The organism is Bhargavaea cecembensis (genome assembly GCF_001619585.1).
GTDB lineage: Bacteria > Bacillota > Bacilli > Bacillales_A > Planococcaceae > Bhargavaea > Bhargavaea cecembensis_A.
Genome location: NZ_LQNT01000001.1, coordinates 1 through 56,011, shown reverse-complemented (window position 1 = coordinate 56,011; position 56,011 = coordinate 1). Strand labels below are relative to the sequence as shown.

At 55.4% G+C, this 56,011-nt stretch carries 52 protein-coding genes, 20 tRNA genes, 1 rRNA gene, 1 riboswitch and 1 other annotated feature; of the genes, 13 read left to right on the top strand and 60 right to left on the bottom strand.

The window, feature by feature from the left end; all coding sequences use genetic code 11:
- Positions 1–103 precede the first annotated feature (103 nt).
- From AV656_RS00365 to AV656_RS00340, 6 genes are all read right to left on the bottom strand, one after another.
- Entirely contained in the window at positions 104–2,893 is a 2,790-nt protein-coding gene (locus AV656_RS00365) for a DNA translocase FtsK (RefSeq protein ID WP_082818539.1), read from the bottom strand.
- 198 nt (positions 2,894–3,091) lie between these two features.
- The gene (gene ytpR / locus AV656_RS00360; protein ID WP_063177748.1) at positions 3,092–3,697 is read right to left on the bottom strand and encodes a YtpR family tRNA-binding protein; all 606 of its coding nucleotides are present in this window, start codon (positions 3,695–3,697) and stop codon (positions 3,092–3,094) included.
- Positions 3,694–4,509 (bottom strand): DUF1444 domain-containing protein, encoded by an 816-nt coding sequence (locus AV656_RS00355; protein ID WP_063177746.1) that lies wholly within the window; start codon positions 4,507–4,509, stop codon positions 3,694–3,696. Before AV656_RS00355 ends, ytpR begins: the two co-directional genes overlap by 4 nt.
- Before the next feature lie 41 nt (positions 4,510–4,550).
- Positions 4,551–5,084: a hypothetical protein gene (locus tag AV656_RS00350; protein WP_063177745.1), complete on the bottom strand. Its 534-nt coding sequence runs from the start codon at positions 5,082–5,084 to the stop codon at positions 4,551–4,553.
- Between the two features lie 65 nt (positions 5,085–5,149).
- Positions 5,150–5,689, bottom strand: a complete 540-nt coding sequence (locus AV656_RS00345) for a DUF84 family protein (RefSeq protein WP_063177743.1) — start codon at positions 5,687–5,689, stop codon at positions 5,150–5,152.
- A gap of 61 nt (positions 5,690–5,750) precedes the next feature.
- The gene (locus AV656_RS00340) at positions 5,751–6,824 is read right to left on the bottom strand and encodes a M42 family metallopeptidase (protein ID WP_063177741.1); all 1,074 of its coding nucleotides are present in this window, start codon (positions 6,822–6,824) and stop codon (positions 5,751–5,753) included.
- 170 nt (positions 6,825–6,994) lie between these two features.
- Here AV656_RS00340 and AV656_RS00335 point away from each other — a divergent pair, with 170 nt between their 5' ends.
- Positions 6,995–7,309 carry a PepSY domain-containing protein gene (locus AV656_RS00335; RefSeq protein ID WP_063177739.1) on the top strand — a complete coding sequence of 105 codons (315 nt, stop codon included), beginning with the start codon at positions 6,995–6,997 and terminating at the stop codon, positions 7,307–7,309.
- A 76-nt stretch (positions 7,310–7,385) separates the two neighbouring features.
- Here the strand turns inward: AV656_RS00335 and AV656_RS00330 are convergent, their stop codons facing one another.
- From AV656_RS00330 to pepV, 5 genes are all read right to left on the bottom strand, one after another.
- A complete protein-coding gene (locus AV656_RS00330) occupies positions 7,386–8,270 on the bottom strand; it encodes a YtnP family quorum-quenching lactonase (RefSeq protein WP_063177737.1) in 885 nt (294 codons plus the stop codon).
- A gap of 30 nt (positions 8,271–8,300) precedes the next feature.
- Entirely contained in the window at positions 8,301–8,954 is a 654-nt protein-coding gene (trmB, locus tag AV656_RS00325) for a tRNA (guanosine(46)-N7)-methyltransferase TrmB (protein WP_063177735.1), read from the bottom strand.
- Entirely contained in the window at positions 8,938–9,822 is an 885-nt protein-coding gene (locus AV656_RS00320; protein WP_063177732.1) for a diacylglycerol/lipid kinase family protein, read from the bottom strand. Before AV656_RS00320 ends, trmB begins: the two co-directional genes overlap by 17 nt.
- Before the next feature lie 82 nt (positions 9,823–9,904).
- Complete coding sequence (dat, locus tag AV656_RS00315; RefSeq protein ID WP_063177730.1) at positions 9,905–10,756, bottom strand: D-amino-acid transaminase; 852 nt, start codon at positions 10,754–10,756, stop codon at positions 9,905–9,907.
- Positions 10,757–10,782: 26 nt separating this feature from the next.
- Positions 10,783–12,189 (bottom strand): dipeptidase PepV, encoded by a 1,407-nt coding sequence (gene pepV, locus AV656_RS00310; protein WP_063177729.1) that lies wholly within the window; start codon positions 12,187–12,189, stop codon positions 10,783–10,785.
- A 276-nt stretch (positions 12,190–12,465) separates the two neighbouring features.
- Between pepV and AV656_RS00305 the strand changes: the two genes are divergently transcribed.
- Entirely contained in the window at positions 12,466–12,687 is a 222-nt protein-coding gene (locus tag AV656_RS00305; protein WP_063177727.1) for a DeoR family transcriptional regulator, read from the top strand.
- Between the two features lie 76 nt (positions 12,688–12,763).
- Here the strand turns inward: AV656_RS00305 and AV656_RS00300 are convergent, their stop codons facing one another.
- Both AV656_RS00300 and AV656_RS00295 read right to left on the bottom strand, forming a co-directional pair.
- Entirely contained in the window at positions 12,764–13,474 is a 711-nt protein-coding gene (locus AV656_RS00300) for a pseudouridine synthase (RefSeq protein ID WP_063178816.1), read from the bottom strand.
- 10 nt (positions 13,475–13,484) lie between these two features.
- A complete protein-coding gene (locus AV656_RS00295) occupies positions 13,485–15,095 on the bottom strand; it encodes a putative polysaccharide biosynthesis protein (RefSeq protein WP_063177725.1) in 1,611 nt (536 codons plus the stop codon).
- 159 nt (positions 15,096–15,254) lie between these two features.
- Between AV656_RS00295 and AV656_RS00290 the strand changes: the two genes are divergently transcribed.
- Entirely contained in the window at positions 15,255–16,526 is a 1,272-nt protein-coding gene (locus AV656_RS00290) for an NAD(P)/FAD-dependent oxidoreductase (protein WP_063177723.1), read from the top strand.
- 231 nt (positions 16,527–16,757) lie between these two features.
- Here the strand turns inward: AV656_RS00290 and leuS are convergent, their stop codons facing one another.
- The gene (gene leuS / locus AV656_RS00285; RefSeq protein ID WP_063177721.1) at positions 16,758–19,172 is read right to left on the bottom strand and encodes a leucine--tRNA ligase; all 2,415 of its coding nucleotides are present in this window, start codon (positions 19,170–19,172) and stop codon (positions 16,758–16,760) included.
- Positions 19,173–19,219: 47 nt separating this feature from the next.
- Positions 19,220–19,434: a binding site (T-box leader), on the bottom strand.
- 140 nt (positions 19,435–19,574) lie between these two features.
- On the opposite strand from leuS, the gene AV656_RS00280 reads away from it, so the two are divergent.
- Positions 19,575–20,807, top strand: a complete 1,233-nt coding sequence (locus AV656_RS00280; RefSeq protein ID WP_063177719.1) for a CynX/NimT family MFS transporter — start codon at positions 19,575–19,577, stop codon at positions 20,805–20,807.
- A gap of 43 nt (positions 20,808–20,850) precedes the next feature.
- Here AV656_RS00280 and AV656_RS00275 read toward each other — a convergent pair whose 3' ends face one another.
- The 6 genes from AV656_RS00275 to AV656_RS00250 form a co-directional block, all read right to left on the bottom strand.
- Positions 20,851–22,023, bottom strand: coding sequence for a DUF4129 domain-containing protein (locus AV656_RS00275; protein WP_063177717.1), 1,173 nt, complete (start codon positions 22,021–22,023; stop codon positions 20,851–20,853).
- A complete protein-coding gene (locus AV656_RS00270; protein ID WP_082818538.1) occupies positions 22,020–23,252 on the bottom strand; it encodes a DUF58 domain-containing protein in 1,233 nt (410 codons plus the stop codon). Before AV656_RS00270 ends, AV656_RS00275 begins: the two co-directional genes overlap by 4 nt.
- Positions 23,253–23,276: 24 nt before the next feature.
- Positions 23,277–24,221 (bottom strand): AAA family ATPase, encoded by a 945-nt coding sequence (locus AV656_RS00265; protein WP_063177713.1) that lies wholly within the window; start codon positions 24,219–24,221, stop codon positions 23,277–23,279.
- A 58-nt stretch (positions 24,222–24,279) separates the two neighbouring features.
- On the bottom strand, positions 24,280–24,936 hold the full coding sequence (locus AV656_RS00260; RefSeq protein ID WP_063177711.1) for a CoA transferase subunit B: 657 nt from the start codon (positions 24,934–24,936) through the stop codon (positions 24,280–24,282).
- Positions 24,937–24,955: 19 nt separating this feature from the next.
- Positions 24,956–25,642, bottom strand: a complete 687-nt coding sequence (locus AV656_RS00255; RefSeq protein WP_063177709.1) for a CoA transferase subunit A — start codon at positions 25,640–25,642, stop codon at positions 24,956–24,958.
- A 161-nt stretch (positions 25,643–25,803) separates the two neighbouring features.
- Entirely contained in the window at positions 25,804–26,997 is a 1,194-nt protein-coding gene (locus AV656_RS00250) for an MDR family MFS transporter (RefSeq protein ID WP_063177707.1), read from the bottom strand.
- Positions 26,998–27,165: 168 nt separating this feature from the next.
- Here AV656_RS00250 and AV656_RS00245 point away from each other — a divergent pair, with 168 nt between their 5' ends.
- The 3 genes from AV656_RS00245 to AV656_RS00235 all read left to right on the top strand — a co-directional run bounded on the left by AV656_RS00245 (position 27,166) and on the right by AV656_RS00235 (position 29,464).
- Positions 27,166–27,753 (top strand): class I SAM-dependent methyltransferase, encoded by a 588-nt coding sequence (locus AV656_RS00245; protein WP_063177705.1) that lies wholly within the window; start codon positions 27,166–27,168, stop codon positions 27,751–27,753.
- Between the two features lie 73 nt (positions 27,754–27,826).
- Entirely contained in the window at positions 27,827–28,906 is a 1,080-nt protein-coding gene (locus AV656_RS00240) for a type III polyketide synthase (protein WP_063177703.1), read from the top strand.
- Positions 28,907–28,918: 12 nt separating this feature from the next.
- Complete coding sequence (locus AV656_RS00235) at positions 28,919–29,464, top strand: isoprenylcysteine carboxyl methyltransferase family protein (RefSeq protein ID WP_063177701.1); 546 nt, start codon at positions 28,919–28,921, stop codon at positions 29,462–29,464.
- Between the two features lie 122 nt (positions 29,465–29,586).
- On the opposite strand, the gene AV656_RS00230 is transcribed toward AV656_RS00235, so the two are convergent.
- The 9 genes from AV656_RS00230 to AV656_RS00190 all read right to left on the bottom strand — a co-directional run bounded on the left by AV656_RS00230 (position 29,587) and on the right by AV656_RS00190 (position 37,850).
- Complete coding sequence (locus AV656_RS00230) at positions 29,587–30,363, bottom strand: thermonuclease family protein (RefSeq protein WP_063177699.1); 777 nt, start codon at positions 30,361–30,363, stop codon at positions 29,587–29,589.
- Positions 30,364–30,466: 103 nt separating this feature from the next.
- A complete protein-coding gene (locus AV656_RS00225; protein WP_063177697.1) occupies positions 30,467–32,512 on the bottom strand; it encodes a catalase in 2,046 nt (681 codons plus the stop codon).
- Between the two features lie 78 nt (positions 32,513–32,590).
- Positions 32,591–32,947 carry a fluoride efflux transporter FluC gene (locus AV656_RS00220; RefSeq protein WP_063177695.1) on the bottom strand — a complete coding sequence of 119 codons (357 nt, stop codon included), beginning with the start codon at positions 32,945–32,947 and terminating at the stop codon, positions 32,591–32,593.
- Positions 32,944–33,309, bottom strand: coding sequence for a fluoride efflux transporter FluC (locus AV656_RS00215; RefSeq protein WP_063177693.1), 366 nt, complete (start codon positions 33,307–33,309; stop codon positions 32,944–32,946). Before AV656_RS00215 ends, AV656_RS00220 begins: the two co-directional genes overlap by 4 nt.
- A gap of 5 nt (positions 33,310–33,314) precedes the next feature.
- Positions 33,315–35,489: an ATP-dependent helicase gene (locus AV656_RS00210; protein WP_231877209.1), complete on the bottom strand. Its 2,175-nt coding sequence runs from the start codon at positions 35,487–35,489 to the stop codon at positions 33,315–33,317.
- A gap of 62 nt (positions 35,490–35,551) precedes the next feature.
- Positions 35,552–35,788 (bottom strand): hypothetical protein, encoded by a 237-nt coding sequence (locus tag AV656_RS00205; RefSeq protein WP_063177691.1) that lies wholly within the window; start codon positions 35,786–35,788, stop codon positions 35,552–35,554.
- Between the two features lie 71 nt (positions 35,789–35,859).
- On the bottom strand, positions 35,860–36,294 hold the full coding sequence (locus AV656_RS00200; RefSeq protein WP_063177689.1) for a hypothetical protein: 435 nt from the start codon (positions 36,292–36,294) through the stop codon (positions 35,860–35,862).
- Between the two features lie 75 nt (positions 36,295–36,369).
- Positions 36,370–37,038 carry a S1 family peptidase gene (locus tag AV656_RS00195; protein WP_063177687.1) on the bottom strand — a complete coding sequence of 223 codons (669 nt, stop codon included), beginning with the start codon at positions 37,036–37,038 and terminating at the stop codon, positions 36,370–36,372.
- A 20-nt stretch (positions 37,039–37,058) separates the two neighbouring features.
- Positions 37,059–37,850, bottom strand: a complete 792-nt coding sequence (locus tag AV656_RS00190) for an alpha/beta hydrolase (protein ID WP_063177682.1) — start codon at positions 37,848–37,850, stop codon at positions 37,059–37,061.
- 119 nt (positions 37,851–37,969) lie between these two features.
- Between AV656_RS00190 and AV656_RS00185 the strand changes: the two genes are divergently transcribed.
- On the top strand, positions 37,970–38,482 hold the full coding sequence (locus tag AV656_RS00185) for a gamma carbonic anhydrase family protein (protein ID WP_063177680.1): 513 nt from the start codon (positions 37,970–37,972) through the stop codon (positions 38,480–38,482).
- Between the two features lie 110 nt (positions 38,483–38,592).
- Here the strand turns inward: AV656_RS00185 and metK are convergent, their stop codons facing one another.
- Positions 38,593–39,789: a methionine adenosyltransferase gene (gene metK / locus AV656_RS00180; protein ID WP_063177678.1), complete on the bottom strand. Its 1,197-nt coding sequence runs from the start codon at positions 39,787–39,789 to the stop codon at positions 38,593–38,595.
- A 187-nt stretch (positions 39,790–39,976) separates the two neighbouring features.
- A riboswitch (SAM riboswitch) is annotated at positions 39,977–40,095 on the bottom strand.
- 198 nt (positions 40,096–40,293) lie between these two features.
- Between metK and pckA the strand changes: the two genes are divergently transcribed.
- On the top strand, positions 40,294–41,880 hold the full coding sequence (gene pckA, locus AV656_RS00175; protein ID WP_197462177.1) for a phosphoenolpyruvate carboxykinase (ATP): 1,587 nt from the start codon (positions 40,294–40,296) through the stop codon (positions 41,878–41,880).
- Between the two features lie 68 nt (positions 41,881–41,948).
- Here the strand turns inward: pckA and AV656_RS00170 are convergent, their stop codons facing one another.
- The 4 genes from AV656_RS00170 to AV656_RS00155 all read right to left on the bottom strand — a co-directional run bounded on the left by AV656_RS00170 (position 41,949) and on the right by AV656_RS00155 (position 44,127).
- The gene (locus tag AV656_RS00170; protein ID WP_063177676.1) at positions 41,949–42,740 is read right to left on the bottom strand and encodes an alpha/beta hydrolase family protein; all 792 of its coding nucleotides are present in this window, start codon (positions 42,738–42,740) and stop codon (positions 41,949–41,951) included.
- On the bottom strand, positions 42,718–43,194 hold the full coding sequence (locus AV656_RS16645; protein ID WP_063177673.1) for an NUDIX domain-containing protein: 477 nt from the start codon (positions 43,192–43,194) through the stop codon (positions 42,718–42,720). Before AV656_RS16645 ends, AV656_RS00170 begins: the two co-directional genes overlap by 23 nt.
- 50 nt (positions 43,195–43,244) lie before the next feature.
- The gene (locus AV656_RS00160) at positions 43,245–43,550 is read right to left on the bottom strand and encodes a hypothetical protein (protein ID WP_063177671.1); all 306 of its coding nucleotides are present in this window, start codon (positions 43,548–43,550) and stop codon (positions 43,245–43,247) included.
- Positions 43,551–43,677: 127 nt separating this feature from the next.
- Positions 43,678–44,127: a Dps family protein gene (locus AV656_RS00155; RefSeq protein ID WP_063177668.1), complete on the bottom strand. Its 450-nt coding sequence runs from the start codon at positions 44,125–44,127 to the stop codon at positions 43,678–43,680.
- A 93-nt stretch (positions 44,128–44,220) separates the two neighbouring features.
- On the opposite strand from AV656_RS00155, the gene yidD reads away from it, so the two are divergent.
- Together yidD and AV656_RS00145 are read left to right on the top strand one after the other, a co-directional pair.
- Positions 44,221–44,463, top strand: coding sequence for a membrane protein insertion efficiency factor YidD (gene yidD / locus AV656_RS00150; RefSeq protein WP_063178810.1), 243 nt, complete (start codon positions 44,221–44,223; stop codon positions 44,461–44,463).
- A 71-nt stretch (positions 44,464–44,534) separates the two neighbouring features.
- On the top strand, positions 44,535–45,533 hold the full coding sequence (locus AV656_RS00145) for a metal ABC transporter solute-binding protein, Zn/Mn family (RefSeq protein ID WP_063177666.1): 999 nt from the start codon (positions 44,535–44,537) through the stop codon (positions 45,531–45,533).
- 51 nt (positions 45,534–45,584) lie between these two features.
- Here the strand turns inward: AV656_RS00145 and AV656_RS00140 are convergent, their stop codons facing one another.
- From AV656_RS00140 to AV656_RS00120, 5 genes are read right to left on the bottom strand one after another with little or no spacing between them, the layout of a single operon-like run.
- Complete coding sequence (locus AV656_RS00140; protein WP_063177664.1) at positions 45,585–47,024, bottom strand: o-succinylbenzoate--CoA ligase; 1,440 nt, start codon at positions 47,022–47,024, stop codon at positions 45,585–45,587.
- 60 nt (positions 47,025–47,084) lie between these two features.
- Positions 47,085–47,903: a 1,4-dihydroxy-2-naphthoyl-CoA synthase gene (gene menB, locus AV656_RS00135; RefSeq protein WP_063177662.1), complete on the bottom strand. Its 819-nt coding sequence runs from the start codon at positions 47,901–47,903 to the stop codon at positions 47,085–47,087.
- 16 nt (positions 47,904–47,919) lie between these two features.
- On the bottom strand, positions 47,920–48,738 hold the full coding sequence (gene menH / locus AV656_RS00130; protein WP_082818537.1) for a 2-succinyl-6-hydroxy-2,4-cyclohexadiene-1-carboxylate synthase: 819 nt from the start codon (positions 48,736–48,738) through the stop codon (positions 47,920–47,922).
- On the bottom strand, positions 48,726–50,444 hold the full coding sequence (gene menD / locus AV656_RS00125; RefSeq protein WP_063177660.1) for a 2-succinyl-5-enolpyruvyl-6-hydroxy-3-cyclohexene-1-carboxylic-acid synthase: 1,719 nt from the start codon (positions 50,442–50,444) through the stop codon (positions 48,726–48,728). The genes menH and menD overlap by 13 nt, the downstream gene beginning before the upstream one ends.
- Positions 50,437–51,822, bottom strand: a complete 1,386-nt coding sequence (locus tag AV656_RS00120) for an isochorismate synthase (protein ID WP_082818536.1) — start codon at positions 51,820–51,822, stop codon at positions 50,437–50,439. Before AV656_RS00120 ends, menD begins: the two co-directional genes overlap by 8 nt.
- 160 nt (positions 51,823–51,982) lie before the next feature.
- Between AV656_RS00120 and AV656_RS00115 the strand changes: the two genes are divergently transcribed.
- Both AV656_RS00115 and AV656_RS00110 read left to right on the top strand, forming a co-directional pair.
- Positions 51,983–52,897: a 1,4-dihydroxy-2-naphthoate polyprenyltransferase gene (locus tag AV656_RS00115; protein ID WP_063177658.1), complete on the top strand. Its 915-nt coding sequence runs from the start codon at positions 51,983–51,985 to the stop codon at positions 52,895–52,897.
- Positions 52,898–53,066: 169 nt separating this feature from the next.
- Positions 53,067–53,822 carry a TraR/DksA C4-type zinc finger protein gene (locus AV656_RS00110; protein ID WP_082818535.1) on the top strand — a complete coding sequence of 252 codons (756 nt, stop codon included), beginning with the start codon at positions 53,067–53,069 and terminating at the stop codon, positions 53,820–53,822.
- 58 nt (positions 53,823–53,880) lie between these two features.
- On the opposite strand, the gene AV656_RS00105 is transcribed toward AV656_RS00110, so the two are convergent.
- From AV656_RS00105 to rrf, 21 genes are all read right to left on the bottom strand, one after another.
- Positions 53,881–53,952, bottom strand: a tRNA-Glu gene (locus AV656_RS00105).
- A gap of 6 nt (positions 53,953–53,958) precedes the next feature.
- Positions 53,959–54,049: transfer RNA gene (locus AV656_RS00100), tRNA-Ser, on the bottom strand.
- A 3-nt stretch (positions 54,050–54,052) separates the two neighbouring features.
- A tRNA-Asn gene (locus AV656_RS00095) sits at positions 54,053–54,127 on the bottom strand.
- 5 nt (positions 54,128–54,132) lie between these two features.
- Positions 54,133–54,209: transfer RNA gene (locus tag AV656_RS00090), tRNA-Ile, on the bottom strand.
- An 8-nt stretch (positions 54,210–54,217) separates the two neighbouring features.
- A tRNA-Gly gene (locus AV656_RS00085) sits at positions 54,218–54,291 on the bottom strand.
- Between the two features lie 3 nt (positions 54,292–54,294).
- Positions 54,295–54,370 (bottom strand) — tRNA-Phe (locus tag AV656_RS00080).
- A gap of 29 nt (positions 54,371–54,399) precedes the next feature.
- A tRNA-Asp gene (locus AV656_RS00075) sits at positions 54,400–54,475 on the bottom strand.
- A gap of 2 nt (positions 54,476–54,477) precedes the next feature.
- Positions 54,478–54,552 (bottom strand) — tRNA-Met (locus tag AV656_RS00070).
- A 74-nt stretch (positions 54,553–54,626) separates the two neighbouring features.
- A tRNA-Ser gene (locus AV656_RS00065) sits at positions 54,627–54,719 on the bottom strand.
- Positions 54,720–54,734: 15 nt separating this feature from the next.
- Positions 54,735–54,811: transfer RNA gene (locus tag AV656_RS00060), tRNA-Ile, on the bottom strand.
- 7 nt (positions 54,812–54,818) lie between these two features.
- A tRNA-Met gene (locus AV656_RS00055) sits at positions 54,819–54,892 on the bottom strand.
- A gap of 13 nt (positions 54,893–54,905) precedes the next feature.
- Positions 54,906–54,981: transfer RNA gene (locus AV656_RS00050), tRNA-Ala, on the bottom strand.
- A 12-nt stretch (positions 54,982–54,993) separates the two neighbouring features.
- A tRNA-Pro gene (locus AV656_RS00045) sits at positions 54,994–55,070 on the bottom strand.
- A 10-nt stretch (positions 55,071–55,080) separates the two neighbouring features.
- Positions 55,081–55,157, bottom strand: a tRNA-Arg gene (locus AV656_RS00040).
- Positions 55,158–55,175: 18 nt separating this feature from the next.
- A tRNA-Leu gene (locus AV656_RS00035) sits at positions 55,176–55,264 on the bottom strand.
- Between the two features lie 9 nt (positions 55,265–55,273).
- A tRNA-Gly gene (locus AV656_RS00030) sits at positions 55,274–55,348 on the bottom strand.
- Positions 55,349–55,383: 35 nt separating this feature from the next.
- A tRNA-Leu gene (locus tag AV656_RS00025) sits at positions 55,384–55,471 on the bottom strand.
- Between the two features lie 22 nt (positions 55,472–55,493).
- Positions 55,494–55,569: transfer RNA gene (locus AV656_RS00020), tRNA-Lys, on the bottom strand.
- Between the two features lie 8 nt (positions 55,570–55,577).
- Positions 55,578–55,653, bottom strand: a tRNA-Thr gene (locus tag AV656_RS00015).
- 9 nt (positions 55,654–55,662) lie between these two features.
- Positions 55,663–55,738, bottom strand: a tRNA-Val gene (locus AV656_RS00010).
- A gap of 37 nt (positions 55,739–55,775) precedes the next feature.
- Positions 55,776–55,891: ribosomal RNA gene (rrf, locus tag AV656_RS00005) — 5S ribosomal RNA — on the bottom strand.
- Positions 55,892–56,011 lie beyond the last annotated feature (120 nt).

Sequence of the window (56,011 nt, the reverse complement as noted above, 5' to 3'; positions counted from 1 at the left end):
GGGATTGGAATCCCTGTATACGGCGCAGAATAGGCCATTATCCGATTATACCATCAAACGGGTGCCCTTCAGATGCACCATTTTCGTTATTTTTTCCATCCGTTCATATCGTATGCGCGGGTCCGTCCGGCTGTTCTGTGGCTGCCGCATCCTGGGTCAGATAGACGTCCCTGGGCTTGCTTCCCTTTTGCGGGGATACGAATCCCCTGTCTTCCAGCATATCGATCAGCCGTGCTGCACGATTGTAGCCGATGCTGAACTTCCGCTGCAGCATCGATGTCGAAGCGCTTCCGGCCTCCGCGATAAAACGGCAGGCGTCTTCGAACAGCGGATCTTCCGCTTCGTGGGACTCCGCCTTCTTGATCAGTTCTTCCTGGCGGAACAAGTAATCCGGCTCTCCCGAGCGCCGCACGTATTCCGTGACCCGCTCGATCTCATCATCGGTGACGAACGTCCCCTGCAGACGGGCGGGGGCGGACATGCCGTTTCCGAGATAGAGCATGTCCCCTTTTCCGAGAAGCCTCTCGGCCCCCGGCACGTCAATGATCGTACGGGAATCCACCTGTGAGGATACCGAGAAAGCGATCCTTGTCGGCACGTTCGCCTTGATCAGTCCGGTGATGACATCCACGGATGGCCGCTGTGTCGCGATCACCAGATGGATGCCGCAGGCCCGGGCTTTCTGTGCGATCCGGCAGATGGATTCCTCCACTTCGGCCGGCGCGACCATCATCAAGTCCGCCAGCTCGTCGATGACAATCAGGAGGTACGGCAGCTTCTTGCTGAACTCCCGGTGCTCCTCCGCTTTTTGATTGTATCTGGCAATGTCCCTCACGCCTCCGTGTGCAAACAGCTCATATCGCCTTTCCATCTCTTCCACTGCCCATTTCAGAGCGGCGTTCGCCGCCTTGACGTCAGTGATGACAGGACTGACAAGATGAGGGATCCGATTATACGGAGCGAGTTCGACCATTTTCGGGTCGATGAGCAGAAGCCTAAGCTCATCCGGCGTGGCCTTATAGAGAAGACTGGTCAGAATCGAATTGATGCAGACCGATTTCCCCGATCCGGTGGCACCTGCGATGAGTCCGTGCGGCATCTTTCTGAGATCGATGGTCGAAGGCCGGCCGGCAAGGTCCAGACCGAGCACCGCTTCAAGCGGAGAGTCCGACTCTTCGAATGCCTGGGAGCCGATCACTTCCGATATCCTGACCGGGCGGGAAACCCGGTTTGGAATTTCAATCCCGATTGAACTTTTTCCGGGAATCGGTGCCTGGATCCGGATATCTCTGGCTGCAAGCGCAAGCTTCAGGTCATCCTGAAGGTTCCGGATTTTGCTCACTTTCGTGCCGTGGCCGACCTTCAGCTCGAACTGTGTGACGGCAGGACCCTGGACCATGCCGATCACCTTGCTCTTTACCGAAAAGTAGGACAGCGCTTCTTCCAGTTTGGCCGCCTGGGATTCCATCCATTCCGCATCTTGCGATTTAACCTCGGGCTCAAGGAGGAATGCTCTGTCAGGGAAAACATAGTGCGGCGGCTGTTCTTCCGTATCGGACTCTGATTCGGGGATTTCTTCCGGGTATGCCGGAGCAGTCGGTTCTTCTTGGGTGATGCGGGAAGCCGCGGTCTCGCTGCTGACCTGAACACGCGGTTCTGCCGTTACCGGTTCGTTTTCGTGATCGGGTTCAACCGGCCTGCTTTCATTTGCCTCTTTGTACGGCTTTGGTCCGTCAGTCTGCCCGGCTGACGGTTTCAGCCCTTTCAGCCGCTCCAGCTGTTCCATTCGCTGGCGGTCGGATTTCAGCATGACGACATTGAACGGAGTGCCTGACTTCCGTTTCGGCTGGCGCTTTTCTGATTCGGAAACATCCGTCACCGACTCCTGCTCCGACCGTTCCGGCTCATCATTCAGCGTTTGCTGCGGCAATGCCGGAGCAGTTTTTTCCTGGTCCTTTTCCATCTCTTCCTGCATAGGTTCAGCTTGCCGGACCGCTGTCACTGAACCTTCGGCTTCCTGTTTTTGCACAGGAGGTTCCGGTTCGGAGGTCGCTGTAAGATCTGATACACGGGTGATGACAAGCTCTTCAGCAGGCTGTTGCTCCGCTGCAGCTTTTTCCATCGGTTCCTGCTCAGATTTAACGGGCAGGATATTTTCTTCCGGGCTTGTTTGTTTTTCTTTATCCTTCCCGGAATTCGGAAGCGGCAATTCGGTATCGGGCCGGTGCTGCTCGATCACTTCATCCGCACTGCGCCCTCCGCCATCCGTTTCACGCTCACGGATCAGATCGGCAAGTCCCGTTTCGGGAGACTCGACCTTCGCCGGCTCAACAGGCGGCGCCGGCGGTTTCATGTAGCCGTAGACCGGGGATGGGACGTCGGAAATCATAAACCCGCGCGCCCGCTTAGGCGGCCGGGGACGCTCATCCAGGGCGGGCTTGGCAGTCCGGGATAGCGTCCGGGAAGTTTCCTCCCAAGTCCTCGGCGGCTCCGGCTCACGACGTACTGGAGGTGCCGGAGAATAACGGTCCTCCCCCGTCCTCCAGCTTTCCTGTCCGCCATCCCGCAGGTGCTTCGGCAGCGGCAAGCGGCCGCCGGACGGAGCAAACGGCTCTCTGGACGTACGGTGTCCTTTCGGTGAAGATGGTGCCGGAAGCGGATTCGCTTCGAACGGATCAAAAGCAGTATGGTCCTCTCTTGGCGGTGGAGGTGCCGGGAGCGGGTCCCCTTCAATCATCTCTTGTTCATCAGGAATAAGCGGGAAGCGGAACTTCGGACGTCCGACATCCGTTTTTTCCACAGGCTCATTTCGTTCTATGTAATCGGTTTTTTCGAGTTCTTCCGTCTGTTCTTCTTCGGTGACTTTATTCAGAAGTCGTTTAAACCAGTTCAATAGATATCACTCTTTCCACGGGTCAATCACTTTATTCTATCAGCATGGAGGATTTCAATCAAACAGTCCCCTGGCCTGTATCTCGCACAGGCCGTCGTTAAAAAAACAGCAGCGGTTCCCGCGGACCTTCCTCTTGGAAGGCTGGCGGTCCCGCTGCTGATCAGTTTAAACGCTAATTCGGCCAATGAAAATAGTGCTTCAGAACCGGAATGGCTCACCGGGTGCCTGCTCGCCCCCGAGAACCAGGATCCCCTTTTCCTGGGGTGCATCCGGAAGGGCAAGTTCTTTCGCGGAACAGATCATGCCGGATGACGGCACTCCCCGGAGCTCGGCATCTTTGATGACCATCCCGGACGGCATGACTGCGCCCGGCTTGGCCACAACGACATGCTGGCCTTCCTCGACATTAGGTGCGCCGCAGACGATCTGCAGTGTCTCTGTGCCGACATCGACCTTGCAGACACTAAGTTTGTCCGCATTCGGATGCTTTTCTTTGGAAGTCACAAATCCGACGACGAACTTAGGAGAAAGATCCACGTCAAAGGAAAATTCCGCCCCGTTTTTCGTGAAGGCCTCTTTTAGCTGATCGAGAAACGCCTCATCCGCCTCAACCTTTCCCTGTCCTTCCGGCTTCACATATTCCGAAGCACGGAACAGGTTAAATCCGCTCACTTCACCTGATGCCGCATCACGTATGAGCGTGACATCTCCGAACGTTTCCGTTTTGATCTCTTCAGGTGTGTCCGGCACAAGCTGCACCATCAGCACATCGCCCACGCCTTGTGTGTTGTAAAATGCATTCATTCCTTTTCTTCCTTTCGTTCCGGCCGGTTTTTCGCAAGGATGAAAATCGGCTCGAGTTCTCCGTTGTCATAGATGAAGGACAGCGATGTCACCGGCACCCGCCCGACGGTGAAGTAGTGCATTGTCAGCTGGGCAAGGACATCGTAGCCCGTGTCATTACGGATGTCGCCGATGATGAGCACATCCTGATGGGGGACGGATACTGTCATGACCCCCTCAATCTTCTGTTCCATTTCTTTCAGGAAAGGTTCATTCAGGATCCGGCTTGCATCGTAGCCGTCATTGTTATTCACGAAATAATAAATATTCCCGGCGACTTCATCACGCTTTACATCGGTCGGAAGCTGCCTGACCCGGAACCGTGCAGATTCCTTCAGGGCCTGATCCGTCAGTCCGAGGCTATCCAGCATCGACTCATCAATCAGCCGGTAAGTTTGTCCCAGGTCGAGTGCATAGAATATCCGGGTTTCAGCCGTGTGATCCGTCGTGATAAACCGGTTGCCTTCTTTCGATTCCACCGGGAAAGAGGTGGAGCGGATGACCGGATAGATCCGGTCTTCACCGCTGAATCCTTCTTCCGCTTCGCGCTCCATCGCGGTGAAGGTCTCGTTGATCGTATAAACAGCTTCATCCAGAGCGGTGTCCGGATTGTTCTGGATTTTGGCGAGAAGCGGCGGAAGGCTCAGCTCCAGACCTTTTCCCAATGTCTGATGCTTCATCTTCAGCCGATTGTTCTGGCGGTCAAAGTCCCAGGAAAACCGGTCCTCTCCCAGCCGTTGCTTTAGCTCGCGCACCAATTCTGATGCTTTCATGGACGCTCCTCCCTTCCGGACAGGACGTCCCCTGTCCCGTTTTAGTCTGTTGCAACCGCTCCGTCTTCAAAATCGACAGAACGGACAATCTCCATCATAGCTTTCAGGTTTTTCTTGATATCTCCCTCTTCGGAAAGAGTCGTAATCTTCCGCCCGCCGCTTCCGGCGACCAGTTCGACACGTTCGCCGGAAACCGCAGTTGCTCCGGCGAAGCCAAACTTATCATGGCGTTCGAATGTGCCGGTTTGCAGGATCTCCTTGGCCGGATCTGCATAAAGAAGGTCATAGAACAGCCGGCTGTCCTTCCCTTCATTCGGATTGATGAACAGCACATAGGTATTGCCGCCCTTTTCGAGAACGATATTCTGTTCATCCGAACCTTCCTGCACCTCGAACCCAAACGGTTTATAAAAGCTGGCGTTTCCGACTTCAGTGTTCGCATTTCTTGCTGGATCCGCAAACACTTCGCCGGCTTCCTTTATACCTTCGGAAGTGCGTTCTTCGATCGTCGCCGAGCACCCGGCCAGCATCGCCGCCAGCGTGAATCCGGTGATCAGGCGAAGCCCCTTGCCCATTCTCGTTCCCCCGCTTCCGTATGTTCATCCTCATCATTCTAAAGTTGTTCCCGGCTGCTTGCAACTCACTGCCCCTGACGGCCACCGGCATCGCCTGCGGAAAACTTCCACTGTCCAGCGAGCAGCAGGACAATGTGAGCGAACATGTCGGGGCGGCCCACCATGCCCTCCGTGAAGACCCCGACCGCACCTCCGGTCTGCCGGATATCCGCTTTGGCTGTGTATGCTTCCATGACAGGGCCAAGTTCTTCGCCGCCCCGTACCGGCTCAGCCACTTCCTCCGGCAGCGGAATCTGCGCGCCGCCTGCTGTAAACACAGTACCGTCCGGAAGGGCGAGAGCCCCCCAGTTGCAGATAAAGAGCCGTCCGTCCAGTTCCTTCACCCCGCCCTCAAGGCCGATGGCAAAGTTATGGCTTCCGGCCTTCACTGCCGCCAGGGCCCGGTTTCTGGCACCAGTCATCGTCTCTGCATCGCCGATAGGCTGTGCCGCAACTCCCGAGTCAGTATCTGCGCCTGTCACCTCTGCTTGGATGCCGATCGATGCGAATGCATCCCGGACCGCACCGATCTTGGCCCGATTGGTCGAACCGACGATTATTTTCATGTATTCCCCTCCAGATTTCTTTTCGTATCCAAAAAAGAGGCCGTTTCGGCCTCTTCGGGATTTATGAGTTGCTGCGGATCGTCTCGACAGTTGTCCGGTCGAGCGAACGCACCAGCTTGACCAGAAGTTCACGCGCTGCTGCATAGTCGTCCGTATGGATGATCGATGCCGACGTATGGATATAACGCGAGCAGATACCGATAACCGCACTGGGAACGCCTTCATTGGCAGTATGGACACGTCCTGCATCGGTTCCCCCCTGCGAAATAAAGTATTGATACGGGATGCCGTTTGATTCCGCCGTATCCAGTACGAACTCACGCATTCCCCTGTGGGTCACCATCGAACGGTCAAAGATGCGGAGAAGGGTTCCTTTCCCGAGCTGTCCGAATTCATTTTTGTTGCCTGAAGCATCGTTTGCAGGGCTGGCGTCAAGTGCAAAGAACAGATCCGGATTGATCATATTTGCAGCCGCCTGAGCACCGCGGAGGCCGACTTCTTCCATGACATTCGCTCCGGAATATAGGGTGTTCGGCAGGTTTTCCCCCTTCACTTCCTTCAGCAGTTCGATTGCCAGTCCGCAGCCATACCGGTTATCCCATGCCTTCGCGAGAATCTTCTTCTCATTGGCCATTGGAGTGAACGGACAAACCGGTACAATCTGCTGGCCCGGGCGGATGCCGATCTTCCTGGCGTCCTCTTTGTCGTCGGCTCCGATATCTATCAGCATATTTTTGATATCCATCGGCTTGTTGCGTACCTCATCGCTCAGCAGATGCGGAGGAATCGATCCCACGACACCGATTACAGGCCCTTCATCAGTGATGATCTGCACCCGCTGGGCGAGCAGCACCTGGCTCCACCAGCCCCCGAGCGGCTGGAAACGGATCATGCCATTGTCCGTGATGGCGGATACCATGAACCCGACTTCATCCATATGGCCGGCCACCATGATCTTGGGAGACCCTTCACCGCCGTGACGGACGCCAAAAACCCCTCCGAGCCGGTCCTGGATTACTTCGTCCGAATATTTTTCAAGCTCTTGCCGCATATACTTCCTGACGGCGTGCTCATTGCCGGGCGCGCCGGGCAGTTCGGTCAGTGTCTTGAACATCGTCAACGTTTCATTTTGCATGGTTTGTGTCCCTCCCCTTCAGTCTGCTCTATTTTTTATTGTAGACGAAGGGGGCCGGGGTTTCCACAGATAATCTTTCGGACTCCGAAGAGGCTCTTGGATGAAACTTGCTCAACCGCCGCCCCGGTTGTTATACTTGGTGAAAATGCGGTCTACAGGAGGGAAATGGGATGAACGTTCGTGATTTTGCCATTGGAGCAGTTGCCGGCGCCGTGGCAGGCGCAGCCGTCGTGGAAGCAGTGAACCGCGCGGACCGCAATGTCTCGCCGGATAAAGTGCTTGAAGATGTAAAAGATGCATTCAAAAAAGAAGGTCCGATCGACGGGGCATGGATCGTCATGAAAACAGAACCGTTCCGCCAGAAAGCCGTTGAGATGGATGTATACCGGGGCGGCCTTTCCCGTGAAATCAACGGCTCCTATGAACAGTATGAATTCGCTGCGGATGCCAGGACGGGCACCGTCGTTGAACTTAACAAAATCTGAAACGAAAAAGACCATGCGGGAACCGCATGGCCAGGGCTGCAGACCGGCATGGGGTCTGCAGCTTTTTCATTTGGAATTATTTCTCCTGCTCGGCACCTGCCCGCACCGGCGCTTCGAAAGGAGTGCGCTCCAGGCTGTCGGTGATTTCCTTGCCGCTTTTGTCCCACTGGATCATACGGTAGACGGCATCGTGATAGAAAATGAACCGGTACCCGTTCTCGAGCGCTTCTTTCATGAGGCGCTCTTTTGAATAGATGGAATCCATCGGGTAATCATCGAACGCCATGACCCACAGCGGGTTCTGGTGTGCATGGGTCGGCATCAGGTCCGCCATATGGATCAGCGTCTCCCCATTTTTCGTGATCTTGATAATCGCGTGGCCGGCGCTGTGGCCGCCAGTGTGGACCATCTCGATTCCAGGGACGACTTCGACCTGTTCTTCAAAAGTCTTTACCTGGCCCTGGACAGGCTCCCAGTTTTCCCGGAAGTATGTATTCCGCGAACGGATATTGGGCTCGCGCATCTCATCCCATTCAATCCGCGACACATGGATTTTTGCATTCGGAAAAACGGATGCGTACCCGTCTCCTTCGCGGCGTGTGAGCCCGGCAGCATGATCGTTGTGCAGATGCGTCATGAGGATGATGTCAATATCCGCAGTCGTCAGACCGAGTTCCCCGAGGCTCTCTTCAATCCTCGACTCCCGGGTAACGCCAAGGTTCCGGATCTGCTTTTCCGTCAATTTCCCCGATCCGAGCCCTGCTTCGATCAGGATGTTTTTCCCGTGCGTGCGCACGAGAATCGGCTCCGTGGCCAGTGGGATTTTGTTGTCCCCGTCCACTTCATACTTCCTCGACCAAAGCACCTTCGGCACCGGTCCGAACATCGCGCCCCCGTCCAGCCGGTTGAATCCCCCGTCCAGCCAAGTCAGTTCAATTCCGTGAAATTGATAGTTGTCCATCATCGTTTCCCCCTTTTCATGCTAACTTGCTTACTTCCCTTCGTTCCTGAATGCGGCTTCCAGCCGGTAGATCGGCTGGCCCTTGGAGGAGAACTTCTCCTCGTACTCCGTCATGATGTTCCATTCCGGCTTGTCCGCATGCAGATCGAGCGATACATCCGCCAGCCGCATGCCATAGTCCGTCATGTTCATGAGGGAATACTCGAACAGTCCGCGGTTGTCCGTCTTGAAATGTACTTCTCCTTCCGGAGGCAGAATCCTTTCATAGCGGCCGAGAAAATTGTCGTGGGTCAGCCTGCGCTTCGCATGGCGCGCCTTCGGCCACGGATCGGAGAAATTCAGATAAACGCGGCCGACCTCGCCGTTGGCGAAAATATCCTCCAGCCGCTCCGCGTTGATATTCAGCAGCCGAAGATTAGCGGGCTTGCCAGCTTCGTCCGCCAGCTGGACCGCCGTCACGATGATGTCACGGAACATCTCAATGCCGATATAGTTGATGTCGGGATTGGCTTCTGCCATCCCGGTGATAAACCGGCCCTTTCCGGTGCCGACCTCAATATGGATCGGATGATTGTTGCCGAATTCCTCTGCCCAGCGGCCTTTAAGCCGTTCAGGCTCCTGGATGACCACATCCGGATGTTCATTGATATACGTTTCCGCCCATGGTTTATGGCGTGCTCTCATGTTTGATCCCTAACCTTCCTGTTCGTTGTTGTCCCGCAAGCCGCCACGCCGCCGGCCGGACCGTAAACACGACCGGGCTTCCCGGTTCCGTATCGCCGGCGACTTCGCCATCGGTATGCAGCGGCACTTCGCGGTCCGCCTTCAGGGAAAACGAGCGGCCCTGTCTGCAGTCCACTTCCCTGAAGGCTGTATGGGCACCGAAAAACACACTTCCGAAGACCAGCAGCAGCTTCACTCGGGAAAGCCGGCTGATGACCGTGAGTTCGATAAGACCATCTGCCGGATCGGACAGAGGCGAGATTTTCATGCCGCCTCCGTAATATGGCTGGTTGCTGACGGTGGCAAACCAGACGTCCCGGTAATTCATCCGTTCTCCGTCAGCCGTCACTTCCAGGCTGAATGTCCTGAATGCGAACAGCGCCCGCACTGTATAAAGAGCGTAGACAAACTTGCCCAGTCCTAGCCGATTCAGAAACGGCTTCAGTGTAGAATTGCCGGTTCCTCTTGAAATCTCTGCGTCAAAACCGATTCCGGAACTGTTGACAAAAATGGCGCCATCCTTAAAATCTGCTTCACCCACGTCCAGAGCGGCGGTGTCATGCCTGCCGGCCAGATACGCCCCGCCGTCGTCCGCGGTCCCGAAAGAATAAAATCCGCGGCCGAAGTCGTTCCCGGAGCCGGCACCCACCGAGCCTACCACAACATGTTCCGCACCGGCGGCACCCGCGATGATTTCATGGACAGTGCCGTCACCTCCGAATGCAATGAGAAGGACTTTCTCCTTCCTGTGATGTGCGGCAAAGCCCCGGGCGATTGCCATCGCATGCCCGGGGCCTTCTGTCATGAATTCCTGATAGGGAAATGCCACCGTCTTTCTGAATGCCGCCCACCGCCCAAGGGCTTTTCAGCCCCTTGCGGCAGGATTGACAATGAAGATCGCCTTCATCCGGTCAGCGTGTCGCGATTGGCTCCGGCAGCTTCGCGTCAAAAGCCTCCATAAGCCGCTTGGTGACCGGTCCCGGGCTTCCGTCACCGATCTTGCGGCCATCAATCTCACTTACCGGCAGGATGCCGTTCGTCGTCGAGGACAAGAAGAACTCATCCATCGAGTAAACATCCTCAAGCGCCATCGGTTCCTCTTTGACAAGCTGTCCGATTTCTTCACAACACTGCATGATAACGCGGCGCGTGATCCCGTTCAGAATGAAGTTCGAGACCGGATGAGTGTGGATCACCCCGTCCTTCACACCGAACATATTCGAGGATGAGCCTTCCGTCACCGTTCCTTCCCGATGAAGAAGGGCTTCGGTGCAGCCTGCTTCATAGGCTTCCTGTTTGGCCATGACATTGGCTAGAAGATTGAGGCTCTTGATATCGCAGCGGAGCCAGCGGATGTCTGCCACAGACTTGAGCTTGGCAGGCTCAGCAGCAGGGGCATCATCCGGATAGGATTTTGTGTAGGCCGTGATGACGGGAGCAACGCCCTCGCCCGGGAACTGGTGAACACGCGGTGCAGCCCCGCGTGTGGCCTGGATGTACACATGGCCTTCCTTCACACCATTGTCCGCGACGAGACGGGTCAGTTTCTCAATCATCTCTTCCGGACCGTACGGGAGCTCCATCCGGATTTTTGCCGCTGACTCAAATAGCCGCCCGATATGCTCTTCCGCGGTAAACATGGCGCCGCCGTATACACGAATCACTTCATAAACGCCGTCCCCAAAGTAGTAGCCGCGGTCTTCAATCGAAACGGTCACTTCATCGTCTTTCACAAAGCGGTCATTCATCAGATACATGGACATGTTTTTTAATCCTTCTTTCATACGAATTAGTTGTTCTTGTCCGTTGGCTGTTCAACTGCAAGGGATACAATGGCATCCGCATAGATTGCGGCCGCCTTCACGAGATCTTCGATATCCACATACTCGTCCGCCTGATGGGCGACATCCGGCCTTCCCGGGAAGAGCATGCCGAAGGCGACACCTTTCTCGAGCGTGCGGGCATAGGTTCCCCCGCCGATCGCAAGGAGCTCCGCCTGTTCTCCGGTCTGCCGTTCGTATACATCACGGAGCGTGCGTACCAGAGGGTCATCGGCATCCACATGGTGGGGAGGAGAATCGGAAGCGATATCAAGCGTGAAGCCGGATCCTTCAATGGCTTCGCGGCATGCGGCCAGCTTTTCCTCTTTCGGATACATGACTGAGTAGCGCATGCTGACGGAGACCTCTCCGCCCTTTGACCCATTATACGTCAGAATCCCTGCATTGAGTGTGGTCTCTCCGGAAATTTCATCGAAAAAATCCAATCCGAGATCATGCCCCCTGGAACCGCCGCCAAACGCCTGTGTGACAAAGGAAGTGAAGCGGGCGGAAGCTCCCTCCATATAAGGATCAAGGAACCGTGCCAATCGGACACCTGCATTCACTCCGTCTTCAGGTTCCATGGCATGCGCGGCTCTCCCATATAAGGTGATGACGCACGAGTCTCCGTGCCGTTCAAGTTCACCCCGTGTTCCGGCTTCCTCGCAAAATATACCGAAATCCCCTTCAAGTTCAGATACAGGAACCGACACCTCCGCCCGGGCCATGTCAGGAACCATGTTTGTCCGGTCTCCGGCGCGGAAAGAGCGCAGCGGTCCGGCATCTTCACCCGGAAGTTGGGAAAAGACAAGGTCTGCAATTCCCTTTTCCGCATGGATAATCGGGAAGTCTGCGTCAGGCGCGAAGCCGATCTCCGGCATTTCTTCCGTTTCGAAATAGCGCTTCATGCAGCGGAATCCGCTTTCCTCATCACTTCCGACAATCAGCCGGACTCTTTTGTTGAGGGGGATGCCCGATTCTTTGACCATCTTCAGTGCATGGAAGGCTGCAATGGTCGGCCCCTTGTCATCGATCGCGCCTCTGCCGTACACTCTCCCGTTACGCTCATGACCTTCAAATGGCGGCGTCTCCCATCCGTCTCCGGCAGGTACGACATCCACGTGGCAGAGAATACCGAGAAGGCCGTCCCCCTCGCCGATTTCGATATGTCCGGCCGCGCCTCCGACCTCTTTGACCGTCATGCCCGCTTCCCTGCCGTGGTCTAGAATCCAATCCATCGCCTGTTTCGGTCCGGGACCAAATGGCGCTTCTCCGGTTGAAGCCGATTCATCCAGGACACTCTTAATGGAGATGAGCGCCTTAAGATCCGATATCATTCTTTTTTCAGCCTGCTCTGCTTGCTGCTTCCAATCCATTCGGCTCATGCCTCCCTTTTCTTATTGCCATTCTACACACTCGGGAGAAAATTGAAAGCAGGCCGCACATTGTAACCTGCCTGTAAAGAAGATGTAAAAAATGTTAGATGCATTGGAATAGTCAAACTATTATTGTATAATGATAGCGAGCATGAAAAAGCTCAAAATCACAAAAGGATGTGTACGCCCTCAGCCGAAAAGTATCGAGCAGAGCTCGAAGCTTTAGGTCGTCCGCTGGTCTTGACATGGAGAATATGATGAAGGAGTGGTTACGATTTGAAACCGACTACCGACCGGATGCTCACCCGCATTAAGGATGTATACATGTACATCCGTGATCAGGGCACCGTTTCGACCGAGGATCTGGTCGACGCATTCGGCATCACTCCGCGCACGGTGCAACGAGATTTAAGCGTGCTTGCTTTTAATGGCCTGGTGAGCAGTCCAAGCCGGGGCAAATGGACAACGACGAACAAACGAGTGAAGATGACTTCATAAGTGTGTACACATACCGAAAAGGACGGTCCCCGAACATGATTCGGGAACCGTCCTTTTCCGTTGCGCCAAACGGCATTTATCTGTTTTTCACCCCATGCAGCTCCTCATCGGAGAGTTCCCGCCATTCACCTGTGCCGAGGTCCGGGTCCAGTCCAAGAGGGCCCATCGTGAGGCGCTTCAGATAAGTGACCCGCTTGCCCCTGGACTCGAACATTCTCTTTACCTGGTGAAATTTCCCCTCAGTGATGGTCAGCTCGATTTCGGACTCGGGACCGCTGCTCAGGATGTTCAGTTCCGCCGGCTTGGTGACATAGCCGTCATCAAGCGTCACGCCTACACGGAACGCTTCGCCGTCTGCATCTGTCACTTCCCCATCGATCCTCGCAAAATACGTTTTTCCGACATGTTTCTTAGGGGACAGCAGCTCATGGGAAAGCTTCCCGTCATTGGTGATCAGCAGAAGCCCTTCCGTATCCTTGTCGAGCCGGCCGACCGGGAACGGTTTAAATCGGCGATATTCGTACGGGAGAAGGTCGACCACTGTCCGGTCGCGCGTGTCTTCCGTCGCCGAGATGACACCCGGCGGCTTGTTCATCATCAGATAGATGAATTCCCTGTAGTCAACCGGATCCCCGAATACCGTAACCTCCAGGGTGTCCGGGTCGACGTGGAGTGCGGGGTCCTTCACCGGGACTCCGTCCACCGAGACCGCCCCCTGCTTGAGCAGGGCTTTGACCTCTTTTCTCGAACCATAGCCCGAGTTGGCCAGCAATTTATCAAGTCTCAACACCGGCACCTCACATTCCAAACTTTTTCGTAATCCTCTTCAGACGGTCACCGAACAATTTATGCGCGAGACCTGAACGGAAAGCAAGGATGGCATAAACAACCGCTCCTGCAACCGCCGTGATCAGCGTATAGAGGAAAGCATCCCCTTTTCCGTCCGCCTCCCCGAAGAGGTAGAGTCCCTGCAGAACCGACCAGGCAGCCAGTCCCATGACGGCATTGAACAGCAAAATCAAGAGAAGTCTGCGGACAACCATATGGGATCGGTAACGGAGCGTACGTACGGCCACGCCGATGTTCATCGCCACTGCTGCGCCATAACCGATCACCGTGGCATAGATGGCCCCCTCCGCCTCGAACATGCGGATCAGTGGAATGTTTAGCACCAGCTTCAGAAGCAGACCGACCATGAGGTTCAGGACGATCCATTTGTGACGGTCGATGGCCTGGAGAATTGAACCGGACACCGAGTAAAGCGCAAACAGCAATGCTGCAGGCGCGTATGTCCTCAGGATATCCGCTCCGACCGGGCTTTGCTCGAACAGCAGATGATACAGCTCGTCCGAGAGGATCATCAGGCCCGTGATCATCGGCAGCGTCAGAAACGCAACAATCTGGAACACCTGGTCGAGCGACCGGGTCATGCCCAGCTTGTCCCCTTTTGTATAATAGCCGGTTACAATCGGAATGATGGCCATGGAGAATGCGGTCCCCACCATGACCGGGATCATGACAATTTTGTGCGTGGAGAAGTTCAGCATCCCGAGCTGTCCGTCTGATACGGATGCTAGCCCGATCGATGCCATTGCCCGGTTGAACGTGAGCATGTCGACAAACTGGAACAGCGGGTTCGCCAGCCCGACCAGCACAATCGGGAAGATATAGACAATCAGTTCGCGATACATATCTTTGAGCCGGACGTCCGCGCTGCCGGTGCTCTCCGCAAGAAGGCTGTCCATCTCTGGCTTTTCCCGCCGCCAATAGTAATAGAGGACGGCCAGGCCCGCAACAGCTCCGACAAATGCAGCGAATACCGCAAAAGAAATAGCGGTCTTCTCAGAGCCTTCCGTGAAGTTGAGAACAATATACACGCCGGCCAGGACAAACAGGATCCTTACAATCTGTTCGATCAGCTGGGAAACCGCCGTCGGGGTGAATTGCTGGTACCCCTGGAAGAAACCGCGGGTCAGGCTCATGAACGGCACGACAATCAGCGCGAAGCTGACGAGGCGGATGACGCCTGTGATTTCATCGACGGTGAATACCTGCTCATCATCGGCACGGACAATCTGCGCGATGGGTTCAGCCAGGAAGAACAGCAGGAGAAATGAGACGATCCCCGAGCCGATCATAATCCACTGGCTGGACTTAAGCAGTTTTCTTCCCGCCTGATAATCACCGAGCGCATTGTATTTTGAAACGTATTTCGAAACAGCGATCGGCATGCCCGAAATTGCAAAAGAAAGCATGATGTTATAAGGGATATAGGCATACTGATAGAGGCCCAGATTCTCCTCACCGACCATTGCATAGAGCGGAATGACATACAAAAGACCGAGCGCCTTGGACAGGAACAGACCGATCGACAGGATCGCCGTCCCTTTGACTAGATTCGATGACATGTGACCCTTCCATTCTTATAAGCTAAAGTCCAGTTTACTCCGCTCCGTCCAATATCTCAAATTCTTTTGGAGAAAACGGTGTATAATGGTGGCCGGGCCAGAGGCCATATCGGGTATAGAAGGTCAATTGAATGGAGCATCCGAAAGGAGCATTTTCATATGCAAGATGTAATCGTGATCGGTGGCGGACCGTCCGGCCTGATGGCCGCTGCTGCAGCAGGCGCTGAAGGCGCCCGCGTGCTGCTGATCGAAAAAGGAAACAAACTTGGCAAGAAACTCGCCATCAGTGGCGGCGGCCGCTGTAATGTGACGAATAACCTCGAATACGAAGAAATTATCCGGCACATCCCCGGTAACGGGCGGTTCCTTTACAGTCCGTTTTCGGTATTCGACAATCAGGACATTATCCGCTTTTTCGAAGGACTCGGTGTTCCTCTTAAGGAAGAAGACCACGGCCGGATGTTCCCCGTGTCAGATCAGGCGATGGATGTCGTCAATGCCCTGACCGGAGAACTCGGCCGGCTCGGCGTAAAAGTCAGGTTCGGGGCAAGGGTAGCCAAGCTCCTCATGGATGATGAACGCATCCTCGGCGTCCGGCTGGAAGACGGCGAGGAGATCCGCTCCAAATCCGTCATCGTTGCGACCGGCGGCAAAGCCGTACCGCAGACCGGGTCGACCGGCGACGCCTATCCTTGGGCAGAACGCGCGGGCCATACCGTTACAGAGCTGTATCCGACGGAGGTTCCCCTTCTCTCCGATGAACCGTTCATCCGGTCCAGGGAGCTTCAGGGACTCGCCTTGCGTGACACTGCCGTTTCCGTCCTGAACAAAAAAGGAAAGACGCTCGTCACCCACCGGATGGACATGCTGTTCACCCACTTCGGACTGAGCGGCCCGGCCATCCTCCGGTGCAGCCAATTTGTCGTGAAGGAAAGGAAGAAAAACAGCGGCAATCCCGTCACGATGCGGATTGATGCGCTGCCTGATCAAAATCCGGAAGAAACCTTCCAGCATCTTGTCCGGTCGGGCAAGGAAGAGCCGAAGAAAGCGGCGAAGAACCTTTGGAAAGGCCTTGTACCGGAACGATGGCTGCTGTTCCTCATGAGCCGGTCCGATATCGACCCGGCCGCCCCCGCCGGCCAAATCGCCCATGACAAGCTGAGAAAGCTTGCGCAATTCATTCATTCATTTGACATGACCGTGAACGGCACACTGCCGATTGAGAAGGCATTTGTCACTGGAGGCGGCGTATCGGTCAAGGAAGTAGGTCCAAAAACGTTGGCCTCAAAGAAAAAGGAAGGCCTCTACTTCTGTGGTGAGGTACTCGATATCCATGGATACACCGGCGGTTACAATATCACCTCAGCACTTGTCACCGGCCGCATTGCCGGGATGAACGCGGGCAAACTGGCTACCGGAAAAGAAGAATAAAATCATTAAACCGCCCGCTGAGATTCAGCGGGCGGCTTTGAAGTTGGCGGCAATGGGAATGCAGGGACTCTATGAGCACTCGTCAGCATTCTATGAGCGCTCGTCGCCTTTCTATGAGCGCTTCTGCCCGTTCTATGAGCGCTCGCGGACTTTCTATGCGCGCTTACCTCATTTATAGGCCAACAAAAGAACCCGGAGCCATCCCGCTCCGGGTTCTTTTTGATGTCCAATTTATTTCGCAACAATGTTCACAAGGCGGCCCGGGATGGCAATGACTTTTTTGATGTCCTTGCCTTCCGTGAGCTCCTTGACGCGCGGTTCTGCAAGAGCGGCCGCTTCGAGGTCTTCCTTAGTGACATCTGCAGGAACGACGACTTTCGAGCGGACCTTGCCGTTGATCTGGACGGCGATTTCCACTTCGTCGTCGACAAGCTTCGACTCGTCATACGTCGGCCACGATTCGAATTTGATGGAATCATTGTGGCCAAGGATGCGCCAAAGCTCTTCCGTGATGAATGGGCAGATCGGCGACAGCAGCTTAACGAAGCCTTCCGCGTATTCCTTCGGAAGCTTGTCGGCCTTGTACGCTTCGTTGATGAACACCATCATCTGCGAGATGGCCGTGTTGTTGTGCATGTTCTCAAGGTCTTCGGTCACTTTTTTGACGGTCTGGTTATAGACTTTGTCGAGTGTGCCGTCGTTTTCGTCTGTGATCTTCGAAGAGAGCGTGCCGTCCGCTTCCGTGAACAGGCGCCAAACCCGGTCTAGGAACTTGCGGGATCCGTCAAGGCCGTTTGTCGACCAGGCTTTCGATGCATCCAGCGGCCCCATGAACATTTCATACAGGCGAAGCGCATCGGCGCCATGGCTTGCGACGATATCGTCCGGGTTGACGACATTGCCCTTCGATTTCGACATCTTCTCGTTGCCTTCGCCGAGGATCATGCCCTGGTTAAAGAGCTTCTGGAAAGGCTCCTTCGTCTTGACGACGCCGATGTCATAAAGCACCTTGTGCCAGAACCGCGCATACAACAGATGGAGCACGGCATGTTCTGCGCCTCCGACGTAGATGTCGACCGGCAGCCAGCGCTCGGCCAGTTCCGGATCGACGAGCTGCTCCGAGTTGTGCGGGTCGATGTAGCGGATGTAGTACCAGCAGCTGCCGGCCCACTGAGGCATCGTGTTCGTCTCGCGGCGCCCTTTCATGCCGGTCTCCGGATCCACGACATTCACCCAATCCTCGATATTGGCAAGCGGAGATTCGCCGGTGCCGCTCGGGCGGATGTTGTCCGTTCTCGGCAGCATGAGCGGCAGCTCTTCTTCCGGAACGGTCGTCATCGAGCCGTCTTCCCAATGGATGACCGGAATCGGTTCGCCCCAGTAACGCTGGCGGGAGAACAGCCAGTCACGCAGGCGGTAGGTGATCTTCTTCTCGCCCTTGCCATTTTCCTCGAGCCACTCGATCGCCTTCGTGATGCCTTCTTCCTTGCCAAGGCCGTTCAGGAAGCCGGAGTTCACGTGCTCGCCGTCGCCTATGTAGGCTTCTTCGTCAATATTGCCGCCTGCAACCACTTCAACGATCGGAAGGCCGAATTCCTTCGCGAACTCATAGTCCCGCTCATCATGCGCCGGAACGGCCATGATGGCACCCGTCCCGTACGATGCGAGGACATAGTCCGCAACCCAGATCGGCATCTTCTCGCCGCTGACCGGGTTGATCGCATAAGCGCCTGTGAAGACGCCTGTCTTTTCTTTGGCAAGATCCGTACGCTCGAGGTCACTCTTCGTCTTGACTTTGTCGAGATAGGCATCAACTGCCTCCCGCTGTTCATCCGTCGTGATCTGGTTCACGAGCTTGTGCTCAGGAGCAAGAACGGCATACGTCGCGCCGAAAAGCGTGTCAGGCCGGGTCGTGAACGCCTCAAACGACAGGCCGGTTCCGTCAATCTCGAACTTGACCTGTGCGCCTTCCGAGCGGCCGATCCAGTTACGCTGCATCTCTTTCAGGCTGTCAGGCCAGTCGAGGTCATCGAGGTCTTCCAGCAGGCGGTCGGCGTATTCCGTGATCTTCAGCACCCACTGGCGCATCGGACGGCGCTCCACCGGGTGTCCACCGCGTTCGGAGACCCCGTCGATGACTTCTTCGTTCGCGAGAACCGTGCCGAGTGCCGGGCACCAGTTGACCGGAACTTCGTCAACATAAGCCAGGCCTTTTTTATAAAGCTGGATGAAGATCCACTGCGTCCACTTGTAGTACTCCGGGTCGGTCGTGTTGATTTCCCGGTCCCAGTCATACGAGAAACCGAGTTCCTGCATCTGGCGCTTGAACGTCGCGATGTTGCGTGCCGTGAATTCCGCCGGGTCGTTCCCCGTGTCGAGCGCATACTGTTCTGCCGGAAGACCGAATGCATCCCAGCCCATCGGGTGGAGCACATTGTGTCCCTGCATCCGCTTGAAGCCGCTCAGGATATCGGTCGCGATGTAGCCGAGCGGATGCCCGACGTGAAGGCCTGCGCCCGACGGATATGGAAACATATCCAGCGCATAGAATTTTGGTTTATCCGGTTCGTCGACCGTTTTGAACGTCTTGTTTTCTTCCCAGTATTTCCGCCACTTGCGGTCAATCTCTCGATGATTGTAGCTCATGCCTTTTGTCTCCCTCCTGAAATGAAAAGACTCCCGTCCCCAAAAAAGTCAGGGACGAGAGTCGATTCTCCCGCGGTGCCACCCACATTGACGGCAAGCCGTCCAGCTCATCCTTAACGCGGAAAACGGCACCGCCCGACAACTTTCGTGCCGGTGATGCAGACTCCGGGGTGAGTTCGGCAGACCGACCCTGCCGGCTCGCAGCAACCGCCGGCTCTCTGGAAGGATCGGGCCGCCTACTATTCCCCTTCGACGCCCTTGAGTATTGCCATCATTGTACCCGATAGGACGACTGTGCCGCAAGTGCCTGGAGCCGTTTACTATCCGGGTGCCGGGTGGTACGATAATGTGCAATGGGCAGTTTTGCCAAAATCTTCACTTTTCAGTCTGGAGGCGCTTTGCTTGGACGCTAACACCCCGTCATACCGCACGAAAAAACTTGACCTCAAACCCGCTACGCTGCTCCTGCTCCTCGGCGTAGTGTTCATCGCCTTCAGTCTCAGGTCTCCTCTGACTTCGGTCGGTCCGGTTATTTCAAGAATCATGGAAGACCTGTCGATCTCAGGAACGGTCGCCGGATTTCTGACCACGATTCCGCTCCTCGCGTTCGCTGCCGTCTCACCCCTGGTTCCGAAAATTGCGGACCGGATCGGCATGGCGCGGAGTCTCTTCATCGCCCTTCTCCTCTTGACCATCGGTATCGTCATCCGCTCTTCCGGCGGGACAGGGTTGCTGATTGCCGGGACATTCCTTCTCGGCGTGGCCATAGCATTCGGCAATGTCCTGCTGCCCGGTTTCGTCAAGATGAATTTCCCGATGCAGGTCGGACTGATGACAGGGCTCTATACCGTCTCGATGAACCTTTTTGCCGGACTGGCTGCCGGCGTCAGTGCGCCGCTCGCCTCGGCAACTTCTCTTGGCTGGAGATTATCGCTCGGCGTATGGGCCATGCTTGCGGTAATCGCGGCGATTGTTTGGCTGCCTCAAGTGGTCAAGCGACCGGTGCTTGATGCTTCGGGTCCTGTTAAGGGGCCCGCTCCGCGGCCGCTGTGGAAGTCTCCTCTGGCATGGGGCGTCACATTTTTTATGGGGCTTCAATCCGTCATGTTCTTCACCACCGCCGCATGGGTGCCGGAAGTTCTGACGGACCGCGGGATGGATGCGGAACGGGCGGGATGGATGTTCTCACTCGTCCAGTTCTCGCAGATCCCTTTCACATTCATGATCCCGATCATCGCCGGGCGGATGAAGGATCAGCGGCTTCTCGTCATCCTGATCACGGTCATTTACCTGGCCGGATATGGAGGGCTGTTCTCCGGAAACATGTCGGCCGCCCCGCTTTGGATGATCCTGATGGGGATATCCGGCGGTGCCTCGTTCGGCCTTGCGATGATGTTCTTCACGCTCAGGACAAATACGCCGTCCGAAGCCGCTTCGCTTTCCGGGATGGCACAGTCGGTCGGTTATCTGCTTGCGGCAGCCGGCCCCGTTTTGTTCGGTGCTTTCCACGATTTGTCCGGGAAATGGACAGTGTCACTCGGACTCTTCCTTGTAACGATCATTCTGCTGTTTCTTGCAGGACTGAAAGCCGGTAAAGATGAGAAAACAGTTCCTGACGAATCTGACTTGTCCTAATGAGAGAATGCCCCGCGGATGCGGGGCATTCTTTGTTTACTGCCTAATCTTCTTCCGGAGGCCGGATGGCCCGGAGCGACCTGCGGAACGATTCCGCTTCCTCCGTCCCGATCTCTTCTTCTCCATAACGGACCCTGGCATACAGCCGGTTCAGCCGGTCCCTCCGTTCCGGGTCCAGTCCGAGCCGTCCCAGCCATTTCCGGAAGGTCTCTTCCGGTTTCTGGCCGAAACCTGCGCGCCGCATCCTCCGTTCCAGCCGGTAAACTTCCCGCCGTATCTGATTACGGCGGAAATCCGAAGTCCGGTTCCTGCCGGATGCCTTCAATTCTTCCATAGGGATGTCCGACGCTCCTGCAGCAGTCCTGACAAATGACTGCGCCGACTTCATTTTGTTCCGGTTCCAAAAGATGCTGTACAACACGGCACCACCGAGAACAAGCAGGAATGCAAACAAGGCACCAGGTCCCCATTGAATTCCTTCTGCAGCTCCCATGACCGGCATCTCTCCCCCGGCTCCCCCTTCGCCTGCGAAATCTCCGCCTTCGCTACGGGAGTTCATCCGGCCAAAAAAATGCTCCAGCGGTCCCCAGGCGGGCGCGGTGAGCCGGGTGATAAACGTATAAAACACAGCTCCGAAAGACATTCCTGCCATTCCTCCCGCCCAGGCAACGAGCGGCTTTGCAAAAACCAGCAACCCCGTTAATGCGAACAGACCAGCCGACAGCCGAAATAAGGCCCGATCCTGTTCTCTCCGCCTGATCGGCTGACGGTAAAGCAACCTTGCATTCCGAAGCAGAACAGCGAATGCCAGCTGACAGGCAATGAGCACGTAAATGACCTGACCCGCATCGCCGGGAAGAATCATCATAAAAACGCCCAGGCTATAGGCGATGGAGATCAGGACGGCCAGCCACTCTGTCCCGGCGGGCTCCCGCTTCATGCGCCACCCAATCCACGCTCCAAGTACCGCAGCATGGACTGGCGGAAGTCCGGCCGCCCACGCCAAGAACAAGGCAAGAACTGCGGACACTGCTATGCCGGCATTGCCGGACACCAGGCGGACAGCTGCAAATCCTGCCATCACGGCTAGCAAATGAGGCAAAACCGGAGGCAGGCTGCTGTCCATCAGATATGGCGGTGCCGCCAGTACATAGATGACGCTCACTTCCAGAAACAGAGTCGCCAGACTGATGACTTCCATTTTGCGGTCCTTCATCCGGCAGCCTCCTTTTCCTCCGGGGATATCGGTATGACTGCAACGCCTTTTCTCTTCATCAGGGCTGCCAGTTCGTCGTACTCCCTGCCACGCCTTCCGAAATGAAGCAGGATATGACCGCGTGCGGCGTTCTCTGCAATCGACCGGTACATGTCAGCGGGTGTCTGGGCCGGTGCGCTCGCCGGCAGCCGCGCAAGCCGATTCAGTACCCCGGCCAGATGAGCACGGCCATGGTCAGCAGGAATATGGAGATGCCCATCCCTGGCAGCGCTCCTCATGTTCAGCCGCACCTCCAATTCAATCCCCCGCTTTTCTGCTTCCATGGCGGCATGGGCCATCTGGCTGAATACCGCTTCTGCCAGAGTTGGATCCGCTGCTCCCGGCCGTCTGCCCCGGAGATCTGCGGCCAAAATCCATCTTTGGAGAACCACCCGGTCAAATTCCTTCGTACGGAGCTCCCTTGTCCTTGCCGTTTCCTTCCATGCAATCGAAGCAAAGGGATCTCCGGCCACATATTCCCGGGAACCTCGTGGCTTTGTGCGTTCCTCAAACAGCGAGACTGCCGCCGGAGCAGCACCGGGTGCCTGCCCGGCAAGACGTGCGGGCAGAGGAAATCCGGACGGCTCGGGAAAGACGATGACCGCTTTCTGCAGATACCCCCGATAGGTCAGGCGGACCTGGAAAAGACCGAGAAAATCCCCGATATGAATGGTCAGATCTGCCGGCCTGGCATGACCCCGTTTTTTCCCGGCACAGCAGACCGTCTGTCTGATCCTTCCTTTTCCCGGAAGGAAAAACGAAGGAAACACCGTCCCTGACCCGTTTTCTGCCTTCAGCTCAGTTGAGCTGTCATAATCCAGCAATGAGACTTCCCAGTCTGCGTTCCAGACGGGCAACTTCCCGGCATTTAGGAAGGTAAAGGTAAGCTCACCATTCTCCCCCGGGAACAGCCGAAGCATTTCCCGCTCGTCCCCGATCCTGACGCTTCCCGCTGCTTTCCGTACGTATAAAACATTCAGTCCGTACAGGCCAAGCATCAGGATGGCCAGGACGCCAAGTGATGCATTCTTCCCGAAAACCGCCAGCAAACCGATGACCATTGAAAGCGACGCATAGGCAAGGCTCCCCTTTTCGTGATCAATTCCCGATGAAAATCCTGTCTCAACGGGCTCTCCTCCCGAGTGGCAGCTCACCGGAAACCATGGCCGGCGCTTTGATCTGCTTCGCATTCTTTGGCGATGCGCCTGCCTCCATCATGGCGAGACCCCTTCGACCGGCACCTCGATGCTGTCCAGCAATTCTTTCATGACCTCATCCGCCGTGTTTCTCATTAACGCCTCAACCGACAGCACGAGCCGGTGAGCAAGTACGGGTTCTGCCAGCGCCCGTACGTCATCCGGTACGGCAAAGGCCCTTCCCCTCAGAAATGCCCGGGCCTGCACCGCCCTCATGAGTGCAATGGTGCCCCTCGGGCTCGCTCCTGTCTCTATGTCCGGATGCTTCCTTGTTGTTCGCACCACCGCAAGCAGGTAGCTTTCCACCGCTTCGTTAATCTGGACCTCCATAGCCTGTTTACGGATTTCCAGAACTTGCTCAACGGTTGCAACCCCTTCCACAACAGCCGGACTGCCATGAATATAGGTGCGCATCATTGCCCGCTCGCCCTCCTCGGACGGATAGCCCGGCCGGATTCTCATGAGAAACCGGTCCATCTGCGCTTCCGGAAGTTCAAATGTTCCCTGTGCGGACTCGATCGGATTCTGCGTGGCGATCACAAAGAACAGCTTCGGCAGCCTGTGTGTCTCGCCGTCTACTGTAGACTGCCCCTCCTCCATGGCCTCGAGAAGGCTCGATTGGGTCCGGGGCGTCGCCCGGTTAATTTCATCGGCCAGCAGGATATTGGTGGCGACAGGACCTTCCCGGTACTCGAACTCCTGGGTTTTCATGTTAAAGAACCGGATGCCCGTCACATCTCCGGGAAGGACATCCGGAGTGAACTGGATCCGTCTGAAATCTGCGTCGATCACCGCAGCCATCGTCTTGGCGAGCAGGGTCTTCCCCGTGCCCGGGACATCTTCCAGCAACACATGCCCACCGGCCACAAGTGCGGTCAGCATCAGTTCAGTTTCCCGCTCTTTTTCGAACAGCACCCGACCGACAGCCTGCTGCATTTCTTCCAGCAACTTGATGACGTGCATGTGTTTTCCTCCCCCTCTGTAAACAAAAGCCGGAAAAGTCTCCTTTTCCGGCCGGGTTTTATGCTTTTTGATTGACTTCGCTGACGTCAAGTTCCGCTTCTGTGGAGGCGAGGATGTCGTCAACCGTGAAGCCTTCGAACACTTCCTTGAGTTTCAGGCCATCAGGTGTCACCTCGATCACGCACCTCTCGGTGATGACCATGTCGACGACTCCTTTGCCGGTGAGCGGAAGCGAACATTCTTTCTTGATTTTCGCGGAGCCATCCTTTGCGGCGTGCTCCATGATGACGATAATCTTCTTGGCGCCGTGGACCAGATCCATCGCACCGCCCATTCCCTTGATCATCTTGCCTGGGATCATCCAGTTCGCCAGGTCCCCGCTTTCCGAAACTTCCATTCCGCCAAGGATGGCAACGTCGACGTGCCCTCCCCGGATCATCGCGAACGACTCTGCGCTGTCGAAATAAGCCGCTCCGCTGATCGCCGTCACGGTCTCCTTGCCGGCGTTGATCAGATCCGGGTCGACTTTGTCCTTTTCCGGGTAAGGCCCGATGCCGAGCAGCCCATTCTCCGACTGGAGGATGACCGTTTTGTCATCGGAAATATAGTTCGCGACGAGTGTCGGCATTCCGATTCCGAGATTAACGTAGTCTCCGTCATGAATCTCTTTTTCGGCGCGCCGTGCGATACGTTCCCTCATTTGTGCTTTATCCATTCTCGTTCTCCCCTTTCCGTCAGCGGGTCGTGAGCCGCTCGATGCGTTTTTCCTGCTCTGCCTGGATCAGTCGCTGCACATAGATGCTTGGCGTATGGACCGTTGCAGGATCCAGTTCACCCGCATCTACGATTTCTTCCGCTTCGGCGATCGTCACTTTGCCGGCTGCAGCCATCATCGGGTTGAAGTTCTGGGCGGTCTTGTTGTAGACCAGGTTGCCGAGCCTGTCTGCCTTGGCGGCCCGCACAAGTGCAAAGTCAGCAGTCAATGCTTCTTCAAGGACATATTCCTTCCCATTGAAGGTCCGGGTCTCTTTGCCTTCCGCGATCGGCGTTCCGACCCCGGCAGGTGTGAAGAATGCAGGGATGCCCGCTCCGCCTGCACGGATCTTTTCTGCGAGTGTCCCTTGAGGCGTCAGTTCAACCTCCAGTTCACCGCTCAGCACCTGGCGCTCGAACTCCTTATTCTCCCCGACATAGGAGCCGATCATCTTCTTGATCTGACGGTTATTCAGCAGCAGGCCAAGTCCCCAATCGTCGATTCCGCAGTTGTTGGAAATGACGGTCAGGTCCTTGACTCCGCTGTCGGCAAGCGCAAGAATCAGCTGTTCCGGTATCCCTACCAGGCCGAAACCGCCGACCATGAGTGTGGAGCCGTCCTTAATATCCGCGACAGCCTCGGCCGCCTGGTCATAGATCTGTTTCATAAAATCTCCCTCCGGTCCTCTTAAATGAAAGCGTTACTATCTTCATTTAATCAGAACACTGGCAATGTTGCAATGGAATCAGAACTTTTCAGATTGGTACAGAGCGCCGCCGAAACATCAAAAAAACCCAGCAACATTAAGTTGCCGGGCTACAGTCGTTCTCATGGCCGATGGGCTGCCGATTGTCTGGCCGCCTCCCGCTTCAGAGGAACATCATAGAACAGGCTTGTCAGAATGGCGAGGCTCAGGATGGAGGTCAGGATGATCAGCATGACTTGCGTGCCATACAGGTCGACGAGAACGCCGCCGACCACCGGTCCGACCATGCGGCCGCCCGTCGAGACACTGTTCACGATTCCCTGGTAGAAGCCTTCCCGTCCCGGCGGTGCAAGTGAATTGGCGATGGTCGGGATCACCGGCCAGACGAACATTTCACCGAATGTCAGGATGACCATGGACGTCACGAACATGGCAAATGACTCTGCAAAACCGACGACAACAAAGGACGAGGTGAAAATGATGATGCCGATCAGCATCTGAACCTTCAGCCTGTCCTCAAAGCGCTTGATGATTGGCCGGATAAGCGGCTGGCCGAGCACGATCAGTGCACCGTTGATCGTCCAAAGCAGGCTGTACTCTCCAAGGGTAATGCCGATGTCGATTGCATGTGTCGACAGCGTGGTCGTCCACTGCGAGTAAACGAGCCAGGTCAGGAAGAATCCGGACAGCATGATTGTCAGGGAATAGAGGGGTGCCTTTTCCCGGATGGTCCGCTTTTCCTTGATCACCGATGTGTGCGTGGCCGGATCGATCTTGAAGCCTCTGTAGGCAACCGCTGCAATCAGCAGGAACAGAACATACATGACCGTGTTGGCGACGAAGATGTATTCAATATTATAGGAAGCGACAAGTCCGGCCAGTGCCGGACCGATCGCGACGCCAGCGTTGTTTGCAAGGTAAATTGAATTAAATGCTTTCCGCCCGCCCTCGGGCCAGGCTGTCCCGACCATGGCGTACATGCTCGGGAAGACTATACCGCCTCCGAAGCCGAGCAATGCAAGAAGCCAGACATAATGCGGCCAGCCGTGATAAAAAACGAGGCCGACCAGAGCGACAAGGGAAATCAGAATGCCGGCCAGGACGGAACGATACCCGCCGATCCGGTCAAAAAGAAACCCGCCGAGCATATTCCCGACAATGCCTGCAGCGGAGTTGGCCATGAGGACAAGCCCCGCGACAGACAGCGACTTCCCGAGATGGTCGTGCAGATAAATAGTATTGAGCGGCCAGATAAACGAGTTCCCGACCGTATTGACGAACATTCCGATGACGAGCAGCCAGACGCTTCTTGGCATGTCCCCACCTCCCGTATTTCAAATTCACCTCACTGATTGTATGCCCGGTAAAGCAGCATTTCAATACCGATGCCTTATGTCCGAACATTGTCAATCCACTGCTCAATGGAGCGCGGCCGTTCCCGGTGATACGATAGAGGGACCAGCCTTAAGGAGAGGATGTTTTTTATGGAACTTGGACGTACACTCGCACAGGCGAGAAAACTGATGGAGCGGACCGTCCGTCCCGGGGAGACGGTTGTGGATGCCACTGCCGGAAACGGACATGACACCCTGTTCCTTGCTGATCTGACCGGCCCTGAGGGGCGTGTCCTCGCTTTTGATATCCAGCAGGAAGCACTCGACTCGACCCGCCTCCGCCTCGGGAACCTGTCAGAACGTGCGCAACTGATTCTGGACAGTCATGACAGGGTGGCGGATTATGCGGAAGGCCCGGTCGGCGGCGCCATGTTCAATCTCGGGTTTCTCCCGAATGCAGGCAACCCCTCGGTAATTACCCGTCCGGAAACGACGGTCAGGGCCATTCATGATCTTCTCGGCCTTCTTAAAAAAGGCGGCGTGATTACGGTCTGTGTGTATGACGGCCATGAAGGCGGCGACCGTGAGCGCGATGCGCTTCTTGCCTACGCCCGCCGTCTCCGTGAAGCCGATGTCGACGTGGCCCGCTATGAACTGATCAACCAGAAGGGCCATCCCCCTTTCCTCGTCGCATTTGAGAAGAAAAAGGATTTCAGTGAACCCATTCTGACGGACTGATAGACTGCACCCCCGTCGCATATCTTGGGAGGACAAGGGTATAGAATAAAAGATGAACCGAGGAGGAAACGGAATGCCAGTCATTGAATCCATCTATACAGTCACCCCGGACCACGAAATCGGACAGAGGGATGCAGCCGGTCTGACTAAACAGCTGTTCAGCGGTAAGTTCAGGGATACAGAGCGGCTGCTTCGGGTGTTCGACAATGGCGACATCGACACTCGCTACATCGCCATGCCGCTCGAGTGGTACGGGGAGGCCCACCCATTCGGAGAGCGTAATAATCTGTATATCGAACATGCAATACGCCTTGGCTCAGAGGCAATTAACGGTTGCCTGCAAAACCGCGGACTGCTCGAAGAGGATATAAGCTATGAAGAGATCGATGCGATCTTCTACATATCGAGCAGCGGCATCTCGACCCCAAGCATCGAAGCACGCATCATGAACCTTCTTCCTTTTCGGGATGACGTCAAGCGGATCCCTGTCTGGGGACTGGGGTGTGCGGGAGGGGCCTCCGGAATGAGCCGGGCATTCGACTACTGCCTCGCCCACCCCGGCCACCGCGTGCTCGTCCTTTGTGTGGAATTATGCAGCCTGACCTTCCAGGCGGAAGATTATACGAAAAGCAATCTGGTCGGCGCCTCACTCTTTGCAGACGGAGTGGCCTGCGCGCTGGTGGCGGGAGACAAAGTGGCCCTCCGATCTTCCGGACCGGTCCCGTCCATCCGCTCTACGCTTTCGAAACTGATGCCGGATTCCGAAGATGTCATGGGCTGGGATGTGGATGACACGGGCCTGCATGTGATTTTTTCAAAAAGTATTCCAGCCATCATCACGGAATGGCTCGGTCCGTTCGTCCATGAATTCCTTGAAAACCAGGGACTCTCACAATCTGATATCCGTCATTTCGTGGCACATCCCGGAGGCAAGAAAGTGTTGCTGGCTTATGAGGAAGCACTCGGATTCGAACCTGGCATGACCGATATCTCCAGGCAAGTTCTCCGGAAATACGGCAACATGTCTTCCCCGACAGTACTGTTCGTACTGGAGCAGTTTATGAAGAAGCAGCCGGCAACCGGGGAAAAGGGTCTCATGGCGGCTCTCGGTCCGGGATTCTCGGGGGAACTGCTTCTCCTGGAATGGCAGTAAGGAGGCGGCAAGATGCTTTTTTGGATTCTCATCGGGCTTGTCATTATTCAGCGGCTCATCGAACTTCGTGTAGCCAAACACAATGAACAGAAACTCAAAGAACGCGGAGCGTTTGAGGCAGGGGCTTCCCACTACCCGTATATGGTCGCCATGCATACCGGTTTCTTTATCTTCCTGATTGCGGAGGTGATCCTGACAGACCGGCCCCTGTCCCCCCTCTGGCCGGTGCTTCTTGCCGTATTCCTGGCCATGCAAGTATTGCGGATCTGGTGCCTCGCATCGCTTGGAGAGTTCTGGAACACGAAAATCATCATCCTGCCGGGCGCAAATGTTGTGAGGCGCGGACCGTACAAATGGCTCCGTCATCCGAACTATGTCATTGTCACGACCGAGCTGCTCGTGTTGCCGCTGATTTTCCAGGCTTACTTCACTGCCGTGATTTTCATGGCCCTCAATGCCTGGATGCTGTCGGTCCGGATAACGACTGAAGAACGGGCACTTCGTGAAGTGACCGACTATACCGAACGCTTCGGCCCGGGCAGCGGCCGGACATCCTGAATAAAGAAACCGGACCGGAAAACATAGACGTTTTCCGGTCCGGTTATTTTGCATTGACTTCAGGCGGCACGAATTAAACGTTCTGACTGATTGCCGGGTCCCGGCGGACGGATCAGGCCCTTCTATGAAGCCTCGCATGCCATTCCGTCACCGTCGCCATCGTGCCGCTCCGAATAAGCAGGGTGCCCCCTCTTCACGCCCTCCGGATAAACCGAACGCAGTTCTCTGCAATTGGCGAATGGCCCGGCATCTTTGTTCTGCCTGTCACGGCTTCCGCCGCTCCGTTCCGCCTTCTCTGCATCAAACCCGCGTTCGGTTGCATAATCCTCGATTGACCAGATTCCGGTTCTCCTATCCTTTGCCCGCTTTTCCGCCTGTTCATAACTCTCCAGATGCCGGGTGTTGGGAGGATAGACATAGCCGACACGGGCAAGCCCCTCTTCAAGCAGTTTTTCCTGTACACTTTCCCCGTCCGCATAGACGTATGCAAGGAGGCGTCCGTACTTGTCGGTCCGCTGTCCGATATCAAACTCAATGGCCACCTCACTGTTAGCTAGAAGCTCCCGGTTCCTTTCCTTTGCCCGGTCACCGAACGGCTGCTTTCCCAGCTGGGGATGGTTCGTCTCCGGTGTATCAATGAGCAGATACCTTACGTTCTGCTCCTTTCCCCGGTACCGGATTTTGATCGTGTCTCCGTCGATTGTACGGACAAGTTCCACAGTAATGAGCCCCTCTGCAGGGGCATCCGCAGGAATGTGTTCTCCGGTGTCAGTCGGGCTCTCCTGGCCACTTTCATCTTCCGGAATCTCCGCAAGAAAATAAATGATGGCGATCACCAGGAGGACAGCAACCGCACCCGCGGGGCTTTTCCACATGCTGGTCGATTTTCTATTGGCCATAGATTAACTCTCCTTCCGGCCTGATTGTACCGGGCGGATCCATTACAGACAACGAGAAGCGCGGCCCCTTTTCTGGCGCCGCGCTTCGCTGTTCATACCACTTTTAGAACTTCCGGTCGTAATGTTTGTACTGGGCGAATGCCTCGACCAGAGAGTCACCAAAGTTCCCGTGTCCGCCATCCGAAACGACACCCGGTCCTTCTTGTGCCATCGTCTGAGCGAACAGTTCCTTGCCCCCTTCGGTGACCCCGATCGTCTTGTAGTGCTTGAATGTATCATTGATGAACTCGGAAGCATTCATCGTGAACATCGATTCATTTTCACCTTTTCCGCCCGCGATGATGAGGCCATCATACAGAACGGAATGGCTCGTCGTGAACGTCTGGTTCGCCTCGGCCTTGTAGCCGTCCTTTCCTTCGATGGTGCCCTGGCGTTCGCTGATAAAGTCAGCCGTGATGCCGGCTTTCTTCAGCTTGTCCAGCACCTCTCCGAGGCTGCTGCCGTCAAAGCCTTCTCCCACAATGATTCCTGCACGGCGGGTCTGTGGCTTCCTGACGGTGTTCGCCATGCTGACCGCAGGAGATTTCTTATCGTAGTTTACATGGCTCACTTTTGGCGGATTGGCGTTGACATTCTTGGCAAAGGCCGTCGCCATGTCCTGGTCGACATTGGCGAACATGTCAACGACCTGCTGACGGATATTCTGATCCTTCACCTTGCCGACCTCGAAGCTGAATGCATCGATGATGTGCTGCCTCTCAAACTCGGCCAGGCTGTTCCAGAACATCCGGGCCTGCGAAAAATGATCCTTGAATGAGTCGCTCCGTGCCCGTACCTTCTTGCCCTCTACTTTTTCCTGATAGTGGACGTAGCCGCCCTCTTCTTCGGAAGCAGGTGAAGGGGTGTTGTCGGCAAGTGAGTTTTTGTGGTAGGAGACCTTTCCGACATTGATCGTCTGTCGGCCGTAGCCGTCCCTCTGATTGTTGTGGAAAGGACAGACAGAGCGGTTAATCGGGAGTTCATGGAAGTTCGGCCCGCCAAGTCTGATCAGTTGGGTATCCGTGTAGGAGAAGAGACGGGCCTGCAGGAGCGGGTCATTTGAGAAATCGATGCCCGGTACGACATGGCCCGGGTGGAATGCCGCCTGTTCCGTCTCGGCGAAGAAGTTATCGACGTTGCGGTTGAGTGTCATCTTGCCGATGATCTTGACCGGAATCTCTTCTTCCGGCCAGAACTTGGTTGCATCGAGAATATCGAAGTCAAAGTTGAATTCATCCTCTTCTTCGATCATCTGGACACCGAGCTCCCATTGAGGGTAATTGCCCATCTCAATATTCGTCCATAGTTCACGGCGGTTGAAGTCAGGGTCGTTCCCGGTTACTTTCTGTGCTTCGTCCCATTCAAAGGAATGGACACCGAGCACCGGCTTCCAGTGGAAACGCACGAACCGTGCCTTGCCCTCCGCGTTGACGAAACGGTAGGTGTTGATGCTGAACCCTTCCATCATGCTGTAACTTCTCGGGAGCGCGCGCGGGCTCATCAGCCACATGACCTGATTCGCTGTTTCCTGGTTGTTTGCAACAAAATCCCAGAACGTATCATGGGCGCTGGCCGCCTGCGGAATCTCATTATGCGGTTCCGGCTTGATTGCGTGAATCAGGTCAGGGAATTTAATACCGTCCTGGATGAAGAAGATGGGCATGTTGTTGCCTACCAGGTCATAGTTCCCTTCGTCGGTGTAAAATTTCACGGCGAATCCGCGGACGTCCCGGGGAATATCTGTTGAACCCCGCTGACCCACCACCGTTGAAATCCGGACAAAGACCGGAGTCTTCTTCCCCTTCTCGGAGAGAAATGCCGCCTTCGTATAGTCTTCCATCGACTCGTATGCCTCGAACTCACCATGCATGCCGAAGCCCCTGGCATGGACGACACGTTCCGGAATCCGCTCATGGTCGAAGTGGGTCATCTTCTCACGGAAGTGAAAATCCTCCATGAGTGTGGGCCCGCGGTCACCTGCAGTGAGGGAATGTTCGTCCTCCGCCATTTTCAGCCCCTGGTTGGTCGTGAGTTTCTTGTTCCGGTCGTCCGTCCTGAACTGGTCGAGTTGAAGATCCTTGCTGGTCCGCTTTCCTTGTTGTTTATCCATTATGATCCTCCTTATCTGGGATGCTCTGTTTCACTCTTCCCCCGGAGAAAATAGATAAACTGGATGATTTTTTACATTTCACGCACCTACATATATATAAGGGATCATGTAAAAAACAATGCCCAGGACAATCGTGGAAACGGCATACAGAACGGAAGCCATACGTCTTCCCTGCTGCCACATCAACAGGATTTCAGAAACCCATGTGGAAAAGGTGGTGAGCGCCCCCATTAAGCCGGAAATGACAAATGCGTGTGCAGGACTGCCGGCAGCCAGTCCTGAAAAAACACCCGCAAGAAAAGCGCCGGCCATGTTGACGGCGAACGTACCGGCTGGAAATCCTCCTTCCCGGTTCAGCTTTGCGCTGAGCAGGTACCGAATGATTGCGCCGATTAACCCGCCGGCAGCAACAGACAGCCAATAGAAGATGATCATGGCTTCACTCTTCCTTTCCCGAACCTTTGTCCCGCAAGACCTGAAAGCAGACCTCCGCCGACCGACAACAGGACATAAATGAAAGCAGTCCCCCACTGTTCGTCAGCAATCATCCGTGACAGTTCCGCGCTGAGTGCCGAAAAGGTAGTGAACGACCCCAGAAACCCGGTATGTACGGCGGCTTTCCACTGTTGCCGGAGAGGTGCGGCCGCAATGAGCGCGCATAAGAGGAAAGCACCCAACAGATTCACGAGAAGGGTCCCATAAGGAAAACCTCCGGGATACCCGACCATCTGTGAAATTGCCGTTCTCGAAACGGCGCCCGCCATTCCGGCCAGGCCGACTGCCATCCATTCCTTCAAGCGTCTCAGCCCCTTTCTTCGAGCAGCCCCCTGCTGATGCACATGCCGAGATCCAGCTCTTTTTCCTGCTTTGCGAACCTGATGAGGACCCGCTCCCCGCGGATTTCCTCCACCAAGCCGTTGCCGAACACTTTATGGCGGACCTTCAGTCCCGGAGCCAGTACACCGCTGTCGGAAATCGCATCGGGGTCGGGAATCGCTGCGGCCCGCTTCCGTGCCGTTTTTCGGGGTGTCTCCGGTATTTCCCCAACCGGGCGGCCGATCGCCTGAAGTCCCCTCACCTCGCTGATGAAGCGGGACTCTGTCAATTCTTTCCCGTTATCCGTGGAATAGTTGATCAGTTCGAGCCGCTCTTTGGCTCGTGTCATCCCGACATAGAACAGTCTCCTGGCTTCTTCCATCATATCCGGGTCCTTTATGTCCTCGGCAGCCGGGATGGTGCCTTCATTCAGATCGACCATGAATACCTGTTTGAATTCAAGCCCTTTGGAACTATGGAAAGTCGAAAGCGTGACCGCACCTTCCTGGGGTGTCCGTTTGGCTTCCGATACGGCTTTTTTCAGCTCAGCCAGTTTTTCCGCAAAAGCGGTCATTGTCCGGAGCGGCGACGCGATGACGGTGAGCGTATCCAGCATGCCGGTCAGCGTATCGATGCGGTAGCCGAACTTTTCCGAGCGGCTTTTCAGGGAAGCCTCATACCCGAGATTCTCCCGGACCGTCCGGATGATGTCTGCCGGCCGCCGGTCCTTAAGCCCGTCGTAGATCGACCGATAGGCGGCGAGTTTCCGCCGCTGGTCATCGGACAGGTTGGGAACAGAACTTGCAAAAGCGTCGAAGACATTCCCTTCAGGACCGTTTCTGACAAACGTTTCGACTGCGGAGCGGCTGATGAACAGTTCCATCTTCAGCGCTACCCTTGCGAACAGGTCCCTCTTTTCCGGCAGATAGGCAAGCCTCATGAAATTCAGAACATCTTCCACGACCCAGTGGTCGAAAAATCGGTCATCGGCATCCTTCATATAAAAAGGAATGCCCCGGCGGTGCAGTTCGGAGACAAAAGCCGTCGATGACGAATTGTTCCGGAAAAGGACAGCGGCCTCTCCCGGATTCTCCATCGCCAGCAGTTCGTATATGACATAACGCACTTGCTCATCACGGTCATGGAATCTCTTCAGGTTGACCGGGCCGGCACTGGCGTTAACCGGCTTCATCCCCTTCTCGTATCGCTCCTTGTTCCGCTTGATGAAACCGGCTGCCGTCTGCACGATTTCAGAGGATGACCGGTAATTCGTCTCCATCATGAGAATATCGGCCTGTGGATAGTGATTCCGGAAATCCAGCAGGTATTGCGGGGCCGCCCCTCGCCAAGTATAGATGGACTGGTCGTCATCGGCGACGGCACAAAGGTTGCCGTGTCGCCGGACCAGATGTTCCACAATCCTGTGCTGGGCAAGCGACGTATCCTGGCTCTCATCGGTGATGACATAGTCAAAGCGGTCCTGCATTCTCATGCAAAGGTCGGGATCTGTTCGAAGCGCCTCTTCCGCAATCGTCAGCATATCGTCAAAATCAAGCAGCAGCAGCCTCCTCCCGCTCCTCTTATGCGCCTCATACTTCCGGAGGATCTCCCCTGCCCTTTCAACGGGCCCCTTCAGACCTGGCCACTCTTCCTGGGGGATGAGCCGGTTCTTCACAAAGCTTGCAAATGTCCCTACCGACTTCAGTTCATCTTCCGTCGGATCTTCCCCGGTGACTTCACGGAAACTCCGTTTCAGAAGGACCGGTTTGGGCGGAACCTGGTCCGTCTTACCTTCAATTAGCGCCCATTCAATGCCCATATGGTCGAGGTGACGGCGGACAATATCCAGCGCCAGGCTATGGATCGTCGAAAAAGCCGGCGGCTGCAGTCCGGGAAAGAGTTTCGTAAATCGGTCGCGCATATCCGTTGCGGCGGCCTTGCTGAAGGTGATCGGCTTGATGCGCGTTGGGGCGATCCCCTTTTCCGCGATCATGTAACCGATCCTCATAATCATCGTTGTTGTCTTTCCCGAGCCTGGGCATGCCAGCACGAGCAGCGGGCCGTCCGTCTTCAAGACAGCCTGCTTCTGCACATCGTTCAGCGACACTCCCGTCTCCATCTGCTTGCGCTCGAAAAAGTCCATTGCATCCATTCCTTCCATTGTTCGCATCCATCCATTCTAATCAAAAAAAGAAGGACCGCGCAATGCCGCGGTCCTTTCTTTCATTCACCTGTTTCAAGTTTGTCGCGTTCGTTGAATCCGCCGTCTCCGTCCGTGTATTCCGTAGCGGCCACCTGGTCTGTGTTCCGTGCCTTGTCTGAGTAGGCACTGCCGGGCTGGCCGGCCATTGTGCCGCCGGACTTTCTGGAGATGAATTCCTGTTGTTCGCGACTTTTGTTCATCGCTTCTGCAGAGGACTTCGCCATCTGCTCGGGCGTTCGGCTGTTATGTTCAGTCACTGGAGTCCCTCCTTGGATGTTGGTCAGTCTGCCCTTACTATACCCACTGACACCCATGCTCAACCCGGGACTTACTCCGCCTCCACGATGAAAAAATAGCTGACATCTCCCTGGGGCCACTCTGCAAATACCGTGTAACCGTATCGGCCGGGCGCATCCGGAATCCTGACCGGCCCAGATGAGACCGAGGAATCCAGGTCATCCTCCAGCTGTACGCTTACGCGTGAAGACTGTGGCGGAAGTGAAAACAGCAGTTCAACTTTTGTCCCAGTCGGGGCAGAAATCATTCCGGAGAACGGTTCATAATCAAACGGATTGCCGGAGGCATCCGCACATGCCGACGTCCCGCCCTCCGTCCAGCAATAGCTGCCGTGGACTGCCGTTTCGACTTCTCCGTCAAGCTTCACGGTCAGTTCCGGCAGATCCTGTTCCGGCGGGCCTGCGGATTCCAAACTGCATGCCGAAAGACAAAGCACTGCAAGCAGTGCAGCCATCATCTTGCCCATGTCTCATCCACTCCTTGAGGGAACAGACGGGTTACGGTTCGGAATGGTTACAGACACGGACGGCGAAAGAGCAGTTCATGTTTCAGCTGCATGGTCTCTGATCCAACGCTCGATCACCCGCTCGACCGCCAGTACCGGTACGCTAAATGATAAAGTGCTCCAAGGATGGATCCCCGTATTGATTCCAATGACTTCTCCGGTTTCCGGCCGAATGACAGGACTGCCGCTCATCCCTGGATCCAGGTCAGTATCTGAAATGATAAACTCATTGAACATTGCATCATTCCCGTCGAAACCAGCCGACACGTGAAGTTGCTGGATGACCCCTTCCCTGATGACGAACGGATGCATATCTGTCCAGCTTACCGACATGACCGGCTCCATCCGTTCTGCGCGCTGCCCGGACAGCTTAAGCGGTTCGCCGCCGGGATAATCATGGATCTGCAGGAGAGCCAAATCAAGTAGCCGATTCGTCTCCAGCACCTTCCCGGTGAACGCCTCCCCGCCGAGCGATGTCAGTTTCTGTTCGGCAATTGTTCCGACGACATGCTGGTTGGTCAGGACGAGTCCCGACTCTTCAATCAGAAAACCGGTCCCCGCTCCTTCTGGATTTTCGACCATAAATACCTGCCGGGTTAGAGGCTCATCCCTCACACCCAGTGTTCCTGTAGCCGGGTCGCCCACCGCAAAAAGCAGGATGGCCATGATCCCCTTCACAGCCATCTGCATCACCGCTTCTTTCATGCCCCTTCCCCCTCATGCTGTCAGGCAATGTAGCCAAGCGAGCGGAGTACCCCCCTGATGAATGACTCGGTGTAGAGGAACACTTCCTCCTGCTCCTGCTCGCGGAAAATATCATGACGGGCATTTTTCCACTGCTTGTACTGAAACTCTTCCCGCCCCTTCATCGTCAGCCACGCATGCATGGCATCAGAATCTGCCAGCTCGTCGTGTCCGGCAGCATGCAGCAGAACCGGAGGTGACCCGGGTTTCGGCACGGATTCACTGATTTCCTTGATATATGAATTCAGTTCACGGTACCATGCGGCAGTCGCGACAGGATGATACAGATTCTCCGAGTCTGCCATCACGGGGTCTTGGTTCCCTGTCAGCATGTCTTCGCTGATCTGATGGTTAAACTTGATGCCGCCGGCGATTTTCCCGAGTCCCGAAAGCGGTCCTTTCATCCTTGGCGGAAGATGCTTCAGACGGAACCAAGGCGATGTGAGAATAAGTCCGGCGCAGGCCAGGCTGTCATTTCTCGCCATATCTGCAGCCAACACCCCGCCCAGACCGTGTCCCAAGACGAACAGGGGCAGGTCTTCCGCCATGCCGGTGCGGATCAGTTCCTTTGCATATCTGCGGTATTCATGAAACCCTTCATCATGGACTTCCGCGCCCTGTTTTCCATGGCCGGGGAGGTCTCCGGCAATGACATGCATACCGGCTGTCCTGAACCGCTCGATCAGCCAGGCATGGCGACCGTGATGTTCATATGCACTGTGCAGCAGGACGACGGCAGCCGTCGCCTTCCCCTCCGCTTCCCATTTCCACATGGCGGTTCCTCCTTACCAATCTTGCCGTTTCAATTCTTTTCCCGTTGCCGGAACATCGGAAACGGGTTTTATAGTACGATTATGATACTACAAGTTTTGATGGAAGAGAGGTTTTTCCGATGATTTACCCGTTTAACGGCATCGAGCCGAAGATTGACGAGTCCGTTTTCCTTGCAGACCACGTGACAGTAACCGGAGATGTTGAGATTGGCCCGGAGTCATCCGTCTGGTTCAACACGGTGATCCGAGGTGACGTCAACTCCACACGCATCGGCCGCAAAGTGAATATCCAGGATTTGTGCATGCTTCATCAGAGTCCGGCCTATCCGCTCGTCATCGAAGATGAAGTGACAGTCGGCCACAACGTCATCCTCCACAGCTGCACCATCCGGAAAAACGCGCTGATCGGGATGGGCTCGATCATTCTTGACGGAGCGGAAATCGGAGAAGGTGCGTTTGTGGGTGCCGGATCTCTGGTCCCCCAAGGCAAGAAAATCCCGCCCCGCACCCTTGCATTCGGCTCCCCGGCGAAAGTGGTCCGTGAACTGAATGATGACGATATCCGGGACATGGAACGCATCGTGCAGGAGTACGCGGAGAAAGGCCAATATTACAAGAGCCTGCAGAAGTGAATACTTTTTCGCTGCAAGTCCAATCAGGAGCGCTATGTCCAATGTGGCAAACTAAAAAAGGGAATCCGCATGCGTAATGCGGATTCCCTTCTCTTTTTTGTAGCACCCTTTTAATAGGAAGCTTTTTCCTTAAGCTGTTCAGCCTTGTCGGTGCGCTCCCACGGGAGTTCGATATCGGTGCGGCCGAAGTGGCCGTACGCTGCAGTCTGCTGGTAGATCGGACGGCGCAGGTCGAGCATCTTGATGATGCCCGCCGGGCGCAGGTCAAACAATTCCCGCACCCACTCGACAAGGTCAGACTCGGCTGTCTTGCCTGTACCGAATGTATCAATCGCGATCGAGACAGGCTGAGCGACACCGATTGCATAAGCGAGCTGGACCTCACACTTGGAAGCAAGTCCTGCCGCGACGATGTTCTTCGCCACATAACGGGCTGCATACGCTGCAGAACGGTCAACTTTTGTCGGATCTTTGCCCGAGAAAGCGCCGCCGCCGTGACGCGCGTAACCGCCATAGGTATCGACGATAATCTTGCGGCCTGTAAGGCCGGCATCCCCCTGTGGACCTCCGATTACAAAGCGGCCCGTCGGGTTAATGAAGAATTTCGTCTCTTCATCGATCAGTTCAGCCGGGACGACTGCATCGATAACCTGCTTTCGGATGTCATCCTGGATCTGCTGAAGTGTAATTTCCGGATGATGCTGTGTGGAAATAACGATTGTATCCACGCGCACCGGCTGGTTGTTCTCATCGTATTCGACGGTAACCTGTGTCTTGCCGTCAGGCCTGAGGTACTCCAGGATCTCTTCCTTTCGCACTTCGGTCAGGCGGCGGGACAGCTTATGGGCAAGGCTGATCGGCAGCGGCATCAGTTCTGGCGTCTCATCACACGCAAAGCCGAACATCAGCCCCTGGTCTCCCGCTCCGATTGCTTCCAGCTGGTCATCGGTCATTGTCCCTTCACGGGATTCAAGTGCTTCATTGACACCTGCAGCGATATCCGGCGATTGTTCGTCGATTGCCGTCAGGACGGCTGTAGTCTCGCTGTCAAAACCGTATTTCGCACGGGTATAGCCGATATCCTTGATCGCATCCCTTACGACCTTCGGGATATCCACATAGGTGGTGGTGGTGATTTCGCCGGCAACCAGCACAAGGCCGGTCGTCACGGTCGTTTCGCATGCCACGCGGGCATTCGGGTCGTCTTTGATGATGGCATCCAGGATGGCATCTGATATCTGGTCGCAAATTTTATCCGGGTGGCCTTCGGTGACCGACTCGGATGTGAACAGGCGACGGTTGGTCATTGGTTTTCCTCCTCCGCTCCGGCGGGTCGCCGGAAAGTGTTACGGTACTCGTTCCCCTGTCAAGTCCGTTCCCCGCGGGGTTGAACTCCAAGCCGTTTTGGGCTTACTGAGGTTTTGGTCAATCCATTTAAAAAGGGCCTTCCACTCACATTCATGAGGAAAGGCCCGGATTCGCTGACACCTTTCACTCTTATCGTCCAAGGCAGACGCCTTGCTTCAGGTTGGCACCTTCTCGGCCTCCATCAGGGAGAACGGCAGGTTGCCGGGTTTCATAGGGCCTGTCCCTCCACCAGCTCGGGATAAGAGTATCCGTACAATTTTTCATAGTAATGAATCCAGCACTTTATGTCAAATAATAAATGAAGATTAGTGGTGTAATAAGACGGTTTTTTGCAGTTTTTGCAGAAACGCTGAATTAGTATAGACTAATAAACAAAATGTGTTATACTAATTCACATCATACAAACCGCCTAAAGGCGGGATTACAAGACAAGGGTGGTACAGATGATAATGTCTTCTAAACTGAGCGATAAACTGAATGATCTCCTGGCCGGAGGATCGATCCGCACACAGCTTTCCGTCGAGGAACTGACGGAGATCGCTGTTGAACGCGGCGAGGCAGTTCTTACAGACAAAGGCGCGGTCCGCGCCACGACCGGGAAATACACGGGTCGCTCTCCCAAAGACCGCTTCATCGTGGAAGAGGCCCCTTCCAAGGAAGACATCGATTGGGGCAACGTAAACAAGGCGGTAAAGCCTGACGTATTCGAAAAGCTTTACGCCAAAGTGCTGGATCACCTTAGTGCAAAAAATGAACTCTATGTATTCGACGGCTTCGCGGGTGCTGATCCTGCTTCCCGTCTGCACATCCGTACGGTCAACGAGTTTGCCTGGCACAACCTCTTCTGCCAGCAGCTGTTCATCCGGCCATCCGAAGAAGAGCTTAAAAAGCATGAGGCTCAGTTTACCATCGTTTCCGCTCCAACCTTCAAGGCAGATCCTGAAGTTGACGGGACAAATTCCGAAGCGTTCGTCATGATCTCGCTCGAACGCGGCATCATCCTGATCGGCGGGACGGAATATGCCGGTGAGATGAAGAAATCCATTTTCTCCGTCATGAACTATCTGCTTCCGAAGCAGGGCATCCTGTCGATGCACTGCTCAGCGAACGTCGGCGAAGAAGGAGACGTTGCTCTCTTCTTTGGCCTTTCCGGCACCGGCAAGACGACGCTTTCTGCAGATCCGAACCGCCGTCTGATCGGCGACGACGAACATGGCTGGTCTGAAGAAGGAGTCTTCAATATCGAGGGCGGATGCTACGCAAAGACGATCAACCTCTCTGAAGAAAAGGAACCGCAAATTTACAGCGCCATCCGTGAAGGGTCGGTTCTCGAGAACGTCGTGCTCGACGAAGAAGGCAAGCCCGACTACGATGACGGCTCGCTCACCGAGAACACCCGTGCAGCCTACCCGCTCGAGTATATCGATGACAGCGTGATCCCTTCGATTGCAGGCCATCCGAAGACCATCATTTTCCTGACGGCGGATGCCTTCGGCGTACTGCCTCCTATTTCGAAACTGACGAAGGAACAGGCGATGTACCACTTCCTGAGCGGCTTCACATCGAAACTTGCGGGTACGGAAAGAGGGATCACCTCTCCTCAGATGACGTTCTCGACCTGCTTCGGCTCCCCTTTCCTGCCGCTTCACGCAACCGTCTACGCGGAAATGCTCGGCAAGAAAATCGACGAGCATGATGTGAATGTCTTCCTCGTCAACACCGGCTGGACTGGTGGAGAGTATGGCGTCGGTCAGCGCATGAAGCTCAGCTACACTCGTGCCATGGTCCGTGCGGCGATCGAAGGCAAGCTCGACAATGCGGAAATGGAAAAAGGAAAAGTATTCGGACTGAACATGCCGATTGAAATCGAAGGTGTCCCTTCTGAAGTGCTCAACCCGCGCAATGCATGGGCAGACAAGGAAGCTTACGATGCAAAAGCAAAAGAACTCACAGCAGCATTCCGTGAGAACTTCAAGAAATTCGGCTCAGTCTCGAAGGAATTTGAAGAAAAAGGCGGTCCGGTCATCTGATCGGCCATTCAAAAAGCACCTGCGCATGATTGATTGCGCAGGTGCTTTTTCATTGTTGCGGAAAGGGATCAGTTCCCCTTCCCTTTCATCCAGTTGCACAAATCCCGGGTGACCCGGGCAGCTTCAGCGGGCGGGAAATGGTGGTTGAATTCAGCAAAGTACCAGGTCTCCACCGCCTTTCCCGCCTCCCTCAATGCATCTTCCAGCATGATTGACTGCTCAATCGATACGTTTTGATCTTGCCTGCCGTGGATCAGCAGGAATGGGGCATCGATCTCATCCACATGGAAGAGCGCCGAGCGGTTTCGGTACTCTTCAGGGGCGTTGTTCGGCGTACCTCCGATCACGCGCTTCATCATCCTGCGGAGTTCCTTCCGTTCCTTGTAGGTGAAGACCATGTCCGAAACGCCGGCCCAGTCCACGACGGACGTGATGTCATCCCTCATAATCGCCGTCCAGAGAGCCATGATGCCGCCCCTTGAAAAGGCGAACAGATGGATTCTGGTGGTATCGGTCTTTGGATGCTGCTTCAGCACATCGACTGAGTTGACCGCATCAAACCGGTCCTCACCGCCGAATTCGTCAAAACCCTCGCCGCCGCGGTTGCCCCGATAATAAGGGGCAAAAACGACGAATCCCTGCTGGGCGAACTGCGAAATTCTGGACGGCCGGACCATACCGACATGCTGGATGCCCCCGCGCAAGTACACAATACCATCATAGATGCCGTCCGCCACCGGCTCTGCAAGCAGTCCCTTTACCCGGTAGCCTGTCGACCAGTAAGTGATTTCAGTCAGCCGTACATTCGGGTTGGGAGACGGGTAAGGTCTCGTGTATTCAATCGTTCCGTCGTCTTTCATCAGACAGCACCTTCTTCCTGATCCTATCCATTCCTTCATCCGACATATGCCGGCTCAGTTTTGCTGCAGACTTCTCCCAGTCCGCCTCCGCAAGGTAAGCCGCTCCTTCTGTTTCAAGAAGCGGGAAATGATCATCGGCGGACATGATGTCGGCAGCAAACACCCTTTTGCAGAAAGGCGGTTCGGCATGAACGACATAGTCTGCGACAAATGTTAGATTCCCGGCGGTAACCCCTGTCTCTTCGTACACTTCCCTGATTGCCGCCTGTTCGATCGTCTCTCCCGGCTCGGCCTTTCCGCCGGGCCATTCCAGTCCCCGGTTGGGGTGGATGGTCATCAGCCACATCCTGCCATCGAATGCGGCAACGATGGCATGAGTGGGCACCATTCCTGACTGGTCCTTTTCCCAGAAAAGATCGACCCTTTGTCCAGCGCGGTCTTTGTATGTAAACACGGCACCCCTCCTCTACCAATACCAAGTGTATCGGACAAGGTGCCGTCCCTTCAACGGAAATACGGAAGGCTCTCAACGAACTTCCTGGACTCCTCATCCCCGTATTCATGCACCAGCGCATAAAGCTTCATTGTGCGCAGGTCAATCTGGTGGTTCTCCTTGTCGAGATGGTAAGGGATCGCAGGCAGATGCGCCCGGAGGAAGTTCGTCAATTCCACATCGCTGATCTGGCTGAACAGCTTGCTGAATGCTTCTTCCACGCGGCTGTCTGCCTCAATCGCAAATTCCCAGGGCGCCAAATTCGGACCCGGATACACCTGCCTGTGGAGTATCGATACATACAATTTATTCTTCATGGCCATCCTCCTGGTCAATCGTTTCCGATTAGGATGGTCTTCCGGGAACGATCCATGCGCCAGCAACTCCGAGACAATATGAAAAGAAGATCGGCCCATTGAAAAAAGCCGGTGACCCGGCTTTTAATCAGTTATTTTCTTCGCCAAGGAAGGCGTTGAGCATCCACTGGTGCTTCTCGATGCTCTGGTAGATCGAGTTCAGGAGATCCTCTGTCATGTCATCCTCGTCTTCTGCTGCAAGGTCCATGCCTTTTTTAAGCGAGTTCATGATCTTGTCGAAGTCCTCTGTCACCTGTTTGACCATTGCGTTGGCGGATTCCTTTCCGCTGGCCTCTTCCACCACGGAGCTCTCGAGGTGTTCCCTCAGCGTTGCAAGCGGCTGTCCGCCGAGCGTCAGCATCCGTTCTGCGATCTCATCCATATGTAAGGTCGCTTCATTGTAGAGTTCCTCAAATTTTGCATGCAGGGTAAAGAACTGAGGACCTTTTACATACCAGTGATAGTTATGAAGCTTTGTGTAAAACACCGACCAGGTCGCCACCTGGACATTCAGTTCATCAAGCAGTTGTTTAGACATCAATCAACACTCCATTTCTTCATCAATCGTTCTTCTGTTCATGTTCCCCAGCCCGCGCTACAATAAACATGCGCTACGATTGGAGTGTTTACAATCAAACATTTATTTATCTGGATCATCAGATTTTACCGGAAGGCCATTTCGCCGTTTACCCCGCCGAGCTGCCGCTTTCATCCCACTTGCTCCGCATACGGTCTTGAAGCGTTTGAAAAGCACGGTGCTTTCAAAGGCTTCCTGATGACCATCATCAGGATTTCAAAGTGCCATCCGTTCCACGAAGGCGGATTTGATCCGGTTCCTGACAAGTGGCCCGGCAAAAAAAGCGATGTAGAATAAGTTCCGGGTTGCCAAGCCGCCTCATGTGAGGTATGATACAAATCGTACTCATTACGATTTAGAGGTGGACCATGAAAAAACTGATACTCATCCTGTCTGCATCCCTGCTTGTTCTGGCGGGATGCGGCAGTGACAATAGCTCCGGGGAGGTAAAAGACGCCGACAGGGCTTCGGAAAAGGCGCTCACAGTCAAGACGACCGTCTACCCGCTTGCCTATTTCACGGAGCGGATCGGCGGCGACTCCGTGAGCGTCTCTTCCATTTATCCCCCCGGAGCAGACAGCCACACATTCGAACCGACACAGAAAGATATGATCAGTCTTGCGGACAGTGACCTCTTCATCCATACAGGCCTTGGACTTGAGGGCTTTGTCAACAAAGCCGAGAAGACCTTATCCGGTGAAGACGTCCGGCTTGTCGCAGCAGCCTCGCACATTCCCGATGATCAGCTTCTCCATGGCAGCGGCCATAATGAGGAGCACCACGATCATGATGAAGAAGCGGATTACCAAGAGGAGCCCGGGCATGAAGGCCATGACCATACTGGTGTCGACCCTCACGTCTGGCTTTCTCCTGTCATCGCAGATCAATTGGCGCTGGCCGTGAAGGAAGCCCTTACCGAAGAACTTCCTGAAAAGGAAACCGAGTTCACTGAGCGGTATGAGGAGCTTTCGGCCGAGTTAAAACAATTGGACTCGGAGTTCCGTGAAATGGCCGACAGTGCAGAAACAAAGACATTCTTCGTCTCCCACGCCGGTTTCGGTTACATTGCCGAGGAATATGGATTGGAGCAAGTCCCCATCGCCGGCCTGAATCCGCAGAGCGAGCCTTCCCAGAAAGAACTGGCCCGGATTGTCGATCTCGCCCGTGAAAAACAGGTGTCGACCATCTTCTTCGAACAGAACATCACATCAAAGCTCACCCAGGTGATCGTGAACGAGATCGGTGCTGAGTCCGATACGCTCCATAACCTGAGTGTCCTGTCCCAGGAAGATATTGAAAACGGCGCAGATTACTTTTCCCTCATGAGACAAAATATCGAACGCCTCGGCAAGGCATTGAATTCCTGAAACCCTGCTGCCTATACAGAAAGAGCCATCCGGCTATCCGGATGGCTTTTGTCATTCCTGCAGTTCAAATTTGTCCTTCAGCTCGCGCCGGAGCAGCTTGTTGGAGGCGTTTCTCGGCAGTTCACCGACGAACCGGTAGTGCTTTGGCACCTTATATGGGGCCAGCCGCTCCCGGCAGAACGCCTCAAGCTCTTCAACAGAAACGGTTCTCCGGGCTACGATAAAGGCGGCGGGCACCTGTCCCCAGCGTTCATCTTCCACCCCGGCAACGCCTGCTTCTGCAACGGCGGGATGAGCGACCAGCACTTGTTCAATCTCGGCGGGGTAGATATTCTCCCCTCCCGAGATAATCAGGTCGGATCTCCTGTCGAGCACATAAAGGAATCCCTCTTCGTCAAGCCTGCCGATATCGCCTGTATGGAGCCAGCCGTCCACCTGTGCGGGCTTGCCGCTGAAGCGGCCGACATAGCCCGGCGTCACATGGGGTCCGCTGATCAGGATCTCTCCCTCGTCCCCGGGCTTTTCCGCTCCTTCAATCCGGATGCGGTTAAAGAAAAGCGCTTTGCCGGACGATCCGGTCTTCCTGAGGGCGTCTTCCGCTGCCAGCGTGGCCGTCTGCGAAGAGGTCTCGGTCATGCCGTAAGTCTGGAGGATCTGGATGCCTAGCGCCTCCGCCCGGCGGATATAAGGCGATGGGACCGGTCCTCCGCCCGCCAGGATTTGCCTGAAGCGGTCCGAAGCCTTTTGGTTCCGTGATTCCAGGATATCCAGCACCCGGACCAGCTGGGCGGAGACGGCGGACATCGTGGTCACACTGCCTTCCGCAATCTCTCTGGCAGACGCTTCTGCATCGAATTTCGACTGCAGCCGCACGGTCATGCCATAGATCAGCGATCTGCTCAGAATCGAAAACCCGCTGATATGGAAAAGCGGCATCGCACAGAGCCAGACATCTCCGTCCTGAATGCCCATATTGAGTGCAGACGCCACAGCGCTCGACAAATGATTTCCGGCCGTCTGCCGCACCCCTTTCGGGAAGCCTGTGGTCCCCGAAGTATACATGATCGTGAGCGTGCGGTCTTCCTCCCACAGCTCTGCCGGATTAAAATCTGCTTTCTCGCCTGCCAGAAGGAGACTTACGGCTGTGCTGTCCGGCACTCGGTCCGACAGTTCGTCATCACTGAATACGGCTTTCGCTTCCGAGTCTTCAATCTGGTAAGCCAGCTCAGCCCCGGTCAGGCGGCTGTTCAGCATCACGAGCTCGAAGCCGGCAAGCAGCCCGCCGTGGATCAGAAAGACGGTCTCCGGGCCTCCTGACGTCAGGAGCGCCACGCGGTCCCCTTCTTCCAGGCCGGTTCCCCTCATTTTCCTGGCGATGTCCATCGAGCGGTCCGCCATCTCACGGAACGTCCACCGTTCTTCGTCCCAGCTGATGGCAACGCGGTCCGGCGTGAGCCGGGCCCTCTGCAAAATCCAGTTTGGTGTTATCATGCTATCACCTTTCCATCAGAAAAAGCCGCCCGATAAGGCGGCTTTTTCGAATTTCAACGATCAAGGGAAACGAGGGAATTGGCCGAAGTCCGGCTTGCGCTTTTCCTTGAACGCATCGCGGCCTTCCTTCGCCTCGTCTGTCGTGTAGTAAAGGAGTGTCGCGTCCCCCGCCATCTGCTGAAGACCGGCCAGCCCGTCCGTGTCGGCATTCATGGCTGCCTTCAGGAACCGCAGTGCAGTCGGGCTCTTCTCGAGCATTTCCTCACACCACTGGACAGTTTCATCTTCAAGCTGATCAAGCGGAACGACCGTGTTGACCAGGCCCATGTCGAGGGCTTCCTGAGCGTTGTACTGGCGGCACAGGTACCAGATTTCACGGGCTTTTTTATGGCCCACGATGCGGGCCAGGTAACCGGAACCATACCCGGCATCAAACGAGCCGACTTTAGGCCCTGTCTGTCCGAAGATGGCATTGTCTGCAGCGATGGTCAGGTCGCAGACAACGTGCAGGACGTGTCCGCCCCCGATGGCATAGCCTGCCACCATCGCGACGACCGGTTTCGGGATGACACGGATCAGGCGCTGAAGATCCAGCACGTTCAGGCGCGGAATCTGGTCATCGCCGACATAGCCGCCGTGTCCGCGGACTTTCTGGTCACCGCCGGAGCAGAAGGCCATGTCGCCCTCGCCCGTCAGGACAATGACGCCGATGCTGTCGTCATCGCGTGCGCGGGAGAATGCATCAATCATTTCCTCTACAGTTTTCGGTGTGAAGGCATTGCGGACATGCGGACGGTTGATCGTCACTTTTGCGATGCCGTTGTATTTCTCGTATTTGATCTCGTCATATGTACGGATCGTTTCCCATTGGCGTGTCATGTGGTTCCTCCCCTGTCTATGGCTTTAAAGCTTCCTTTACCATTGTAGCAAAGCGCGCCGGATTTTCCACGTGGACCGTATGACCTGCGTCCTGAACGGTCACGTGATGAACATCCGGCAGCCGCCGGACCATGTCTGCGGCTATCTTCACGTACTTAACATCCAGCGTTCCGGTGATCAGCGTCACCGGCATGCTAAAGTGCTCCAGACTCTCCCAGTAGGACGGCTGGCTTCCCGTGCCGATGCCCCTCAAACTTCCGGCGAGGCCGGCAGGATCATTGCCGAGGCGGCCGCGGCGGACACGCTGCCGGACATGTTCCGGCATCCGTTTCTGTGAGGCGAACAGCGGGATGTTCTCCCAGCGGTCAGTGAAGGCAAGGATGCCCTCCCTTTCGATAAATGCGGCCAGTTTTCCGTCAGATTCCCGCCGCTCCCGGCGCTCGTCCCCGGTCCGCAGACCGGGGGATGTGCTTTCAAGAATGAGCCTGCTGACCTTTTCCGGATGAGCAGCCGCATAGCCGATCGCAATCCTCCCGCCTAGCGAATACCCGAGAAGGCTGAAGCGTTCCAGCCCGAGTCGGGTGAAAAGCGCATCCAGGTCCGACACCTGTTCCTCCATCGCATAGCGGGCAGGAGCACCCGGTGCTTCGGTATTTCCATGACCGGTCAGATCAGGCATGATGAGCCGGTATTCACCGAGATCGGCGGCAATTGCGGTCCAGGCGGCTGAGCTACCAGTGAAGCCGTGCAGCAAGACCAGCGGTTTCCCGTCCGGCCTCCCGGCTTCGCGGTAGCCGACCCGGATTCCCCTGATCGTCACCGTCAGTGTTTCCATTCGGCATCCAGCCTTTCGCTGATTGCCTGCCACAGTTTGCGGTGTTCCTTCAAATTCACCTGACGGTCGCTGAATGCTTCAATGATCCTGACGTTTGTCTGTTTTGGCTGACGAAGCGCATTCCTAAGCCCGTCGGCTGACTCCACAGCATCGTATTGGCAGCCGTACATATCGGCCAGGCCTCTGAATTTAAGCCCGGTCGGTGTGCCGAACAGTTCCTCGAAATAACGGCCGGCCCCTGCCTGAGGCAGATAAGAAAAAATGCCGCCGCCGTCATTGTTCATCACGAGGATGGTGAGGTCAGTTTCATCGAAACGGCTCGAAATCAGGCCGTTCATATCGTGCAGCATCGCCAGATCGCCAATCAGCAGATAGGCCGGGCGCCTTCTTGCCGCCTGCACGCCAAAAGCGGTCGATACGACGCCGTCGATGCCGTTCACGCCGCGGTTGGCGAAAATCCCGATATCGCGGTCAGTCTGCATGAAAAAGGTATCAACGTCCCTGATCGGCATGCTGGAACTTGCGAACAGGTCACTGCCGTCGGGCATGTCGTCAAACAGGACACCTGCCATCGCGCCTTCGTCAGTGCCTTCGTTCAACGCACGCCTGGTTTCTTCCGTTGCAATACGGTTTGCTTCGGACCAGAGTGCGGCGTATTCGGAAGGGGCATTTCCTGCCCGGATCTCGAGAAGCATTTCCGGTGCGCACTGAAGATGATCCGTCGCCAGGTGATAAGGATCGCGGAACGATGGGCTTTCATCGACGACCATATAGACACCCGGGCGGTTTCCGTTCAGGAATTGTGTAAGCGGCTTGGATACCGGCTGCGGCCCGAAACGGATCACAGTATCCGGCGCCATTTCCTGCTTGAACCGTTCGTTTTTCAGGATGGCATCATACAGGTCGATGCAAAGGGCTTCCGCCTCACCTGAAATACCGCTCCTCAGCCCTGAAAGCGGATCAGCCAGCACCGGCCAGCCCAAGGAGCGAGCGAACTTCCAGAAAGTCTCTTTATCGAAGCCTGGAGGAAGTTCTCCGGCAATGATGAGGCCCCGTTCCGCAGCGGCAGCCGTTTCTGTAAACCACCGGACCATTTCCGGATCCGGGATCATCATGCCCCTGCGCACGCTTCGGAATGAGAGCCCGGGGTCTTCCGCCCCGAACTCGATCAGAAGCGGTTCCCGGAAAGGAATATTCAGATGGACCGGGCCCGCCGGTGCGTCTGTCGCAACAGAGACGGCGCGCTGCACATGCCGGCCGATATACTCCAGGGATTCGGTCCGATCCTCCGGTACCGGGAAGTCAGCGCTGTATTTGACCATTCTTCCGTACATTCCCGGCTGGTCAATCGCCTGCGGGGCGCCGACCTCGCGCAGTTCATGCGGACGGTCTGCCGTCAGGACGATCAGCGGCACTCTGGCATACTTCGCCTCCGTGACGGCCGGCATATAATTGGACGCTGCCGTGCCGGATGTGCAAAGCACGGCAACCGGCTCTCCTGATGCCTTTGCCATGCCAAGTCCGCAGAATGCCGCAGAACGTTCATCAGTCTGGAGATGGATACTGACGCTGTCCGAATCGGCAAATGCATAGGCAAGCGGTGTCGAACGGGAGCCCGGACTCACAACCACATGGCGGACACCCGCACGGATCAGCGATTCCCGGATCCGCAGGACATACGAAGTCAGTATCTTCCGATCATCCATGCAGGACACCCCCGAGCGCCCGCATCATCGGACGGAACTTCACCCATGTCTCCTCATATTCCTCTTCCGGGACCGATCCGGCGACGATGCCGCCCCCGGCATAAAGATGTGCCCGGTCACCCTTCAGCAGACCGGAACGGATCGCAACGGCAAACTCTCCGTCACCGTCTGTATCCATCCAGCCGATCGGTGCACCGTAGAATCCCCTGTCCATCTTCTCGTTTTCACGGATCATCCGGAGCGCTTCATTGCGTGGCGTGCCTCCCAGTGCAGGTGTCGGATGAAGGGCACGGACAAGATCAAGCAAATCTGTTCCGGTATTCGGTGTCCCTTCCACAGGGGTGAACAGATGCTGGATGTCACGCACTTTCAGCAGCCGCGGCCCTGCAGGGATACGGACTTCACTGCAGAAACTGCGGAATACATCGCCGATCATCTGAACAACGAACTGATGTTCCTCGCGGTTTTTCGGATCCTTCAGAAGCCCTTCGCCGAGCCGGCGGTCTTCTTCAGCTGTTTTGCCGCGGCGGATGGAACCGGCCACACAGGCAGTCTGGCTCTTGCCGTCTTCCATCTTGACGAGCCGTTCCGGTGTGGCTCCGAAAAAGAACCCTTCACCGCTCTCCAGGCCGAACAGATAGCTTTCCTGCTGTTCAGCAGACAGGTGTTCCAGCACCTCCGAATGCCGGACAGGCGTTTCAAAGTCGAGTCCGACGGAACGTGCAATCACGACCTTTTCCGGCCCGCCTTCACGGATTCCGTTCCGGACCCCCTCCACTGCACGGAGGTAGTCATCCTTCGCATATTCTCTGAGCCGGAGAACATCCGGCTTTACTGCAGGCTCCCGTTCCTTTACCTGTGCCTCGTGAATCAGCCTGTCCCGGATCAGCCGCAGTCTGTCGAAATCAGCGGCCACTGCCTCCTCCTCGGATATCAGGTTGATCGACACGAATGTGCGCCCTTCTTTCTCAACCAGCTGAATCTGGGGGACAACAAAAAGGGCGGCCGGGAAGCCTTCCCATTCCGATTTCCTGCGATTTTCCGGATCGAATGAGAAGCCGCCGAACAGTACCGGCGACTGGTCTCCCTCTTCCTTTACAATCACAGAGCAGAGACGCTGCCATTGTGTCCGGATATCTTCGAAACGGGCATCGTCCACAGTGCTGGTCAGGCGGGCAGCATGCCCGATGCCGGCCATCTTCCGGGTCTTCTCCCGGTTCTCCCAATAAAAGCGCCGGCCGGAAAATTCGGCCTCGCCTGCTTCAAAAAATGCCTGCGGCGACAGCCTGCCCGATTCGACCGTCTCCGTGTAGAACCGGAGCCCGTCCATCATGCGGCCTGTCCCCGCTATTAAATCCGGAGTCGTTTTCCGTTTCATCCAAGACCCCTCCAACTTATTCGCTACAGTCATTCCTTGCCCATTTATTTTACCACAACGCACGATTCGCCAACATCCGGGCGATTCCGTGTGCCCCTCTGTCCTTTCCCCATTTTCTCCGTTATAATGATGAACGAAAGAAATTTAGGGAGAGAACCATATGCAGCAAACACTCAAAGCGGACGAAGGCTGGCGAATCTGGTGGCAGCTGACCCGTCCTCATACACTCACTGCGTCCTTTGTACCGGTGCTTCTCGGGACCATCATCGCGCTCGCAGAAACCCGGATCAATCTTACACTTTTCATCCTCATGATGCTGGCCACCCTGTTTCTGCAGGCAGCAACCAATATGTTCAATGAATATTACGATTTCAAGCGCGGGCTGGACAATGAACAGTCCGTCGGCATCGGCGGGACCATCGTCAGGAATGGTGTAAGTCCTTCGACCGTTCTTGGCCTCGCACTGGCACTTTATGGTGCCGCAGCACTGATGGGGCTATACATCGCCGGAAGCACCTCCTGGTGGCTTCTTGCGGTCGGTGGAGTCGCCATGGCCATCGGCTACCTGTATACCGGCGGTCCGCTTCCAATCGCCTATACACCGCTCGGAGAGCTGTTCTCCGGTGTGACGATGGGGATGGCGATCGTACTCATCTCCTACTTCATCCAGGCCGGCCATGTCAGCGGATGGGCACTCGCCCTTTCCGTACCCAGCATGATTCTCGTCGGGGCGATCATGATGTCAAACAACATCCGCGATCTGGAAGGCGACAAAGAAGGCGGCCGCAAGACGCTGGCAATTCTGGCAGGAAGAAAGAACGCAGTCACGATTCTTCTCCTGTTCTTTGCGGCATCGTACCTATGGATACTTGCCATGGTCCTTATGGGCATTCTGACACCATGGGCACTTCTCGTCTTCCTCAGCATCGGAAAACCGATTGGCGCCATCCGCACCTTCAGGAAAGAGAATGTCCCGCTCAAGGTCATGCCTGCCATGAAAGCGACCGCCCAGACGAATACGATCTTCGGCTTTCTTCTGTGCATCGGACTCCTTCTCGGATACTGGACGAACTGAATCACCGAAACCGACAAACCGCCTGTTTGATGCAGGCGGTTTTTGATATGGAGCAAGGTTTACCAATCCGGACAAAAAGGAAAAGATGAGGGACAATGGCAGGATTCATGAACTTTATGAACTTCATGAAATACAGACCATCATCTAAAATGAAAAGGAAGTGACAGCCATGTTGACCGAACAGCAAAAGACGATCCTCAAGCGTGAGCTGATTCAAATGCAGCAGGAATATCGTCAGACAACTGAAGAGAATGATCGTGATGACAGTATGCGCGATGATTCCGGAGAACTTTCCTTTGCAGACAATCACCCTGCCGATATGGGCACGGAGTTGTACGACCGTGAGCGGGACCAGGCGCTTGAAAATCATGCAGAAGATGAACTCGAAAAAGTCGAGAATGCCCTGAAGGCAATACGGGAAGGAAATTACGGTGTCTGTGAAGTCTGCAATGAGGAAATCCCGTTTGAGCGATTGGAAGCCATCCCCTATACGAATCGCTGCATTGAGCATGCGGACACTGAGATTCCGGAAGACCGCCCTGTCGAGGAAGATGTCCTGCAGGATGTGGCGGCACCAGTTCAGGCAAACTCGTTTGAGGTCGGCAAGGAAGGCGGCATTGAGGACTATCAGGACAGCTTCCAGGAGGCAGCCCGCTATGGCACCTCCGAGACACCGTCCGACATGAGCGGCGATCATGGCGACTACAATGACCTCTACAAGGATCCGATGGAACAAGGAACAACGGAAACATACGAGGAATTCGCAAGCACGGACGAAACAGGCACCGTAAAAGGATTCATGCGCTCGGATACAATGGACGAGTACCAGGAGAACCTTGACGATGTCGACCTCGAATCCCCGATCGGGGACATTCCGGATAAAACGGTCGACAGCTACACCGGTGAACGCCTTGACCAGGAATGAGCACGATCCGAAAAGCAAAAAAGCAGCCACCCTGTACAAGGATGGCTGCTTTTTTTGATGACCCCTACGGGATTCGAACCCGTGTTACCGCCGTGAAAGGGCGGTGTCTTAACCGCTTGACCAAGGGGCCAATAAATGGCGGAGAAGGAGGGATTTGAACCCTCGCGCCGGTTACCCGACCTACGCCCTTAGCAGGGGCGCCTCTTCGGCCTCTTGAGTACTTCTCCATATGGCTCCGCAGGTAAGACTCGAACTTACGACCGATCGGTTAACAGCCGATTGCTCTACCACTGAGCTACTGCGGAATACATGGTGGGCCTAAGTGGACTCGAACCACCGACCTCACGCTTATCAGGCGTGCGCTCTAACCGGCTGAGCTATAGGCCCGGTCTCGCTGGAGCGGATGAAGGGAATCGAACCCTCGACTTCAGCTTGGGAAGCTGAGGTTTTACCACTAAACTACATCCGCGAATGGTGGCTTGGGACGGAATCGAACCGCCGACACAAGGATTTTCAGTCCTTTGCTCTACCGACTGAGCTACCAAGCCTAAATTACAGGGTGTTCATTATGTAAAAATGGCGGTCCCGACGGGAATCGAACCCGCGATCTCCTGCGTGACAGGCAGGCATGTTAACCGCTACACCACGGGACCATTGGTTGCGGAGGCAGGATTCGAACCTGCGACCTTCGGGTTATGAGCCCGACGAGCTGCCACTGCTCCACTCCGCGATAATAATATAAATCTTTATTTCATACTTGCTTAATTGGTTCAGAGCTGCCCTAGACTGAAGAGGCGCAAAAGATGGCGGAGGAAGAGGGATTCGAACCCCCGCGCGGTGTTACCCGCCTCTCGGTTTTCAAGACCGACCCCTTCAGCCAGACTTGGGTATTCCTCCGTTTGAACCAATAAATGGTGGACCTTGCAGGACTCGAACCTGCGACCGGACGGTTATGAGCCGTCTGCTCTAACCAACTGAGCTAAAGGTCCTTTGCAATGGCGGCGGAGGGGATCGAACCCCCGACCTTACGGGTATGAACCGTACGCTCTAGCCAGCTGAGCTACACCGCCAGGATAATATAAATGGTGGAGCCTAGCGGGATCGAACCGCTGACCTCCTGCGTGCAAAGCAGGCGCTCTCCCAGCTGAGCTAAGGCCCCATCATATAAGGGTGGTCGGGAAAACAGGATTCGAACCTGCGACCCCTTGGTCCCAAACCAAGTGCTCTACCAAGCTGAGCTATTTCCCGTTGATATAAATGGCGCGCCCGACAGGAGTCGAACCCATAACCTTCTGATCCGTAGTCAGACGCTCTATCCAATTGAGCTACGGGCGCATTCATAATAAAAATAGTTGGTGCCGAGGACCGGTCTCGAACCGGTACGGTAGTCACCTACCGCAGGATTTTAAGTCCTGTGCGTCTGCCAATTCCGCCACCCCGGCGGAAATAAATGGAGCGGAAGACGGGATTCGAACCCGCGACCCCCACCTTGGCAAGGTGGTATTCTACCACTGAACTACTTCCGCATAAATAAGTGGTTGTTGATCACTTACAATAAAAATGGTGCGGGTGAAGGGACTTGAACCCCCACGTCCGGTAAAGGACACTAGAACCTGAATCTAGCGCGTCTGCCATTCCGCCACACCCGCATGATGTGGTATATATAAAGGGTGGTGAGCCATGCAGGGCTCGAACCTGCGACCCTCTGATTAAAAGTCAGATGCTCTACCAACTGAGCTAATGGCTCGTCTGAAGTGGTGCCGGCCAGAGGACTTGAACCCCCAACCTACTGATTACAAGTCAGTTGCTCTACCAATTGAGCTAGGCCGGCTTTCTGAAATGGTGGAGGATGACGGGCTCGAACCGCCGACCCTCTGCTTGTAAGGCAGATGCTCTCCCAGCTGAGCTAATCCTCCATACAGATTAAACCGTGTATCCTGTTAAAGAAATCCGGCCTGGCAACGTCCTACTCTTGCAGGGGGAAGCCCCCGACTACCATCGGCGCTGAAGAGCTTAACTTCCGTGTTCGGGATGGGAACGGGTGTGACCTCTTCGCCTTCATCGCCAGACCGTATTCTTTTTGAAAGGACAACTATTATTATAGCAGTTCCTGTCGATTTGGCAAGAACTTTTTTTGTTCTTTCAAAACCGGATAAACGGGACATTGTAAAGTACCGGATCTTTCATGT

Bases quoted from the DNA above. Each gene is read 5' to 3' on its own strand.
- ytpR (WP_063177748.1), bottom strand. From the start codon at position 3,697: ATGAATGCATTTTACAACACACAAGGCGTGGGCGATGTGCTGATGGTG.
- AV656_RS00355 (WP_063177746.1), bottom strand. From the start codon at position 4,509: ATGAAAGCATCAGAATTGGTGCGCGAGCTAAAGCAACGGCTGGGAGAG.
- AV656_RS00350 (WP_063177745.1), bottom strand. From the start codon at position 5,084: ATGGGCAAGGGGCTTCGCCTGATCACCGGATTCACGCTGGCGGCGATG.
- AV656_RS00345 (WP_063177743.1), bottom strand. From the start codon at position 5,689: ATGAAAATAATCGTCGGTTCGACCAATCGGGCCAAGATCGGTGCGGTC.
- AV656_RS00340 (WP_063177741.1), bottom strand. From the start codon at position 6,824: ATGCAAAATGAAACGTTGACGATGTTCAAGACACTGACCGAACTGCCC.
- AV656_RS00335 (WP_063177739.1), top strand. From the start codon at position 6,995: ATGAACGTTCGTGATTTTGCCATTGGAGCAGTTGCCGGCGCCGTGGCA.
- AV656_RS00330 (WP_063177737.1), bottom strand. From the start codon at position 8,270: ATGGACAACTATCAATTTCACGGAATTGAACTGACTTGGCTGGACGGG.
- trmB (WP_063177735.1), bottom strand. From the start codon at position 8,954: ATGAGAGCACGCCATAAACCATGGGCGGAAACGTATATCAATGAACAT.
- dat (WP_063177730.1), bottom strand. From the start codon at position 10,756: ATGTCCATGTATCTGATGAATGACCGCTTTGTGAAAGACGATGAAGTG.
- pepV (WP_063177729.1), bottom strand. From the start codon at position 12,189: ATGGATTGGAAGCAGCAAGCAGAGCAGGCTGAAAAAAGAATGATATCG.
- AV656_RS00295 (WP_063177725.1), bottom strand. From the start codon at position 15,095: ATGTCATCGAATCTAGTCAAAGGGACGGCGATCCTGTCGATCGGTCTG.
- AV656_RS00290 (WP_063177723.1), top strand. From the start codon at position 15,255: ATGCAAGATGTAATCGTGATCGGTGGCGGACCGTCCGGCCTGATGGCC.
- leuS (WP_063177721.1), bottom strand. From the start codon at position 19,172: ATGAGCTACAATCATCGAGAGATTGACCGCAAGTGGCGGAAATACTGG.
- AV656_RS00275 (WP_063177717.1), bottom strand. From the start codon at position 22,023: ATGAAGGACCGCAAAATGGAAGTCATCAGTCTGGCGACTCTGTTTCTG.
- AV656_RS00270 (WP_082818538.1), bottom strand. From the start codon at position 23,252: ATGCGAAGCAGATCAAAGCGCCGGCCATGGTTTCCGGTGAGCTGCCAC.
- AV656_RS00265 (WP_063177713.1), bottom strand. From the start codon at position 24,221: ATGCACGTCATCAAGTTGCTGGAAGAAATGCAGCAGGCTGTCGGTCGG.
- AV656_RS00260 (WP_063177711.1), bottom strand. From the start codon at position 24,936: ATGGATAAAGCACAAATGAGGGAACGTATCGCACGGCGCGCCGAAAAA.
- AV656_RS00255 (WP_063177709.1), bottom strand. From the start codon at position 25,642: ATGAAACAGATCTATGACCAGGCGGCCGAGGCTGTCGCGGATATTAAG.
- AV656_RS00250 (WP_063177707.1), bottom strand. From the start codon at position 26,997: ATGCCAAGAAGCGTCTGGCTGCTCGTCATCGGAATGTTCGTCAATACG.
- AV656_RS00245 (WP_063177705.1), top strand. From the start codon at position 27,166: ATGGAACTTGGACGTACACTCGCACAGGCGAGAAAACTGATGGAGCGG.
- AV656_RS00240 (WP_063177703.1), top strand. From the start codon at position 27,827: ATGCCAGTCATTGAATCCATCTATACAGTCACCCCGGACCACGAAATC.
- AV656_RS00235 (WP_063177701.1), top strand. From the start codon at position 28,919: ATGCTTTTTTGGATTCTCATCGGGCTTGTCATTATTCAGCGGCTCATC.
- AV656_RS00230 (WP_063177699.1), bottom strand. From the start codon at position 30,363: ATGGCCAATAGAAAATCGACCAGCATGTGGAAAAGCCCCGCGGGTGCG.
- AV656_RS00225 (WP_063177697.1), bottom strand. From the start codon at position 32,512: ATGGATAAACAACAAGGAAAGCGGACCAGCAAGGATCTTCAACTCGAC.
- AV656_RS00220 (WP_063177695.1), bottom strand. From the start codon at position 32,947: ATGATCATCTTCTATTGGCTGTCTGTTGCTGCCGGCGGGTTAATCGGC.
- AV656_RS00210 (WP_231877209.1), bottom strand. From the start codon at position 35,489: ATGGAAGGAATGGATGCAATGGACTTTTTCGAGCGCAAGCAGATGGAG.
- AV656_RS00200 (WP_063177689.1), bottom strand. From the start codon at position 36,294: ATGGGCAAGATGATGGCTGCACTGCTTGCAGTGCTTTGTCTTTCGGCA.
- AV656_RS00195 (WP_063177687.1), bottom strand. From the start codon at position 37,038: ATGAAAGAAGCGGTGATGCAGATGGCTGTGAAGGGGATCATGGCCATC.
- AV656_RS00190 (WP_063177682.1), bottom strand. From the start codon at position 37,850: ATGTGGAAATGGGAAGCGGAGGGGAAGGCGACGGCTGCCGTCGTCCTG.
- AV656_RS00185 (WP_063177680.1), top strand. From the start codon at position 37,970: ATGATTTACCCGTTTAACGGCATCGAGCCGAAGATTGACGAGTCCGTT.
- metK (WP_063177678.1), bottom strand. From the start codon at position 39,789: ATGACCAACCGTCGCCTGTTCACATCCGAGTCGGTCACCGAAGGCCAC.
- pckA (WP_197462177.1), top strand. From the start codon at position 40,294: ATGATAATGTCTTCTAAACTGAGCGATAAACTGAATGATCTCCTGGCC.
- AV656_RS00170 (WP_063177676.1), bottom strand. From the start codon at position 42,740: ATGAAAGACGACGGAACGATTGAATACACGAGACCTTACCCGTCTCCC.
- AV656_RS00160 (WP_063177671.1), bottom strand. From the start codon at position 43,550: ATGAAGAATAAATTGTATGTATCGATACTCCACAGGCAGGTGTATCCG.
- AV656_RS00155 (WP_063177668.1), bottom strand. From the start codon at position 44,127: ATGTCTAAACAACTGCTTGATGAACTGAATGTCCAGGTGGCGACCTGG.
- AV656_RS00145 (WP_063177666.1), top strand. From the start codon at position 44,535: ATGAAAAAACTGATACTCATCCTGTCTGCATCCCTGCTTGTTCTGGCG.
- AV656_RS00140 (WP_063177664.1), bottom strand. From the start codon at position 47,024: ATGATAACACCAAACTGGATTTTGCAGAGGGCCCGGCTCACGCCGGAC.
- menB (WP_063177662.1), bottom strand. From the start codon at position 47,903: ATGACACGCCAATGGGAAACGATCCGTACATATGACGAGATCAAATAC.
- menH (WP_082818537.1), bottom strand. From the start codon at position 48,738: ATGGAAACACTGACGGTGACGATCAGGGGAATCCGGGTCGGCTACCGC.
- menD (WP_063177660.1), bottom strand. From the start codon at position 50,444: ATGGATGATCGGAAGATACTGACTTCGTATGTCCTGCGGATCCGGGAA.
- AV656_RS00120 (WP_082818536.1), bottom strand. From the start codon at position 51,822: ATGAAACGGAAAACGACTCCGGATTTAATAGCGGGGACAGGCCGCATG.
- AV656_RS00115 (WP_063177658.1), top strand. From the start codon at position 51,983: ATGCAGCAAACACTCAAAGCGGACGAAGGCTGGCGAATCTGGTGGCAG.
- AV656_RS00110 (WP_082818535.1), top strand. From the start codon at position 53,067: ATGTTGACCGAACAGCAAAAGACGATCCTCAAGCGTGAGCTGATTCAA.